This window comes from Pseudomonas sp. UBA4194, from assembly GCF_002379585.1.
In the GTDB taxonomy this organism is placed as follows: domain Bacteria; phylum Pseudomonadota; class Gammaproteobacteria; order Pseudomonadales; family Pseudomonadaceae; genus Aquipseudomonas.
On sequence record NZ_DFUE01000040.1, the window covers coordinates 33714 to 91124 of the forward strand.

General features: G+C 63.2%; 49 protein-coding genes and 1 pseudogene. 21 read left to right on the plus strand and 29 right to left on the minus strand.

All coding sequences use genetic code 11. The features are described 5' to 3' along the window. Window positions 1–63 precede the first annotated feature (63 nt). From B3397_RS10575 to B3397_RS10585, 3 genes are all read right to left on the minus strand, one after another. Entirely contained in the window at window positions 64–297 is a 234-nt protein-coding gene (locus tag B3397_RS10575) for a DUF6555 family protein (RefSeq protein WP_296249790.1), read from the minus strand. Between the two features lie 279 nt (window positions 298–576). Further along, window positions 577–777 carry a hypothetical protein gene (locus tag B3397_RS10580; protein ID WP_296249794.1) on the minus strand — a complete coding sequence of 67 codons (201 nt, stop codon included), beginning with the start codon at window positions 775–777 and terminating at the stop codon, window positions 577–579. 54 nt (window positions 778–831) lie between these two features. Then, the gene (locus B3397_RS10585) at window positions 832–1128 is read right to left on the minus strand and encodes a DUF6388 family protein (protein WP_296249796.1); all 297 of its coding nucleotides are present in this window, start codon (window positions 1126–1128) and stop codon (window positions 832–834) included. 150 nt (window positions 1129–1278) lie between these two features. Between B3397_RS10585 and B3397_RS10590 the strand changes: the two genes are divergently transcribed. Both B3397_RS10590 and B3397_RS10595 read left to right on the plus strand, forming a co-directional pair. Next, on the plus strand, window positions 1279–1851 hold the full coding sequence (locus tag B3397_RS10590) for an SPOR domain-containing protein (protein WP_296249798.1): 573 nt from the start codon (window positions 1279–1281) through the stop codon (window positions 1849–1851). Between the two features lie 168 nt (window positions 1852–2019). Further along, window positions 2020–3117 carry a catalase family protein gene (locus B3397_RS10595; protein ID WP_296249799.1) on the plus strand — a complete coding sequence of 366 codons (1098 nt, stop codon included), beginning with the start codon at window positions 2020–2022 and terminating at the stop codon, window positions 3115–3117. Window positions 3118–3311: 194 nt separating this feature from the next. On the opposite strand, the gene B3397_RS10600 is transcribed toward B3397_RS10595, so the two are convergent. Beyond that, the gene (locus B3397_RS10600; RefSeq protein WP_296249800.1) at window positions 3312–5666 is read right to left on the minus strand and encodes an FdhF/YdeP family oxidoreductase; all 2355 of its coding nucleotides are present in this window, start codon (window positions 5664–5666) and stop codon (window positions 3312–3314) included. A gap of 255 nt (window positions 5667–5921) precedes the next feature. Between B3397_RS10600 and B3397_RS10605 the strand changes: the two genes are divergently transcribed. Further along, window positions 5922–7598 (plus strand): NAD-dependent malic enzyme, encoded by a 1677-nt coding sequence (locus B3397_RS10605; RefSeq protein ID WP_296249802.1) that lies wholly within the window; start codon window positions 5922–5924, stop codon window positions 7596–7598. A gap of 105 nt (window positions 7599–7703) precedes the next feature. On the opposite strand, the gene B3397_RS10610 is transcribed toward B3397_RS10605, so the two are convergent. The 8 genes from B3397_RS10610 to B3397_RS10645 all read right to left on the minus strand — a co-directional run bounded on the left by B3397_RS10610 (window position 7704) and on the right by B3397_RS10645 (window position 18724). Continuing rightward, window positions 7704–9326: a dipeptide ABC transporter ATP-binding protein gene (locus B3397_RS10610; RefSeq protein ID WP_296249803.1), complete on the minus strand. Its 1623-nt coding sequence runs from the start codon at window positions 9324–9326 to the stop codon at window positions 7704–7706. Continuing rightward, a complete protein-coding gene (locus B3397_RS10615) occupies window positions 9323–10240 on the minus strand; it encodes an ABC transporter permease (protein WP_296249804.1) in 918 nt (305 codons plus the stop codon). The genes B3397_RS10610 and B3397_RS10615 overlap by 4 nt, the downstream gene beginning before the upstream one ends. A 3-nt stretch (window positions 10241–10243) precedes the next feature. Beyond that, window positions 10244–11194 carry an ABC transporter permease gene (locus B3397_RS10620; protein WP_296249806.1) on the minus strand — a complete coding sequence of 317 codons (951 nt, stop codon included), beginning with the start codon at window positions 11192–11194 and terminating at the stop codon, window positions 10244–10246. After that, entirely contained in the window at window positions 11191–12819 is a 1629-nt protein-coding gene (locus tag B3397_RS10625) for an ABC transporter substrate-binding protein (protein ID WP_296249807.1), read from the minus strand. The genes B3397_RS10620 and B3397_RS10625 overlap by 4 nt, the downstream gene beginning before the upstream one ends. 45 nt (window positions 12820–12864) lie before the next feature. Further along, on the minus strand, window positions 12865–15297 hold the full coding sequence (locus B3397_RS10630) for a TonB-dependent receptor plug domain-containing protein (protein ID WP_296249809.1): 2433 nt from the start codon (window positions 15295–15297) through the stop codon (window positions 12865–12867). A gap of 306 nt (window positions 15298–15603) precedes the next feature. Continuing rightward, on the minus strand, window positions 15604–16401 hold the full coding sequence (locus B3397_RS10635) for a class II aldolase/adducin family protein (protein WP_296249811.1): 798 nt from the start codon (window positions 16399–16401) through the stop codon (window positions 15604–15606). 50 nt (window positions 16402–16451) lie between these two features. Continuing rightward, entirely contained in the window at window positions 16452–17615 is a 1164-nt protein-coding gene (locus tag B3397_RS10640; protein WP_296249814.1) for an acyl-CoA dehydrogenase family protein, read from the minus strand. After that, window positions 17612–18724 carry an LLM class flavin-dependent oxidoreductase gene (locus tag B3397_RS10645; RefSeq protein ID WP_296249816.1) on the minus strand — a complete coding sequence of 371 codons (1113 nt, stop codon included), beginning with the start codon at window positions 18722–18724 and terminating at the stop codon, window positions 17612–17614. Before B3397_RS10645 ends, B3397_RS10640 begins: the two co-directional genes overlap by 4 nt. 256 nt (window positions 18725–18980) lie before the next feature. On the opposite strand from B3397_RS10645, the gene B3397_RS10650 reads away from it, so the two are divergent. The 3 genes from B3397_RS10650 (at window position 18981) to B3397_RS10660 (ending at window position 22120) form a co-directional block, all read left to right on the plus strand. Continuing rightward, window positions 18981–19562, plus strand: a complete 582-nt coding sequence (locus B3397_RS10650; RefSeq protein WP_296249818.1) for a flavin reductase family protein — start codon at window positions 18981–18983, stop codon at window positions 19560–19562. 267 nt (window positions 19563–19829) lie between these two features. Continuing rightward, a complete protein-coding gene (locus B3397_RS10655) occupies window positions 19830–21431 on the plus strand; it encodes a tetratricopeptide repeat-containing response regulator (protein WP_296249820.1) in 1602 nt (533 codons plus the stop codon). Next, window positions 21428–22120 carry a sensor histidine kinase gene (locus B3397_RS10660; RefSeq protein ID WP_296249822.1) on the plus strand — a complete coding sequence of 231 codons (693 nt, stop codon included), beginning with the start codon at window positions 21428–21430 and terminating at the stop codon, window positions 22118–22120. Before B3397_RS10655 ends, B3397_RS10660 begins: the two co-directional genes overlap by 4 nt. 15 nt (window positions 22121–22135) lie before the next feature. Here B3397_RS10660 and B3397_RS10665 read toward each other — a convergent pair whose 3' ends face one another. Continuing rightward, on the minus strand, window positions 22136–22774 hold the full coding sequence (locus B3397_RS10665) for a TetR family transcriptional regulator (protein ID WP_296249824.1): 639 nt from the start codon (window positions 22772–22774) through the stop codon (window positions 22136–22138). 191 nt (window positions 22775–22965) lie between these two features. Here B3397_RS10665 and B3397_RS10670 point away from each other — a divergent pair, with 191 nt between their 5' ends. Next, a complete protein-coding gene (locus B3397_RS10670; RefSeq protein ID WP_296249826.1) occupies window positions 22966–23835 on the plus strand; it encodes an alpha/beta fold hydrolase in 870 nt (289 codons plus the stop codon). Between the two features lie 32 nt (window positions 23836–23867). On the opposite strand, the gene codA is transcribed toward B3397_RS10670, so the two are convergent. Both codA and xthA read right to left on the minus strand, forming a co-directional pair. Continuing rightward, window positions 23868–25115: a cytosine deaminase gene (gene codA / locus B3397_RS10675; protein WP_296249828.1), complete on the minus strand. Its 1248-nt coding sequence runs from the start codon at window positions 25113–25115 to the stop codon at window positions 23868–23870. A 70-nt stretch (window positions 25116–25185) separates the two neighbouring features. Beyond that, entirely contained in the window at window positions 25186–25998 is an 813-nt protein-coding gene (xthA, locus tag B3397_RS10680) for an exodeoxyribonuclease III (protein WP_296249830.1), read from the minus strand. A 326-nt stretch (window positions 25999–26324) separates the two neighbouring features. Here xthA and B3397_RS10685 point away from each other — a divergent pair, with 326 nt between their 5' ends. The 3 genes from B3397_RS10685 to B3397_RS10695 are packed head-to-tail and all read left to right on the plus strand — an operon-like array spanning window position 26325 to window position 32451. After that, window positions 26325–26990, plus strand: a complete 666-nt coding sequence (locus tag B3397_RS10685) for a GNAT family N-acetyltransferase (RefSeq protein WP_296249832.1) — start codon at window positions 26325–26327, stop codon at window positions 26988–26990. Window positions 26991–27040: 50 nt separating this feature from the next. After that, on the plus strand, window positions 27041–28768 hold the full coding sequence (locus B3397_RS10690) for an autotransporter assembly complex protein TamA (RefSeq protein WP_296249834.1): 1728 nt from the start codon (window positions 27041–27043) through the stop codon (window positions 28766–28768). A gap of 8 nt (window positions 28769–28776) precedes the next feature. Then, window positions 28777–32451: a translocation/assembly module TamB domain-containing protein gene (locus B3397_RS10695; protein ID WP_296249836.1), complete on the plus strand. Its 3675-nt coding sequence runs from the start codon at window positions 28777–28779 to the stop codon at window positions 32449–32451. Window positions 32452–32492: 41 nt separating this feature from the next. Here B3397_RS10695 and B3397_RS10700 read toward each other — a convergent pair whose 3' ends face one another. Beyond that, window positions 32493–32660, minus strand: a complete 168-nt coding sequence (locus tag B3397_RS10700) for a hypothetical protein (RefSeq protein WP_296249837.1) — start codon at window positions 32658–32660, stop codon at window positions 32493–32495. Window positions 32661–32826: 166 nt separating this feature from the next. Here B3397_RS10700 and B3397_RS10705 point away from each other — a divergent pair, with 166 nt between their 5' ends. Next, window positions 32827–33018 carry a hypothetical protein gene (locus B3397_RS10705; RefSeq protein WP_296249841.1) on the plus strand — a complete coding sequence of 64 codons (192 nt, stop codon included), beginning with the start codon at window positions 32827–32829 and terminating at the stop codon, window positions 33016–33018. 19 nt (window positions 33019–33037) lie between these two features. Here B3397_RS10705 and B3397_RS10710 read toward each other — a convergent pair whose 3' ends face one another. After that, the gene (locus B3397_RS10710) at window positions 33038–33394 is read right to left on the minus strand and encodes a fe2+ zn2+ uptake regulation protein (protein WP_296249844.1); all 357 of its coding nucleotides are present in this window, start codon (window positions 33392–33394) and stop codon (window positions 33038–33040) included. Window positions 33395–33636: 242 nt separating this feature from the next. Between B3397_RS10710 and B3397_RS10715 the strand changes: the two genes are divergently transcribed. Together B3397_RS10715 and B3397_RS10720 are read left to right on the plus strand one after the other, a co-directional pair. Then, window positions 33637–33903, plus strand: a complete 267-nt coding sequence (locus tag B3397_RS10715; protein ID WP_296249846.1) for a PepSY domain-containing protein — start codon at window positions 33637–33639, stop codon at window positions 33901–33903. Between the two features lie 125 nt (window positions 33904–34028). Further along, on the plus strand, window positions 34029–35057 hold the full coding sequence (locus tag B3397_RS10720) for an Ldh family oxidoreductase (RefSeq protein ID WP_296249847.1): 1029 nt from the start codon (window positions 34029–34031) through the stop codon (window positions 35055–35057). Between the two features lie 136 nt (window positions 35058–35193). Here the strand turns inward: B3397_RS10720 and B3397_RS10725 are convergent, their stop codons facing one another. Then, entirely contained in the window at window positions 35194–35514 is a 321-nt protein-coding gene (locus B3397_RS10725; protein WP_296249851.1) for a DUF883 family protein, read from the minus strand. A gap of 158 nt (window positions 35515–35672) precedes the next feature. On the opposite strand from B3397_RS10725, the gene B3397_RS10730 reads away from it, so the two are divergent. Next, complete coding sequence (locus tag B3397_RS10730; protein WP_296249853.1) at window positions 35673–35927, plus strand: hypothetical protein; 255 nt, start codon at window positions 35673–35675, stop codon at window positions 35925–35927. A 14-nt stretch (window positions 35928–35941) separates the two neighbouring features. On the opposite strand, the gene B3397_RS10735 is transcribed toward B3397_RS10730, so the two are convergent. Beyond that, window positions 35942–36412: an LEA type 2 family protein gene (locus B3397_RS10735; protein ID WP_296249876.1), complete on the minus strand. Its 471-nt coding sequence runs from the start codon at window positions 36410–36412 to the stop codon at window positions 35942–35944. 122 nt (window positions 36413–36534) lie between these two features. Next, entirely contained in the window at window positions 36535–37581 is a 1047-nt protein-coding gene (qhpR, locus tag B3397_RS10740) for an AraC-like transcriptional regulator QhpR (RefSeq protein WP_296249854.1), read from the minus strand. Between the two features lie 674 nt (window positions 37582–38255). On the opposite strand from qhpR, the gene eat reads away from it, so the two are divergent. From eat to B3397_RS10765, 5 genes are all read left to right on the plus strand, one after another. Then, complete coding sequence (gene eat / locus B3397_RS10745) at window positions 38256–39614, plus strand: ethanolamine permease (RefSeq protein ID WP_296249856.1); 1359 nt, start codon at window positions 38256–38258, stop codon at window positions 39612–39614. A 13-nt stretch (window positions 39615–39627) separates the two neighbouring features. Then, on the plus strand, window positions 39628–41019 hold the full coding sequence (locus tag B3397_RS10750) for an ethanolamine ammonia-lyase subunit EutB (protein ID WP_296249857.1): 1392 nt from the start codon (window positions 39628–39630) through the stop codon (window positions 41017–41019). 33 nt (window positions 41020–41052) lie between these two features. Then, window positions 41053–41859 (plus strand): ethanolamine ammonia-lyase subunit EutC, encoded by an 807-nt coding sequence (eutC, locus tag B3397_RS10755; protein WP_296249859.1) that lies wholly within the window; start codon window positions 41053–41055, stop codon window positions 41857–41859. Between the two features lie 119 nt (window positions 41860–41978). Next, the gene (locus B3397_RS10760) at window positions 41979–43604 is read left to right on the plus strand and encodes a methyl-accepting chemotaxis protein (protein ID WP_296249878.1); all 1626 of its coding nucleotides are present in this window, start codon (window positions 41979–41981) and stop codon (window positions 43602–43604) included. A gap of 189 nt (window positions 43605–43793) precedes the next feature. Then, window positions 43794–45122 (plus strand): putative bifunctional diguanylate cyclase/phosphodiesterase, encoded by a 1329-nt coding sequence (locus tag B3397_RS10765; protein ID WP_296249860.1) that lies wholly within the window; start codon window positions 43794–43796, stop codon window positions 45120–45122. A gap of 99 nt (window positions 45123–45221) precedes the next feature. Here B3397_RS10765 and B3397_RS10770 read toward each other — a convergent pair whose 3' ends face one another. The 6 genes from B3397_RS10770 to B3397_RS10795 all read right to left on the minus strand — a co-directional run bounded on the left by B3397_RS10770 (window position 45222) and on the right by B3397_RS10795 (window position 52532). Next, window positions 45222–46265 (minus strand): hypothetical protein, encoded by a 1044-nt coding sequence (locus B3397_RS10770; protein ID WP_296249861.1) that lies wholly within the window; start codon window positions 46263–46265, stop codon window positions 45222–45224. Beyond that, a complete protein-coding gene (locus B3397_RS10775) occupies window positions 46258–47319 on the minus strand; it encodes a glycosyltransferase family 4 protein (protein WP_296249863.1) in 1062 nt (353 codons plus the stop codon). Before B3397_RS10775 ends, B3397_RS10770 begins: the two co-directional genes overlap by 8 nt. A 399-nt stretch (window positions 47320–47718) precedes the next feature. Next, the gene (gene aldA, locus B3397_RS10780; RefSeq protein ID WP_296249865.1) at window positions 47719–49152 is read right to left on the minus strand and encodes an aldehyde dehydrogenase; all 1434 of its coding nucleotides are present in this window, start codon (window positions 49150–49152) and stop codon (window positions 47719–47721) included. A 37-nt stretch (window positions 49153–49189) separates the two neighbouring features. Further along, window positions 49190–49990 carry an HpcH/HpaI aldolase/citrate lyase family protein gene (locus B3397_RS10785; RefSeq protein ID WP_296249867.1) on the minus strand — a complete coding sequence of 267 codons (801 nt, stop codon included), beginning with the start codon at window positions 49988–49990 and terminating at the stop codon, window positions 49190–49192. A gap of 25 nt (window positions 49991–50015) precedes the next feature. Then, entirely contained in the window at window positions 50016–51200 is a 1185-nt protein-coding gene (rhmD, locus tag B3397_RS10790) for an L-rhamnonate dehydratase (protein WP_296249868.1), read from the minus strand. Between the two features lie 33 nt (window positions 51201–51233). Next, complete coding sequence (locus B3397_RS10795; protein ID WP_296249869.1) at window positions 51234–52532, minus strand: MFS transporter; 1299 nt, start codon at window positions 52530–52532, stop codon at window positions 51234–51236. Between the two features lie 252 nt (window positions 52533–52784). On the opposite strand from B3397_RS10795, the gene B3397_RS10800 reads away from it, so the two are divergent. After that, window positions 52785–53711 carry a LysR family transcriptional regulator gene (locus B3397_RS10800; RefSeq protein ID WP_296249870.1) on the plus strand — a complete coding sequence of 309 codons (927 nt, stop codon included), beginning with the start codon at window positions 52785–52787 and terminating at the stop codon, window positions 53709–53711. A 25-nt stretch (window positions 53712–53736) separates the two neighbouring features. Here the strand turns inward: B3397_RS10800 and B3397_RS10805 are convergent, their stop codons facing one another. The 3 genes from B3397_RS10805 to B3397_RS10815 all read right to left on the minus strand — a co-directional run bounded on the left by B3397_RS10805 (window position 53737) and on the right by B3397_RS10815 (window position 56145). Next, window positions 53737–54015: a DUF1652 domain-containing protein gene (locus B3397_RS10805; protein ID WP_296249871.1), complete on the minus strand. Its 279-nt coding sequence runs from the start codon at window positions 54013–54015 to the stop codon at window positions 53737–53739. Window positions 54016–54450: 435 nt separating this feature from the next. Continuing rightward, window positions 54451–54942, minus strand: a complete 492-nt coding sequence (locus B3397_RS10810) for a GFA family protein (protein WP_296249872.1) — start codon at window positions 54940–54942, stop codon at window positions 54451–54453. A 51-nt stretch (window positions 54943–54993) separates the two neighbouring features. Next, entirely contained in the window at window positions 54994–56145 is a 1152-nt protein-coding gene (locus B3397_RS10815; protein WP_296249874.1) for an MFS transporter, read from the minus strand. Window positions 56146–56318: 173 nt separating this feature from the next. Between B3397_RS10815 and B3397_RS10820 the strand changes: the two are divergent. Next, a pseudogene (locus B3397_RS10820) lies at window positions 56319–57411 on the plus strand (mechanosensitive ion channel protein); the annotation flags it as partial.

Sequence of the window (57411 nt, forward strand, 5' to 3'; positions counted from 1 at the left end):
GTGCAGCCGCGAAGGGGCCCGTACGGCCGCTGAAGAATCAGACCCGGGCGCAGGAAGGGCAGGTCACTCCAGGCCCCGCCATTTGACGTCCGCGAGCCCGCGACGCTGGGCGTGGCGGCGCAGCATGGCGGCCTTGTCTGCGGCATCGCAGCCACCGTAATACAGCCCGACACCGGAATGCAGGGTGGCGTAGTACCAGGCATCTGCATCGTTCATCTGTGTATCGCGTTGAATGAATTGCTTGGCCTCACCATTGAGAACATAACAAATTTCATAGTCCGAAAGCCGGCTGGTCATAGGTTTCTCCCAGTTTCAGGGGAGTCTGACCATGAAGGCGTTTTGCCAGTTCCCTCGGTGATGGCAAAAACCTATCAATCAAGTGTCACAGCGTTTGTTGTATGCTTCGCTGCGCCAACCAGCAGCCCGCGCTGCCATCCCCAAGGAAAGAGGGAAGTCATGAAGAAATGGATTTTTCTTGCCGTACTCGCGGTAATTGCCTGGAAGTTCGCCACCGTTCTCGACCTCGAACGGTTGGTTTACAGCACTCCAGGCACTACCTCAAACGCGAATTGAGCGCTAGCTTGGCTCGTTGGAGCCATCGTCGCCGGCGACATCCGGATCGTCCGGCAGTACTTCTGCTTCATCGGCATCGTTGAGCGGCGATGCATCACCGCCGGTGAATGGCTCGTCTTCGTCAGGCTGGCTGCTGATATGGGGGATGGGATCCAGGTCGATACTTATGGCAAAACCTCCGCAGTGATGGGGGCAATCATGCATTTGGAGGCTGCGCCTGCGTGAGGGGTTCGATCGGTGTACGCGCCATTGATCGCTTCAACGATCGATCGCGTTGAATTCGCAGTAGTCCTCCCAGCTCAGCCCCAAGGCTTCGGCCACTTCCTGATGCACTTCAAGGCGCATCGCCTGGAGCTCCTGCGGGTTTTCGGCGATCAGTTCCAGCGCCAGTTCCCACGGATCGAGCCCTTGAGCCTGGGCCTCGTCTTCGAAGGCCCATTGGATCTGTTGTTGCTGTTCGTGAGCGCTGAGCGCCTTGATCTCTTCTTTCATTTCAGGGCGGGCGTCGATGAATTTCGCCAGGGCGGCTTCGTTACGGTGTTCTTTGGCGATCATGTCGGGGCCTCATTGCCAGGTGACGGTTTCATGGTGGTCATGATGCCATAGCCCCTGTATTTCGCCAGTGCGTCGGGGCCACCGCCGGCATGCCCGCGCGGAGCGGCGGTTAGTGATAAAATCCGCGCCTCGAATTCTGGAGGTAGGCGCGTGCGCAAGTTGACGATGGTGATGGCGGTAATGGTGTTGTCCGGTTGTGGAACCGCCTTCGAGAAGGCCCACGAAGCGGTGGCGCAAAAACTGGAGAACCCCAAGACGGCTCGTTTCACCAACGTGCGCACCACCGACCAAGGCAACTATTGCGGCCAGGTCAAGGGCAAGGACGCTTCCGGCGCCTATGGCCCCTATCAAAGCTACGCGGCCATTCCCCAAGGCAGCGGGTTCGAAGTGGTGATCGACACCGACGGCAACAATGCGAGGGTGCGAGAGGTGTGCGGCAGCGCCGAGGAGCTCACGCCACGGGCAGAGGTGGCCGACGTTGCCGGGCAGCAGTGGGAAGTGCGTATCGTCTCCGGGCGCAACATGGGCTCGGTGACCGACATGGCGGCGCGGCTGGTGGAAAACGGTTTCGTGGCCAGTTTTGTCCAGCGCGACGGCCAGACACTGGTCTACCTGGGGCCGTTCGACAGCAAGGCCCAGGCCGAGAAGGAGCGGGCCCGCTTGATGGGTTCGCGAGGCATTGAATCGGTGGTGATGCCATTCACCGAGGCCGACAAGCCCTGACCCGATCCATGGATAGCCGAGGGCCATCCATCTGTCGCCGGCTTGAGCATCCCAACTGAACGTCTTTGATCTGCCAGCAGTCGATTCTTCAGGTGGCCCTTGCAGAAACACGCCAACGTGTTCGTGGCCCCTGCGGTTTCCCTGACTGGCCTGATCGGAGATGCACCCATGAACGAGTTGTCCGTAAACCCGCTGAGCGTCGAGCCTTTACCTTTCCAAGCGTCTTTCGAACAGATTCCTGATGACGAAGCCGAGACCGCCAAGGAACTGGCCGAGACGCTGCGCGGCATCATGCAGACCACCTTCGAAGACAGCGGTCATGCGGTGCGCAGTGTGCACGCCAAAAGCCATGGCCTGTTGCGCGGGCAGATCACCGTGCTCGATGGCCTGCCGCGTCCTCTGGCCCAAGGCGTATTCGCGCGCCCTGGGACATTGCCCGTGGTGATGCGCTTCTCCACCAACCCTGGCGATGTGCTGGACGACAAGGTCTCCACCCCGCGGGGCCTTGCCTTGAAGATCATCGGTGTGGAAGGCGCGCGCCTGCCGGGCAGCGAGGGCGACCAGACTCAGGATTTCGTCATGCAGAACGCCAAGGCGTTCACCGCGGCCACCCCCAAGGCGTTTCTCAAGACCCTGAAGCTGTTGGCCAAGACCACGGACAAGGGGCCGGGCCTCAAGCGTGCGCTGTCGGCCGTTCTGCGCGGGGTGGAAACCACCATCGAAGCCATGGGCGGGGAGAGCGGTACGCTCAAGAGCCTGGGCGGCCATCCGCTGACCAACCTTTTGGGCGAGAGTTACAACACTGTCGTGCCGCTGCTGTACGGGCCTTACTACGCGAAACTGGCGGTGGTACCCGTCTCGCCCGAGCTGACGGCGCTGACGGACAAGCCCGTCGACCTGGATGACAAGCCCGATGGCCTGCGCGAAGCTGTGGTGGAGCACTTCAGTCATCACGGCGGGGTGTGGGAAGTGCGTATTCAGCTGGCGACCGATATTGAGAAAATGCCCATCGAGGATGCGTCGGTGCAGTGGCCTGAGGATGTGAGCCCCTACGTGACGGTGGCGCGGATCACCCTGGAGCCGCAACCGGCCTGGGACGAAGAGCGCAGACAAGGGATCGATGACGGCATGGCGTTCAGCCCTTGGCATGGTTTGCAGGAGCATCGGCCACTGGGCGGGGTGATGCGTGCGCGCAAGCCTTCCTATGAAATGTCGTCGCAGTTCCGTGCGACTCATAATGGCTGCCCGATGCACGAACCGCGTTGATTCTTGGGTGGGGCTTTTGATCGGTGGTGAATGGTCCCCTCACCCCAGCCCTCTCCCTAGGGGAGAGGGAGCTAAAAGCGGATCGCGGATGTAGGCAACGCCTCCGTACTGCTCCCTCTCCCTCAGGGAGAGGGCTGGGGTGAGGGGACCATTCACCGCCACACTCCCAGCCAAACCCTCAAACCCTCAAACCCTCAAACCACCTGATCTCCCCAAGGCACCGCACGCCCCAGGTCCTCCGCCTTGGGTACCGCCCTATGCAAAGTAACCGGCACAGACTTCGCCGCCGGCACCTTGCTCTTCTTCGCGTAATGCCACAGAGGCACCAACGGGTTGCACTCCGGGTAGTACCCCGCCGCACAATTGATCGGAATGTCATAGGCAATGATCTGCAACGGGCCCACCTCGCGGCGTACGCCGGGTTCTATCGCCGTGCGCACCGATACCCAATCCCCCGGCGCAAAGCCCAGGCGAACGATGTCATTGCGGTTGAGGAAAATCACGCTGCGGGTGCCACTGACGCCACGGAAGCGGTCTTCATAGCCATACACGGTGGTATTGAACTGGTCGTTGCTGCGCAGCGTCATCAGTTGCAGCACATCACGATGACCGGCGTTCTGGGAAATGTCGTCATCCTCATCCAGGGTCGCGGCGGTCACGAACTGTGCCTTGCCCGACGGCGTGGTCCACTTGCGCTCGGCGGCGCCCAGCGGCCGGTGGAAACCGCCGGGTTCCCACATGCGCGTTTCCATGTCGTGGAAAATCTCCGGGTAGGTCAGGGCGATGGCCTCGCGGATCAGCGTGTAGTCGCGGCGCCATTGCGCCCAGGGAATCCGCTCGCCACCGCTCAATGCCTGCTCGGCCAGCCCGGCGATGATCGCCACTTCCGAGCGCAGGTGCTCGCTGGCCGGTGCACTGCGGCCCTGCCAGGCGCGAATGCAACCGGTGCTGTCCTCGGTGCTGTACACCTGATCCACGCCGTCCTGAACGTCCTTTTCGATGCGCCCCAGGCACGGCAGCAGCCAGCCGCTCTGGCCGGGGAACAGATGGGTGCGATTGAGCTTGGTGGCCACCTGCACGTTGAGTTGCAAGCCTGACCAGGCCGGTTCCATGCGATCGGTATCGGGCACCGCGCGCAGGAAGTTGCCGCCCAAGCCAATGAAGGCTTTCACCGAACCCGCAAGAATGCCCTCGCAGGCATCGACCGTGGCCAGCCCTTTGTGCTCGGGAACCTTGATGCCGAACAGCGCTTCGATTTTTTCCACCGGGACTTTCGCAGGGTCTTCGCTGATGCCCACGGTGCGTTGACCCTGCACATTGGAGTGGCCGCGCACTGGACAAATGCCGGCGCCGAGCTTGCCGATGTTGCCACGCAGCAACAGCAGGTTCACCAGCATCTGCACATTCTGCACACCGTGGCGATGCTGGGTCAGGCCCATGCCATAGATGATCATCACTCGCTCGCTGCGCGCGTACACGGTAGCGGCGGCTTCCAATGCACTGCGGCTCAGGCCGCTGCGCGCCTCCAGCGTGGTCCACTCGTGGCTATCCACCTGGGCCAGGAATTCATCCACGCCTTCGGTGTGCTCGGCGATGAAGTCGCGGTCGATGACGCCCGGCTCACCGTTCTCGAGCGCGGCGCGATCCAGAGCCAGTATGGCCTTGGCGATACCCATCACCGCAGCGGTGTCGCCGCCGATGGCGACCTGGTGGTACTGGGTGCTGATGACGGTCGAATCCGGCCCCAGCATCTCTACCGGGGACTGGGGATTAACGAAGCGCTCCAGGCCGCGCTCGCGCAAGGGGTTGAAGGTGATGATCGGCACCTGGCGTTTGCGAGCTTCCTGCAACGGATGAAGCATGCGCGGGCTGTTGCTGCCCACGTTCTGGCCGAAGAAAAAGATGCAGTCGGTGTGCTCGAAATCGGCCAGGGTGACGGTGCCCACTGGCACGCCGATGCTTTCCTGCAGGCCCACCGAGGTGCTTTCGTGGCACATGTTGGAGCTGTCGGGCAGGTTGTTGGTCCCCAGCGCGCGTGCGAACAACTGGTACATGAAAGAGGCTTCCAGCGACGCCCGACCGGAGGCATAGAACACCACCTCATCTGGGGCAAGGCCTCGCAGCTGCGCACCGATTTCCCGATAGGCCTGCTCCCAGGTGGTGGTGCGGTAGCGATCGGTGGCGGCGTCGTAATGCAGTGGCTGGGTCAACCGCCCTTCACGCTCCAGGGCGTAGTCGGTCCAGGTGCGCAGTTCGGTCACGCTGTGGCGGTCGAAGAAATCCGGTCCGGTTCGTAGCGCCGTCAATTCCCACGCGGTGGCCTTGGCGCCGTTCTCGCAGAATTCCAGGGCATGAGGGTTGCCGGGTTTGGCCCAGGCGCAACTGACGCAGGCGAAGCCCTTGGGCTTGTTCTGCTGGATCAGCGCAGCGGGTGCCTTGCCCAGGGCCTGCTGGCGCCAGAGAATGTTCATCACCGAGAACGCCGAGCCCCAGCCGCCCGATGACGATTGGTAGGGCTTGTAGTGAGCGGCAGGGTGAATGATGTTCATGGCTTTCCTCGGTACTTTTTCGGGGGCGTGCAATTACGACGATGCGGCCCTGGCAAAGGTTCGAAGGATCTTGACCGTGCACGCTACTATCGTGTGAAGCCCTCGAATTCATGTCGCACGCCGGTTGCTGCTGTTATGTTGTGGCACAGATTCCACGCACGAATGAGCCCGTCACAACCAGGCAAGACCTTTGGCAGCTTGGGTCATTGGCGTGTATGTTGAATTCCAACTACAAAAAACAAAGGAGAAGGCACCATGAGCACCTCCCAGCAACGCCTCGTAATGATTCCCTTCACCGGCCCGGTCCTGCTGGGCACGCCACTGCTGAACAAAGGCACCGCGTTCACTCAGCAAGAACGCGATGCGCTGCACCTGCAAGGCTTGCTGCCGCAGCAGGTCGAGACCATCGAGCAGCAATGCAGTCGCGCTTATCATCAGTTCCAGGCGTGCGCCACCGATCTGGAGCGGCACGTGCTGCTGCGCTCGATCCAGGATTCCAACGAGACCCTGTTCTATCGTCTGGTCGATGACCACATCGACGAGATGCTGCCGATCATCTACACCCCTACGGTCGGCAAGGCGTGCCAGGAATTTTCGCGCATCTATCGCAGCCACCGCGGCCTGTTCATCAGCATCGAAGACGAAGCGCGGATGGACGAGATCCTCAACAACGTGACCAAGGACAACGTCAAGGTGATCGTGGTCAGCGACTGCGAGCGCATCCTGGGGTTGGGCGATCAGGGCGTGGGTGGCATGGGCATTCCCATCGGCAAGCTGTCGCTGTACACCGCCTGCGGTGGCATCAGCCCGGCCTACACCTTGCCGGTGGTGCTGGACGTGGGCACCAATAACCCAGAACGCCTGGCCGATCCGCTGTACTTCGGCCGACGCGAAGAGCGCGTGCGTGGCGAGCGCTATGACCAGTTCCTGCAGACGTTCGTCGAAGGCGTTCAGCGCCGCTGGCCGGAGGCGATCCTGCAGTTCGAGGATTTCGCCCTGAGCAATGCGATGCCGTTGCTGGAGCGTTTCCGGGATCGGCTGTGCTGCTTCAACGATGACATTCAGGGCACCGCGGCGGTCACCGTCGGAACGTTGTTGGCCGCCTGCAAGGTCAAGGGCCAGCGCCTGTCGGAGCAGACCGTGGCGTTCGTCGGTGCCGGTTCGGCCGGTTGCGGCATTGCCGAGCAGATCATTACCGCTATGCAGCTCGAAGGCCTGACGGATGCACAGGCGCGCAGCCGGGTGTTCCTGCTCAACAGCAAGGGCTTGCTGACCGATCGTCAGCCTGGTCTGTACGACTTCCAGCAGCGCCTGGCCCATGGCAGCGATGCCTTGTCGGCGTGGAGCTTTGCCGGAGACTGGCCGTCGTTGCTGGAAGTGGTGAGCAATGCCAAACCGACGGTACTGATCGGCGTGTCGGGCAAGGCCGGGCTCTTCACTCAGGAGGTGGTGGAAACGCTGTACAGCCAGTGCCGGACACCGATCGTGATGCCGTTGTCCAACCCGACCTCGCAGATCGAGGCCCATCCCAAGGACATTCTGCAGTGGACCGAGGGCAATGCGCTGGTGGCCACGGGCAGTCCGTTCCTGCCCATCGAAGTGCTGGGCAAGACGTTCCCCATTGCGCAGTGCAACAACTCCTATATTTTCCCCGGCGTCGGGCTGGGCGCCATCGCCAGCAAGGCCACGCGCATTACCGACGGCATGCTGATGGCCTCCGCCCAGGCGTTGGCCGACAGCGCGTCGGCGGGGCAGATGTTGCCGCCACTGCGCGACGTGCAGGCGGTGAGCAAGAAAATTGCCCTGGCGGTGGGTCTGGCGGCGCAACGGGATGAGGTCGCCGCGCCGATGCAGGAATCGGCTTTGGCCGAGGCTATCGAGGCTCAGTTCTGGAAGCCGGTCTACAGACTATACGAGCGCCAACCCCAGTAACGTAGCAGCGGCGTGAGCCGCGTCACTGCCCACGCCATTCATACTGTCCAGACAATCCCTGCCCCTGTTTGGTAGTTTGGGGGGCGGGGGAGGGCTTGACGCGGCTTACGCCGCTGCTACGGGTGCTCGTCGGCCTGGGATGGCTTGGAGGAGCTCTTGGGTGTAGCGATCCTGGGGGTGCTCCAGTACCTGGGCCGCTGGGCCTTGTTCCAGCACTTGGCCTTGACGCAACACCACCACCTGATGCGCCAGGCTGGCGACGACCGCCAGGTCGTGGGACACCAGCACATAGGCAATCCCCAACTGCGTCTGCAAGCCGCGCAGCAGGTCCAGGATCTGTGCCTGTACCGACACGTCCAGTGCCGACACTGGTTCATCCAGCAGCAACAGGTCCGGCTTGAGCGCCAGGGCGCGGGCGATTGCGACCCGTTGGCGCTGACCGCCCGACAGCTCTCGGGGCAGGCGGTCGAGAAAGCTGGCGGGCAGTTGCACCTGCTCCATCAACTGGCGTGCCCGTTGCTCCAGCTCCCGGCCTTTGGCCAGGCCGAACGACACCAGAGGCTCGACCACGCTTTGAAAAATGGTAAAGCGCGGGTCCAGCGCCGAGAACGGATTCTGCTGCACCAACTGCATACGCTGGCGCAGCGGCCTGAAATCACCCCAGCTCAAGCCGTTGAGGTCCTGACCGTCGAAGCGCACACGCCCTTCACTGGGCTGCTCCAGGCCCAGAGCGATGCGCAGACTGGTGCTCTTGCCTGAGCCCGATTCGCCGACAATGGCCAGGGTCTGGCCGTGATACACCTGAAAATCCAGCCCCTGCAGTGCCTGGAAACTGCCGGCCTGGCCCTTGTGCCGTGGCAATTGAAAGCGCTTGCCTACCTGCTCGAAGCTCAACAGGGGCGATGCTGCAGTGGCGATGTAGGGTGCCGGTCGCTTACCTGTGGCAAACGCCGGGGCCGCCGCCAGCAAGGCGCGCGTGTAGGGTTGGCTCGGTGCCGACAACACCTGACGCGCCGGGCCCTGTTCCACCCGCTCGCCACCGCGCATCACCAACACCCGGTCGGCCCTGTCGGCGGCAACACCCAGGTCGTGGGTGATGATCAACAGCGAAATGCCGCGGGCTTTGACCAATTGCTCGAGGTGATCGAGGATGCGTTTCTGCACGGTCACATCCAGCGCACTGGTGGGCTCGTCGGCGATGATGACCTGCGGGTTGCCGGCCAGGGCGATGGCAATCAACACCCGCTGGCGCATGCCGCCGGACAGCTCGTGGGGGTACTGGCGGGCGCGCAGTTCGGGGTTGTCCAGCCCCACCTGTTCGAGCAGCTCCAGCACGTCGGCATCCAGTGCGGGATACCGACGGCCATGGGCCTGCACCAGGCTCTCGCCGATCTGCCGGCCCACGCTCAGGGTGGGGTTGAGGCTGACCATCGGGTCCTGGGGTACCAGGCCGATCACCCGGCCGCGCAGTTGGCGCTTGATGCGTTCGCTGGCGTGGCTGATGTCCTGGCCGCCCACGTTCAGGCTGCCACTGTCGATCCGCGCGCTACTGGGCAATAGGCCCAGCAGGGCACTGGCCAGGGTGGTCTTGCCCGAGCCCGATTCGCCGACGATAGCCAGCGTCTCGCCCGCCGCCAGATCGAACGAGAGCCCACGCACCGCCTGGGTGATGCGCTGGCCGCTGTGGTAACTGACGTGGAGGTCGCGGACCTCGATCAAGTGGCTCATCGCTGAATCTCCTCGAAGGTGCGAGCAATGTGGTTGAGGCTGAACACCACCAGCACCAGGAACAAGCCCGGCAACAGCGACACCCAGGGCGCGGTGATAAGGAAATGGCGGCCGTTGGCGATCAGGGTGCCCCACTCGGCGGCCGGTGGCGCTGCACCGAAGCCCAGAAAACTCAAACCTGCGGTGGCCAGGATCGCCGCGCCGAAATCCAGGGTGGCCAGCACCATCACCGGCCCCCAGGCATTGGGCAGCACGTGGCGCAGCAGGGTCCGCGTCCAACTGGCGCCGCCCAGGCGTGCGGCTTCGACGTAGGGCAGGGTCTTGATGCGCAACACTTCGGCGCGGGTGGTGCGGGCAAAGCCGGGAATGATGCCCACCCCGACCGCCACGGCCACGGGCACGGTACCGAAGCCGATGGCGGTGACGATCGCCAGCGCCAGCAGCAGGCCGGGCAGTGCCAGCAGGACATCGATCACCCGCATGATCAGCGCATCGATTCGCCCGCCAATGAAGCCGGCGACGATGCCCAGGCCCAACCCACTGAACAGCGCCAGACCGACCGCCAGCAAGGCTGCCTGCACCGACAGCCGGGCACCGTAAAGCACTCGGGTGTACAGGTCCCGACCCAGCTCATCGGTCCCGAACCAATGGCTGGCGCCCGGCGGCAACAGTTTGGCCGAGGGCAGGGTCGCGTACGGGTCGTAGTGGCTGAACACCCCCGGCAACAGGGCGGCAATCAGCGTCAGCAGCACCATCAGCGTGGCGAGCATGAAGCCCGGCCGGCGCAGCAACGGCGCGGTCTGCTCGACCATACGTTGCCAGCGACTGCGCGGCCGCCATTGGGCTGGGACAGGGGCAGCGGTCGTGCTACTGGTATCGAAAGAGGAGGCAAGGCTGCGGTCGGATGCGCTCATGGTTCAGGCCACCTTTGGTGTATGGGTGATACGCGGGTCGAGGATCGGGTACAGCAGGTCGACCAGCAGATTGATCAGCACGAACGCTGCGGCCGACACGGTGACCACCGCCAGCACCAGCGGGATGTCCTGGCGCAATACAGCTTCCTGCACCAGTCGGCCGACGCCGTTGCGCGAGAAAATGGTTTCCACCAGCACCGCGCCGGAGACCGTGTTGCCCACCTGCAGGCCGATCAAGGTCAGCAACGGCAGCGCCGCGTTACGCAGGCCATGGCGAGCTTGCACCTGGGCGCGGCTCAGGCCCTTGGCGTAGGCGGTGACGATATAGGGCTCGCGCCATACGTCCTGAAAGCCGCGCTGCAGCACCTGGGCGTACACCGCGGCGCTGGGAATGGCCAGGGTGATGGCCGGCAGCACCACACTGGCAACCCCTTGGCTGCCGGTGGCCGGGAACCAGCCCAGGGTGAAGGCGAATACCTGAATCAGCAGCAGGCCCATCCAGAACACCGGGATCGAGAAGCCCAGCGCCGGCAACCGCGCCAGCGCCACCTTGAGCGGCTGCCAGCGCACGTAGGCAGCCAGGTACGCCAGCCCCACGCCACCCAGCAGCGACAACACGATGGCCGAGCCGGCCAGGGCCAGGGTTTGCGGCAGGCGTTCGGCCAGAATGGCGGTGACCGGGCGATTGAGCGTCAACGACTGGCCGAGGTCGCCATGCAGCACGCCCCAGAGCAGTTGGAAGTAGCGCTCGAACAGGCCCTGATCCAGGCCGTAGTAGTGGCGGGCCTTGGCCAGTTGCTCGGCCGACAGCGCGTCAATCTCCATGCCGGAGGCGCTGAGCATGATGCTCAACGGATCACCCGGCAGCAGGTAGAGAATGAAATAGGTAATGCTGTAGGCGCCCCACAGCACCAACAAGGCCTGGGCAATCCGGCCGAGCAGGTAGCGGCTCATGGTTTGACCTCGATATCGTTGAGGAAGGCAAAGCCTTCGGCGCTCCAGCGGAAGTTGTGCACCTTGGCCGAGGTGGCTGCCTGCCAGACTCGCTCATACACCGGGATCGCCGAGGCCCGATCGATCAGCAGATCCTGCAGTTCGCCATAGGCTTGCGCGCGCTGGTCGCTGGCCGTTGCGGTCAGCCCGGTGTCGAAAAGGGTCTGGGCCTTGGCCAGCGTGGCCGGGGTGTAGATATTGGTGGCCAGGGTCGAGCTGTTGGCGCTGCGCGGATCGAGGATGGTCTGCAGAATGATCGGATCGGCGCGGGTCATGTAGTTGTAGGTCAGGTCATAGTTGCCGTTGGCATTGGCGGCCGCCCACTCGGCTTTGGTCTGGACCTTGAGCTGCAGATCGATGCCCACTTTGCGCAGTTGATCCTGGATCAGCACGTCACCGGCGGTTTCTCGCTCGGCGATGTTGTAGGTCAGGCTCAGGCGTTTGCCGTCCTTGTAGCGATAGCCATCGGGGCCTGGCGCCCAGCCGGCCTTGCCCAGAAGCTGTGTGGCCGTTTCGGGGCGGTAGTCGAGCTTGTGACCCTGGCTGCGGAGGTAGGGTGTGGTGATGTCGTACACGCCGTCGACCACCGGGAACGCGGGGTTGTAGACGGTGGCGGCGTAGCTCTTGCGGTCGATGGCCGCCTGGATGGCCTGGCGTACGTCTTCGTCGGCCAGGATGCGGTTGCCGCGGGTGTTGGGGTACAGGTTCCAGGCGGGCCCTGGCAGGGAGCGGCTTTGAATGGTGGCCTGGCGGCTTTGCAGCAGCTGGGTGTCGACTTCGGAGAACGGCGCCCGCGGCCAGAGGATGTCGACCTGACCTTGCAGGAACAGCCCGTTGCGGACGCTTTCCTCCGGTACGTAGCTCACCTCGATGCTGTCCAGGTGCGACTCGCCCTTGTTCTGCACGTTGGCCGAGGCCCACGCGTAGCCGCTGCGTTTGACCAGTTTCAGGCCGGTTTCGGGGGTGTAGTGTTCGAGCACGAATGGACCGCTGCCGATGATCGCCCCCAGCGAGCGTTCCTTGGCACTGTGGCGGTAGCTCTCGGGCGCCAGGATGGCCAGGTTGGTGGTCGAGGTGGCCTGAAGGAAACCGGCATTGGGCCGCGCCAGGACAATCTTGACGGTCTGCGGGTCGATGATTTCGGCGTGGTCGTAACCGGCCAGGTAGGTGGCGCCGAAGGTGGCCGGCAGTTCACTGGCGAAAGCCTTGTTGCTGTCGAAGGCGGTCTTCACGGCCTGGGCATCGAAGGCTTCGCCGTTGCTGAAGGTGACGCCTTTGCGCAGGTGAAAGGTGTACTCACGGGCGTTGTCGCTGATAGTCCAGCTGTCGGCAAGCCAGGGGATGATCTTGCCGGTTTGCGGGTCTTGGTCGGTGAGTGATTCGACGACGTTGCGCAGCACGACGCGGTGTTCGAGCCAGTAGACCTGGAATGGGTCGAGGCTGACCAGTTGCGTGTTGTCGCCGAAGAAAGCGATTTTCAGGGTGCTGGCGGCGTTGGCGTCGGCATCGCTGGGTGAGCAGCCCGGCAAGGTCAGGCCCAGGGCCATCAGGATGGCCGCGCTGGCCAGGGTGCGTTGGAATTTCATGGGTGTTCCCTTAGTTGAAATGTGTGTTGTGTGCAGCGGCCATCCTCAAAAATCGTATGCAATCTTGCTGTACCAATACCCACCCCCGGGGTAGAACGGCGGGTTGCCGTAGGCCGCCAGGCCGAGGTTGCTGTACACCGCGTTCTTGTCCGGACGCTTGTCGAAGATGTTGGTACCGCCCACGCTCACCGTCAGTTGGTCGAAGAAGGTGTAGGCGATGTCCAGATCGGTAATCCACTTGGCGCCGAAGCTGCGATCCCCGCTGGGGTTCACTGCCAGGGTTTTCACCGCGCCATAGCGCGTGGTCTGCAGGTTTACCGCCAGGTCAGCGACTTTCCAGTTGGCACCCAGGATCCACTTGGTTTTCGGGCTGGCCTCGGTCAGGTCGCCTTCGCGATCCCGACCCACCAGGTTGATCCCCGATCCGGCCAGGCTCGCGGGCGTATCGCGCACGCCTTCGACGGTGGTCTTGTTCCAGTTGAAGGCCAGGCTCCAGCGAATGTCGCCGTAGTTGTCGAAGGGCGTGGTGTGGTCGGCGACGATGTCCAGGCCGCGGGTGCGGGTATCGAAGGCGTTGGTGTAGTAGTTGACCCAAGTGCCGCTGGCCACGCCCTGAGATTGCAGGATGTCGGTGATCACCCCGTTGCCACGGTCGTAGATATTGCTGGTCAGGGTGATGCGGTCATCGATGTCGATCAGGTAGGCGTCGGCGGTGATGCTGGTGCGCGGCGCGGGTTGCCAGGTCAGCCCCAGGCCCAGGTTGCGGGATTTCTCGGGCTTGAGGTCGTCGCCACCTAGGGCCTTGGCCAGATCGCTACCCGAAGGCGTCAGCCGGGTCACGGCCGGCACCACGTTGCCGTTGGCGTCGGTGTTGACCCGGTTGTCAGCCACGGTGTAGCCGATCTGGGTCAGTGACGGCGCGCGGAAACCGGTGCCGACCGTGCCGCGTACGGCCACGGTGTCGGTCAGCTCGTAGCGCGAGTTGACCTTGAGGCCGAAGGTATTGCCCGAATCGTCGTCGTAGTGCTCCACGCGCCCGGCCACGTCCAGAAACCAACGGTCGGTGAGGTCGAAGCCCAGGTCCAGGTAGCCGGCGTAGTTGTTGCGGATCAGGCTGACTTCGTCCTCGGGGCGGATGGTCACCGCGGCCTGGGCGCCGGTGGCGGCGGGGTAGGTGCCGGTGATATAGGCCTCAGGGTCGCCGGCGAACGTGCTGAAACGTTCCCAGCGATGCTCCAGGCCCGCCGACACCTGTACCGGTGACGTCAGGTTGAACAAGCTGTCGTAGCGGCGGGTGAGGTCGAAGTTGTTCACCCACTGCTCGAAGCGAAAGGTCGCCAGGTTGTCGAACTTGGTGGGCGAGGCAGTGCCCAGCGAAGGGTTGATGTTGAGGTCGCTGGAATGGTGGACGTTGTTGCGCCCGTAGGTGGTGCTCAGGTCCCAGTTCCACTCGGCCAGCTCGCCCTTGCCGCCAAACAGGAACTGGTAGTCGCGATCCTTGATGTTGTTCAGCGGGTAGTAGCCGTCGGGGAATACTTCGGGAACCGATGCGGTGCCGGTGGGCAGACGAAAATAGTTGGCGGCTTCGGCATCGCGTTCGCCGTAGGTCGAGTAGGAATACAGGGTCAGGTTGTCCAGCGGCAACTGGGCGTTGTAGGCCAGGTTGAATGCCTTGAGGTCGGGATCGCCGTTCTTGATCGCAACGCGGTCCCAGGCGGCTTCCTTGATGGGGTCGCTGAACGCCCGGACGCTGCTGTCGGCCTTGCCGTTCCAGGAGGCATCGCCACGCCGCCGGGCGTCGGCGGCCAGGTGCACGAAACCGCCGTCGCCGAGAGCGAAGCCCTGGTCGCCGGCAAACTTGATGGTTTCCCCTTCGCCGGAATAGAGCTTGCCGTAGCTGCTCTCGACGTGGCCCCCGGAGGCGCCGGTCTTGAGGATGATGTTGATCACGCCGGCGACGGCGTCCGAGCCGTATTGAGCCGCGGCGCTGTCCTTGAGCACTTCGATGTGATCCACGGCGCTGACCGGAATCAGATCGATGTCCACCGCATTGGCGCCACTGTTGTCGACGTTGCCGCGTTGGCCGACGGCGCCATTGTGGCGGCGTTTGCCGTTGACCAGCACCAGCGTGTAGGCCGGGCCCAGGCTTCGGTTGCTCAGGGGTCGGGTGACCGAGTTGTAGCCGGCGATGTTGGTGCCGAAGTTGAACGACGGCAGCAGCTTGGAGATGGCTTCGGAGAGTTCTGCGCGACCGGTCTTGAGTAGCTGATCGCTATTGATCACATCGATGGGCGCGGGGCTGTCGGCAACGGTACGTTGCTGGCCACGCACGCCGGTGGAGATCACAGTGACTGTGCCCAGGGTGGCACCCTCGGTAGCGGCCTGGGCCTTGGGCGTGAACTCGCCCAGCAGCAGCGCGCAACTGATCGCACCGAGCAGGAAGGTCTTGTGGGAACGAGGGTAGAAAGTGTCTGGCATGTTGGGCGTGGTCCGTTAGAACTGGCCCTGGCCCTTGGTGCGGGTGCAGGTGGAAAAAGCCTGGCTGATGGGAGAGGAAGGGGAACGATGTCGTCTGGTTTTGATGGTATTTGTATAAGAAACCAATTGGAAATTCTATTTGGGTATATGAATATTATGTAAATGATGAATATAAAAGTTGGTTTTGATGCGGGTGGAGAATAAAAAGTGGGGGGTGGGTAGGGGTTGGGAGGGATGGGTTTTGGGGGGGGCGCATTCGCGGCTGTACGCCGCTCCTACATAGGGGGCGGCGTATGGGGGAACGGGTTAGTCGCGGTAATCGGTTCCTTCGCGGTCCAGTTGGCGAATCAATGCATCCCAATGCCGTTGGATGCCTGGATTGCTGCCGTCGATGAACGCCGCGGTCTGCTGGCGGACTTTCTCGATGGCCGCCTCCGGGGCATGCAGCAGATCGTCATTGCCGCCTGCCTGCGCAGCGATCTGGATATTGCACGCACGCTCAAGACCATGCAGTTCGCGAAAGGCATGCTCTACGCTGACGCCGCCGGTCAGCAGCCCGTGGTTGCGCAGGATCAGAATGTTGCTCTCACCCAGGTGCTCCACCAGTCGCGCCTGCTCGTCCAGGTCCAGCGCTACCCCTTCGTAACTGTGGTAGGCCACGCGGCTGTAGTACACCAGCGCATGTTGGGACAGCGGTAGCAGCCCGTTCTTCTGCGCCGACACGGCCGCGCCGTCGCGGGTGTGGGTATGCAGCACGGCCTGCAGATCGGGCCGGGCGCGGTGAATGGCGCTGTGGATGACGTAGCCGGCCTGGTTGATGCCCACGCCCAATGGGTCATCGATGATGGTGCCATCCACGTCCACCTTGACCAGGTTGGAGGCGGTGATTTCATCGAACAGCAAACCGAACGAGTTGATCAGGAAGTGCTCTTCCGGCCCCGGTACGCGGGCCGAGAAGTGCGTATAGATATGGTCGGTCCAGCGAAACAGGGCGGCCAGGCGGTAGGCAGCGGCGAGTTTGACACGCACTTCCCATTCAGCGGCACTGACCCGTTCGCGGGTGGTGCTCTGGTGGGCAGTAGACACAGCGGACAAAGCGGACATCGGTTGGCTCCTCGGGCGCGCCAGGGCGCCCTCAAGGTCGAGAATAGGGGTTAGGGGGTCACGCTCAGGGCATTGCGGCCCACGCTGCCGAACACGGCATCGTCTTGCGGGGTATGAATGCGGCTGCAAAGCACGTTGCGGTAATGGCGTTCCAGCGGGTTCTGCCGAGACAGGCCTGGATTGCCGCTGGCTTGAACGGCGAGTTCGACCGCGGCGATGGCGTTCTGGCTGACCAGTTGCTTGAGCTGCACGGCGTGCCTGGCATCGATCCCGCCGTTGACCGCCGAATCCAGCAGCGCGCGGTTGTTGAACAGCAGCGTGTCGATACGACCGACCACGTCTTCAAAGCGCGGCAGGCTGGCCAGCGGTTTGCCCAGGTGGGTCGGTACCCGCTGTTGCAGAAACTGCACCAGCCAGTCCCGTGCGGCGTGGGCGACCGCGTCGTAAAGGGTGGGCAACAGCACCGACATCCACAGCAGCGTCTGGCCGTCGAGTTCGGCCACGGGGGCATCGGCAGGGCTGACCGAGACGGCGTTTTCCAACGGCAACAGAACGTCTTCGAATTCCACTCGATGGCTGCACGTGGCGCGCATGCCCAGATGGTCCCACTCCTCGACGATGCGAATGCCGGGGCTGTCCTTGTGCACCAGGAAACCGCCTACCAACGGCTGCGGATCGTCGCTGCGGGCCCATACCACATACCAGGTCAGGCCGTGGCTGCCGGTCGAGTACAGCTTGCTGCCGGACAGCCGCCAACCTTCAGCGGTGCGCCTGGCCACGGTGGCCGGCAGACCGCCGCGGGCCGGGGTGCCCAGTTCGGGCTCGACGCGAAAGGCATTGATCAGGGCGCCGTGCTCGACAGCCTCGCGTCCCAGTTGCTGGCGCAGGTGCAGCGGCCAACGGCTGTCGTCCTGCAGGCGAAAATGTTGCAGATACTGCATCACCAGAATCAGCGCGGTAGACGGTTCACCCTTGGCCACGGCGGCGATCACCTGGCGCGCCGTCGCCAGGTCCGCGCCGCCGCCGCCCAGCGCGGTGGGCACCACCAAGCCCAGCAGGCCATGGCGTTGCAGCAGAGCAAAGTTGGCCGCTGGAAACGCGCCGCTGCGATCGTACTCGGCGGCACTGCTGGCCAGCTCGGAAGTGACCTCGGCCAGCACGCTGGTCAGGTTGCGTGGGTGCAGCGCGATGGTGTTGTGGGCTGCGGCTGTCATCGGGCGCTCTTTACGGCATACACCGGGCTTTCCAGTTCAGCCACCCGCTGACGAATCCGCGGCAGCAGTTCCTGGCCATATTCCACGGCATCGCGCAGCTGATCGAAACCACGGAACAGGAACGTACTCACGCCGAGCTTGTAGTATTCCAGCGCCGCTTCGGCGACCTGGTCGGCAGTACCCACCAACGATGTGGAGTTGCCGGCCGCGCCGGTGAGTTCGGCGATGCCGGTCCAGAGGCGGGTGTCGTGGACGCTTTTCTGCGCGGCGATATCCACCAGGCGCTGCGATCCGGCGTTGTTCTTGCCCGTGTTCAGCTCGCGGCGCTTGCCTTTGCGTTGGTCGTGGAGCACGCGGGCATCCTGCAGAATCCGTTCGGCACGGGCCCAGGCCTGTTCTTCGGTGGCGCCCAGGATGGGACGCAGGGAGAGGCTGAAGCGGATGTGTTTTTCCCGGCCATAGCGCGCAGCGGCCTTGCGTACCTGAGCGATGCGCTCGTGGATGTTCTCCAGCGGCTCACCCCACATCATGTAGACGTCGGCATGTTTGGCAGCGGCTTCCACGGCGGCATCGGAGGCGCCGGAGAAATAGATCGGCACGTGCGGCTGCTGAACCGGCTTGACCAGGGTCAGGTTGTCTTCGACGCGGTAATGAGTGCCTTGATGGCTGAACGGCTCGTTGGCGGTCCAGACCTGCTTGAACACGTCCAGGTACTCTTCGGTGCGGGCATAGCGCGCATCCTTGTCGAGGAAGTCGCCGTCACGCTGCAGGTCGCCGCTGTCCGCGCCCGTGATGACATTGATCGCTGCACGGCCACGGCTGAGCTGATCGAGGGTGGCGAACTGGCGCGCGGCGAACGTAGGAGCCTGGAAGCCTGGACGGTGCGCCACCAGCAGACCGAGTTTTTCGGTATGAGCGGCCACGTAGCTGGCCAGGATCATGGAGTCGGCAGCGCTGGTATTGACGGCCAGCAGCGCCTGGTCGAAGCCGGCGTATTCCTGAGCCTGGGCAAAGGCCTTGATAAAGGCCAGGTCTACACCTGGGCCACGTGGGGCTTGAGATTCGCTGCTTTCCTGCGGGCCGATCAGGCCGATGAATTCGAGGCTCACTGAGGGGGCACTCCTGGATAGGTATAAGGGGGCCTCCGCCAGGAAAGGGGTCGGTCTGGATAGACCTTATGCCGGCTCAAATCCGCTGTAAAAGCATTTTTGGTTCTATGCTAATTATGCGATTAGAGAATCACGATCTTCATCAATATAAAAATAATCGATTTCAGGCGAGTGCCTTCGTTCTGTTCGTTCATTTGACGCCCGTGGGCGGCTGATGCACCTTGTGGTCATCGATGATTGGACAGTGAGAACACGTGTGAATGAATTCATCGCCCCGGTGGAATTGGCCAAGGCTTACCGGTTGCTCAACCACGGACCCACGGTGCTGGTGTCGGCTCGCTACGGTGACACTCAGGATGTGATGGCCGCTGCCTGGGCGTGTGCCCTGGACTTCGTGCCGGCCAAGCTCACGGTGGTACTGGACAAGGCTACGGTGACCCGTGGGCTGGTCGAGCAGAACGGCCTGTTCGTGATTCAGGTGCCCACCGTGGCGCAACTGCGGCTGACCCACGCGGTGGGCAGTGAAAGCCTGGCCGAACAGCCTGAAAAGCTGGCCCGCGCCGGGGTCGAACTCATCCAACTGGGCGACCAGCCGCTGCCGTTCGTGGCGGGCTGTTCGGCGTGGCTGGCGTGCCGCTTGATCAGCGAACCGCACAATCAGCAGGCGCACGACCTGTTCATTGGTGAAGTGATCGGTGCCTGGGCGGATACGCGGGTGTTCGAAGGCGGGCATTGGAAGTTCGAGCAGGCCGATCCGCAGCTGCGCAGCTTGCATTACGTGGCAGGTGGGCATTTCTACGCGATCGGGGAGGCGATGGATGTGCCTGGGGTGGATTGAGATCGGGGGGGATGGTCCCCTCACCCCGGCCCTCTCCCTGGGGGAGAGGGAGCAAAAAGCGGATCGCGGTGGTGCGACTGACGGTGATCAGCTCCCTCTCCCTCAGGGAGAGGGCTGGGGTGAGGGGACCTGTCACCACAAATCCCCAACCCTGCGTCAACACGCCTCTTAAGGAACACCGCCCCGTGCCGATAACCCCATCAGGTATCTGCCGCTAAGGCAATTTCCGCCCCCTGGATACTTACTCCCCCTGACAGGATTTGCACCTTGGCGTACAACCAGAAAAAATTTCTAATCGTCGACGACTTCTCCGATTTCCGCAGCTCGGTCAGGTCGATGCTGCGCGATCTCGGGGTCAAGGACGTGGACACTGCCGACACCGGCGAACAGGCGCTGAAGATGTGCGCGCACAAGCGTTATGACTTCGTCCTGCACGATTTCAACCTGGGTGACGGCAAGAAGAACGGTCAGCACGTGCTCGAGGACTTGATGACCGACAAGCTGCTCAGTCATGAAAGCGTGTTCATCATGGTGACTGCCGAGAACAGCCAGGCCATGGTGATGAGCGCGCTGGAGTGGGAGCCGGACGCCTACCTGACCAAGCCTTTCAACCGTGCCGGCCTGGCCCAGCGCCTGGAAAAGCTGGTGCAGCGCAAAACCATGCTCAAGCCGATTCTTCAGGCGCTGGACAAAGGTGTACCGAGCCAGGTGCTGGACGCGTGTGCCCAACTGATCGAGCAAGACCCGCGCTATGCGCCACTCTGCCTGCGCTACAAGGCCGACGCGCTGCGTGACCTGAACCAGCACGAGGCCCTTGAGGCGCTGCTCAAGACGGTACTCGCCGACCGGCCGACGCCTTGGGCGTTCCGCGCCCTGGGCAGCCTGTTGTTCAAACGCAAGCGGTTGGCCGAAGCGCAGGGCATCTACGAACAGGCCTTGAAAACCTTTCCCAGTTTCCCGGCGCTGTACGACGGCCTGGCCGATGTGCTGGTGGCCGGCGGCGATGCCAAGCGCGCGCAGCGCGTGCTGGAAGACGCGGTGCGCCTGTCGCCATTGGCGGTGCGCAGGCAAAGCCTGCTGGGGCGCCTGGCCTATGATAACGAAGACTTCGAAAGTGCCTCACGCGCCTACCGGCATGCCGTCAGCCAAGGCCAGCATTCGCGCTTCAAGGACCCGGAAACCAACCTCGGTTTCGCCCAGGCCCTGATGAGCAAGCACGGCGATCAAGGCCTGGATGCGCGCAGCCGCATCGAACTGAACCAGACCCTGGCTGAAGTCGACAAGGACCACGGCCACAACCCTGGCCTGCAAGTGCGCACCCGTCTGATGAAGGCCAGCAGCCTGGCGCAGTCCGATCCCGAGGCGGCGGCGAAGTTGACTCAGGAAGCCGTGGCGAAGCTGCAGGGCCTGGACGAGTTTCTCAGTGCCAATGCCGCGCTGACGGTGGCTGGGCAGTTGCAGAAGCTGGGCCAGGAAAGCGCCGGTGCCGGTGTTCTGCGTACGTGCGCCGAGATCTATGGCGACGACCCGGCGGTGATGCAGAATATCGCCAGCAAGACCAGCGACCCCAGTATTCTGGGTGCTGGCAAGCTGGCCATGGACCTCAACCTGCTGGCCGTGCGCAGTTTCAAGAATGGCGAAGTCGATCAGGCCCTGGCGGCGTTCCGGCGAGCATTGCAGTTGCAGCCCAAGAACATCAGTATTGCCTTGAACCTGGCCCAGGCCTTGCTGGCCGGCAAAGGCGCCTCGGTCGATGCAGCCATGCTGCAGGAAGGGCAAGCCTGCCTGAGCATGATCGGCACGATGCCCGAGACCGATGCTCGCTACGAGCGTTATCAGAAACTGCGGAACAGGGCCTTTGGTGCATGAGCGACGAGCAGGAAGGTCTGAATTTCTCCATGGTCATAGCCTCCACGGTGCATGACATGAAGAACTCGCTGGCCACGGTCATGCAGGCGCACAACGACTGGCTGCAGCGCCTGCCCGAGCCTCTGCGCGAAGGTGCCCAGCGTGGCGTCATCGACTACGAGTTCGCGCGTCTGAACGGCATGATGGTACAGCTGCTGGGTCTGTACAAACTGGGGGTCAACCAGTTGCCGCTGCGGCCGGACTATCACGAGGTGGACGATTTCATCGAATCGCAGTTGGCCTTGCACCATGAGGTGCTGGGCAGCCGTGGCGTGGTGGCCAGCTTCGAGGTGGACGACCTGTGTCCGCTGGGGTTCTTCGACCGCGAGTTGATTGGCTCGTTGGTGGCCAACGTCATCATCAACGCCATCCGCTTTGCGCGCCACGCCATCGAGATCAAGGCGTGGGAGGAGGGGGGGCAGTTGCTGCTGAGCATCAACGACGACGGTCCCGGTTACCGCCCCGAACTGATCGAGCTGCAGTCGGATTTCGAGCAGGGCATCAATACCGTCAGCGGCAGCACCGGGCTGGGGTTGTATTTCGCAGCGCGGATCGCCGAGCGGCACCAGCGCAATGGTGTCAAGGGCACTATCGAACTGGCCAATGGCGGGCGGCTGGGCGGCGGCTTGTTCATCCTGCGTCTGCCGTGACGAGGAATTGCCCGGTTATTTGGCCACGCCGCGCAGCACCTGATCCTGGATGTACAGCAACCAGCGTTCGCGCGCCTGAGGTGCGCTGAGGTCCTGGCCGAGGAATGCGCACAGGGTGTGCAGGTTGGAAAGGTAGAAGTAGCACAGCGAGGAAATCATCAGGTAGGTGTGGGTCAGGTCGATGTCCTCGCGGAACCGGCCCTGGGCCTGGCCTGCACGGATGATCGGGGCCAGGTTGCCCAGTGCCTGACCGGACAGCGCCGACAGGTTCGCGGATTTTCTCGAGTGCCGCGCCTTGTGCAGGTTCTCCGTGTTGAGAATGCTGACGAACTCGGGGTGTTTGAAATAGTAATCCCAGACGAAGGCCACCAGTTGTGTCAGCGCAGTGCTGGCGCAATCGAGTTCGAACCGTTGCTTTGCCTCGGCGAGATTGAACTGCTCGTAGGTGTGTTCCAGCACTTGGATGAACAGCTGCTCCTTGCTTTTGAAGTAGTAGTAGATCATCCGGTCGTTGGACTTGGCCAGGCGCGAGATCTTCTCGATACGCCCGCCCGAGTAGCCGTCCTGGCTGAACACGCGGATCGCCGCTTTGAGAATGCGGGCGCGGGTTTCGTCCGCTTGCTGGGCGCGCACGCCGGTGTTCCTGGTGGCCATGGGTCGGAGCTCCTTGTGATGGGGGGATAATAGCGGGGTTTTGTGGTGAATGGTCCCCTCACCCCAGCCCTCTCCCTGAGGGAGAGGGCTGGGGTGAGGGGACCATTCACCACCGATCCCAACCCTGCCACGTTGACATCATCCACCCTCAACACCACCATACCCCCCACACCCCTACAACCAGATACCCCATGCCTTTAGCCCGCCTGTTCACCCTTTGCTGCTGCCTGCTCATGACCCTGCATACCCAAGCCGCCGAATCGTTCAGCTCCGATCGCCTCACCGTCGAAGTGGTCGGCCAGGGCCCGGACGTCATCCTCATTCCTGGTCTGGCTTCTTCCCGGGAGGTCTGGCGCCCCCTGGCCAAGCGCCTGGCGGCCGACCACCGACTGCACCTGGTGCAACTGTCGGGCTTCGCCGGTCAGCCCTGGCAGCATGGCGACGGTCCACTGCTGGAACCGGCGATGCAGGAGCTGGACCGTTATATCCGTGACTCGCAGCTGCAACAGCCCAAGCTGATCGGTCACTCCCTGGGTGGGTTGATGGCGCTGCGCCTGGCACAGGCCCATCCGGGGGACGTCGGGGCAGTGATGACGGTGGACAGCCTGCCGTTCTACAGCGCGTTGTTTTTCCCCGGTGTCACGGTGGAACAGGCACGCCCGGTGGCCGATCGTGCGGCGGCAGAAATCCTCAGCCTGGAACCGAAGATATTCGCCGAGCGTCAGGCCGCTGTCGCTCAAGCACTGACCCATGACCCCGCCACCCGCCGCGCCATCGTCGACTGGTCGCTGGCCAGTGATCGGCAGGCCATGGCCACGGCGTTGCACGAAGCGATGATCACCGACGCGCGGCAGGGGTTGGCGGCCATGACCACCCCGGTGACGGCGGTCTATGCCGATGCCGGGCGAGAACCGGCGCAGGTGGATGCGCTGTGGGAGCAAGGCTATCGCGACTTGCCCGGGGTCAAGCGGGTGCGCATCGAGCGTAGCCTGCACTTCATCATGAGCGATCAGCCGCAGGCGTTCGATAAGGCCGTTGACGAGTTTTTGCGCCAGCCTTGATGCGCCATTGCGGCTGTACACCGCGACTACGCCTATAGGGGGGGCGCGGCGAATTCGATGCGCTCGGGGATGCGGTTCATCAGAACCTTGCCCGCGCGGATGGACACCCGTGCCTTGGCTTGCTGGCGCACGGCTTCGTAGTCGCTGTCGGCACCCAGAATCACCAGGTTCGCCGGCCGTCCCACGGCGATGCCGTAGCCCTCGCCCAGGTTCAGGGTGCGGGCGCTGTGATCGGTGACCAGGTCCAGACAGCGTTGCAGGTCATCGAAGCCCATCATGTGACAGATATGCAGGCCAGCGTCCAGCACCCGCAGGATGTTGCCGTTCCCCAAGGGATACCAGGGGTCCTTGATCGAATCCTGGCCAAAGCAGACGTTGAGGCCGGCCCGGTCCAGCTCGGCTACGCGGGTGACGCCCCGGCGCTTGGGAAAGGTGTCGAAACGCCCCTGCAGGTGAATGCTTTCGGTAGGGCAGGAGACGAAGTTGATGCCCGACTGCTTGAGCAGGCGAAACAGTTTCGAACAGTAGGCGTTGTCGTAGGAACCCATCGCGGTGGTGTGACTGGCCGTTACCCGGTCGCCCATGCCGCGTACGCGAGCCTGCTCGGCCAGCACTTCGAGAAAGCGCGAGTGAGGGTCGTCGGTTTCGTCGCAATGCACATCCACCAGGCAGCCCGTGCGCTCGGCCAGGTCCATGAGGAACGCGATCGAGCTGACCCCTTGCTCGCGGGTGTTCTCGAAATGCGGAATGCCGCCCACTACATCGGCGCCCATGGCCACGGCGCGCTCCATGAGTTCGCGGCCGCCGTGGTACGACTCGATGCCTTCCTGGGGAAACGCGACGATCTGCAGGTCGATCAGGTGGCGCGCTTCTTCGCGCACTTCCAGCATCGCCTTGAGCGCCCCCAGGGTCGGGTCGGTGACGTCGATGTGGGTGCGCACGTGCTGGATGCCGTGCTCGGCGAGCATACGAATGGTGGTATGGGCGCGCTGCTTGGTATCGTCGTGGGTGATGGTTTCCTTGCGCTGCCCCCAGCGCTCGATGCCCTCGAACAGGGTGCCGCTCATGTTCCACTGCGGGTCGCCTGCGGTCAGCGTCGCGTCCAGGTGGATATGGGGTTCTACCAGCGGTGGAATCAGCAGTTGGCCGCCGGCATCGATATCGCCGTCAGTGGCGGTGACGCGGGCGGCCTGGAGATGGATGGCGGCAATGATCGGACCGTCGCAGACGACGGTGTGCAGCCCGGGGACTTTTCGCAAGGTGGCGTTGATGATGTTCATGCAAGGTCCTGTTCCGAGGTCGGGATGGACCGATCTTGCCATAAACCCGCAACGCGCACATCGCGCACGGTCAGCTCAGTTGCAACCAGATCGGCGCGTGGTCCGAGGGCTTTTCCATGGCGCGCAGGTCGTAATCCACGCCCGCGGCCTGAACCCGCGGCAGCAGGCCGGTGGAGGCCATGATCAGGTCGATGCGCAGGCCGCGCTTGGGTTCGTCTTCGAAACCGCGGCTGCGGTAGTCGAACCAACTGAAGCGGTCGGCCACGTCCGGGTGCAGGTGGCGGAAGCTGTCTACCAGGCCCCACCCCTTCAAACGTTCCATCCACTCGCGTTCCTCGGGCAGGAAGCTGCACTTGCCGGTTTTCAGCCAGCGCTTGGCGTTGTCGGGGCCGATACCGATGTCGCAATCCTGGGGGGAGATGTTCACGTCGCCCATCACCACGAGGGCCTGGTCCTGGCTGAACTGGTTTTCCAGCAGCGCTTGCAGGTCGCTGTAGAAGCGTTGCTTGGCCGGGAACTTGGTGGGGTGGTCACGGCTTTCGCCCTGGGGGAAGTAACCGTTCATGATGGTCACCGGCTGGCCATTGGCATCGGCAAAGGTGCCCCAGATGAAGCGACGCTGGGCGTCTTCTTCGTCGGTGCTGAAGCCTTTGTGAATGCTCAACGGTTTGGCGCGCGACAGCAGCGCCACGCCGTAGTGACCTTTCTGGCCGTGGTAGTGCACTTCATAGCCCAGGGCCTGTACGTCGGCGAGGGGGAACTGGTCGTCCGACACCTTGGTTTCCTGCAGGCCGATCACATCCGGCTGGTGCTTCTCGATCAGCGCCGCCAGTTGATGGGGGCGTGCACGCAAGCCGTTGATGTTGAACGAGACGATTTTCATGGTCGCGGGTCCTGGCAAAAGCGCGATGCTAACGGAGTGGGGGGCCGGGGGCCAGCCTGATGTGGTGTGTCAACGCCGGCCCCTCGCGGGCAGAGCCCGCTCCCACACCAGATCTGCGTGTAACCTGAATATTCCGACTGACACTCCCCCTGTAGGAGCAGGCTCTGCCCACAAAATGGCCAACCCTGACACCCCACACCCCCGGCCCCACCCCCAATCCTGTAGGAGCGGGCTCTGCCCGCGAAGGGCCGGCACTACCAACGGAACCCTCATCGACCGTCACCGTCCATTGTGTACCCTGCATGACTTGCACAAGGATCGCCGCAATGCCTCATACCCAGACCACCGCTGCAGAAGTTCGTCAGCTCGATGGTGGTTACGCCCGCGAGACCCGCGCGCTGCTGTACCAGACCTATATGCTGGACCCCACCTTTGCCTACCTGTTCGAAGCCCAGCGCCCCGGTTTCGAACGGCGCGTACGCTCCACCGTGCGCCAACTGGTCAATCAGCATTTTCTTCAGGACCAACCCGCACTGGGCCTGTTCGTCGATGATCGCCTGGCTGCCGTGGCCCTGATCGCCCCGCCCCAACGCCGCCTCGGCATTACCGAAAGCTGGGCCTGGCAGTGGCGGATGATGTTGGGCACCGGTGTGGATGGCACCCGGCGCTACCTCGACTACCACCACGCCGTGCAAGCCTGCCTGCCGTCCGACGCGGTACACGTACTGCCGTTGATGGGCTTGCATCCAGAGTTCAAGACCCAGGCCATGGCTGAACAGCTGCTCACCGCAGTCCACAACTGGTGTGCCCAGGACCTCAGCTCCGAAGGCGTAGTGCTGGACACCGGCAACCCCGAATACCTGCACTTCTTCCAGCGCCAGGGCTACACCCAGATTGGCGAAGTGCCTCTTGGCCCGGTAATCGAACACGTGTTCTTTCACCCCAATCCTGAAACGCTGGGTTACAGCGCACCGTTGAATTTGAACGGTTAATGTCGCTGGCAAGGTCCAAATCGACACACTCGCCGTGATAGCATCCGCCTATGAAATATTCAGGACGATTGGCCGGCAGCCTGACGCTGCTGGTCGCAAGCATGGCGGCCCAGGCACAGAGTGTGCTCGATGTGCGCGTCACCCCCGCCAATTCCGAGCTCAAGGCAAATGTCGAGGGCTACATAGGCAGCCTTGGCGATCGCAACGAGGAGGCCCTGTTGCGGTTCAGTCGCGGTGCCGAGGAGCAAGCCCAGAAAGCCGCGCAGGCGCTGGGCTACTACCAGGCCAGGATCGACAGTGAGGTACAGCCGGGCGAATCGCCGCGGCTGCTGCTGAAGATCGAACCCGGGGAGCCCATTCACCTGCGCAACGTCACCGTGCGTGTCGAAGGCCCGGCCACCGAGCTCAAGGCTTTCAGGGTGCCCAAGAGCACTGCACTGGCACCCGGCGCGGTGCTCAATCACGGTCATTACGAAGATGCCAAGCGTCTGATCCAGAACCAGGCCTCGCGCTACGGCTTCTTCTCCGGCACCTTCAGCAAACAGCGTCTGGCGATCGATCCGCAGGCCGGCGTGGCCGACATCGAACTGGTCTACAACAGTGGCCCGCGCTACAAGCTGGGCAAGGTCCACTTCGAAGGCGACACCCCGTTCGATGACGAACTGCTGCAGCGCATGGTGCCGTTCAACGAAGACACCCCCTACGATTCGGAACTGGTGGCAGAACTCAACCAGGCCCTGCAATCGAGCGGCTACTTCGAAGGCGTGCGTGTCGACGCGGCGCCCACCGCCGCTGCCCAGCGGGTGATTCCGGTGGAGGTGCAACTGACTACCCGCAAGCCCCGTACCATGGGCCTGGGGCTGGGCTTCTCCACGGACGTCGGCCCGCGCGGCAAAGCCAACTGGACCCGTCACTGGGTCAATCCACAGGGCCACAGCTACGGCGCCGAAATGGAGTTGTCCGCTCCCCGGCAGAACGTCGGGCTGTGGTACGACGTGCCTCTGGATCCTCCGCTGACCGACAAGCTGCGCTGGGCTGGCGGCTATCAGTACGAAGAAATCGCCGATACCGACAGCCTGAGCAAACTGCTTACCTTCGGCCCCGAATGGCACAGCAAGTTGCCCAGCGGTTGGCAACGGGTGATTTCGTTGAAATGGCAGCGGGAAGAGTATCGCCTGGGCGATGACTCCGGGCTCAGTACCCTGTTGATGCCGGGCATCAGCTACAGCTACCTCAAGAGCGACAACAAGGTCGATCCGCACAATGGTTATCGACTGCAGTTCGACGCCCAGGTGGCCAAGGAAGGGTTGTTGTCCGACACCAACCTGTTGCATGGCAACGTATTGCTCAAGGGCTTGACCACCGTGGCGCAGAACCACCGTTTTCTGGGGCGCGTGCAGTTTGGCGGCAGCGCGACCAATGGCTACAAATCGATTCCACCGTCGCTGCGCTTCTTCGCGGGCGGCGATCAGAGCGTACGCGGCTACGACTATCAGACATTGTCCCCGGAAAACGCCGATGGCGATCGGGTAGGCGGCCGTTACATGGTCGCCGGCAGTGTCGAGTACCAATACTCCATCGCCGAGAAATGGCGGGTAGCGACCTTCATCGACAAGGGCAACTCGTTCAACGACCTCAAGCTGCCGAGCCTGAAGACCGGTGTCGGGGTAGGGGTGCGATGGGTCTCGCCGGTGGGGCCGATCCGTCTCGACCTGGCCCACGCAATGGACGATGACGGTGGCGTGCGCCTGCACTTTTCCATGGGGCCGGAACTGTGAAGCCTGGCGTGAAGAAGGGTTTGAAAATCGGTTTGGCAGTGCTGTCGGGCCTGGTCATTCTATTGGTTGCCGGGATCGGTCTGGTGCTGGGTACCGAGTCCGGCAGCCGCTGGGCGCTGGCGCGTGTGCCGGGGCTGAGCGTGGAAAACTTCCACGGCAAGATCGGCGGCCATTGGCGCGCCGACCGCCTGGTTTGGCAGCAGGACGCCACTCGCGTCGAGGTGCTGGCGCCGGAGTTCGACTGGTCGCCAGGCTGCCTGCTGCGCATGACCCTGTGCATCGATACGTTGCACAGTGGTGCCGTGAGCCTTCAATTGCCCGCCGCCGAGGCTGACCAGAGCAGCGGCCCGATCACATTGCCGCAACTGCAGTTGCCTGTGGCCATCGAGCTGGGCGACATCCAGATCGCCAGCGTGCAACTGGATGGCGTCGAACAGCTCAAGGGGCTGCAACTGGCTGCCCACTGGACCGCCGCTGGCCTGAAAATCGACAAGGCCAGTCTGCAGCGCGATGACCTTTCCCTGGAACTTACCGGGACCCTGCGCCCCGACGGCCAGTGGCCAATGGACGTCAGTGCTCACGTGCAACTGCCCGAAGTGGATCAGAAGCCCTGGAGCCTGGACCTGGTCGCCAAAGGTGATCTGTTGGCAACGCTGAACCTGCAAGGCCAAAGCCAGGGCTACCTGGAAGGTCTGGTCAGCGGTGAACTGCAACCGCTGGCCGAGCATTTGCCGGCCCAGCTGCGGATCACCAGTGATGCCTTCAAACCCGGCGCGGATCTGCCTGATACCTTGGCCTTCAATCAACTGGAACTGCTGGCCAAGGGTGATCTGCAGGCTGGCTACGCCATCGACGGCCACGCCAGCCTGCCCGCCGAGCAGGCACCGATGAACCTGCTGCTCAAGGGGCGTGTGGATGCCAAGGGCGCCATCATCGAAACCCTCGATATTGCCGCCAGCGATGCCCAGCATCTGAAGGTGAGCGGCAGCCTGGACTGGCAGACCGGACTAGGGGCCGACGCCAGGCTCGACTGGTTGGACTTTCCCTGGCACCGGCTGTACCCGGTGATCGAGGAACCCCAGGTCAAGGTTCAACGGTTCAAGGCTGAAGTCAGCTATCGCGACGGCAAATATCTGGGCAACTTCAACGGTGCTTTCGATGGCCCGGCTGGAGCCTTCACCTTGCTCAGCCCGTTCAGCGGCGACCTGGGTCAGGTGTTCCTGCCGCAGCTGGAGCTGGTAGCGGGGCAGGGCAAGGCCAGCGGGCATTTGAACCTGCAGTTTGCCGATGGCATTGCCTGGGACACCGCGCTCGACCTCAGCGCCATCGATCCGGCCTACTGGGTTGCGCAGATGCCCGGCAGCCTGGCCGGGCCGTTGCGCAGTAAAGGCAGTTACAAGAATGAACAGTTGAACCTGGACGCCGACCTCGATCTCAAGGGGCGCTTGCGGGGCCAACCTGCGGTGCTCCAGGCCAAGGCCCAGGGTGCCGGGCAGCGCTGGACGCTCGGCAACCTCGACGTACGCCTGGGCGACAACCGCATCAATGGCAGCGGCAGTCTGCAACAACGCCTGGCCGGCGCGCTGGATCTGAACCTGGCGCGCCTGGGTCAGCTGTGGCCAGGGCTGCAAGGGCAAGTCAAGGGCCAGCTGCAACTGGCAGGTACGTTGCAGGCGCCTCAGGGCCAACTGCAGTTGCGCGGACATCAAGTGGCCCTGGACGCCAACCGCATTCAGGGCCTAACCCTGGATGCCGCTGTCGATGCCCAGCAACGCGGCACCCTCGCCCTGAGTGCAAGCGGGATCCGAGCCGGTGAGACCGAACTCGGTACCTTGACCGCCAAGGGGCAGGGCGACGTCAAGCGTCAGCAGCTGCAACTGGGACTCAAGGGCCCGACGGCCAATCTGGCGTTGGGCCTGGACGGCAGCCTGGATCAGGGTAACTGGCGTGGTCGTCTGGCCAGCGGTGATGTCCAGGTCGGTGGCCAGGACTGGCGCCTACAGGGCCCAGCCAGGCTTGAATACCTTGCCAATGGGCAGATCAACTTCGGTGCGCACTGCTGGCGGTCGGGTCAGGCCAGTCTGTGCGGCGAAGACCAGCGGCTGGCGCCCCAGCCGCGCCTGCGCTACCACCTCAAGCAGTTCGAGCTGCAAAGTCTGGCCCAATTCATGCCCAAGGATTTTGCCTGGCAAGGTTTGCTCAACGCCGATGTCTCGGTGGACATCCCGGCCGCAGGGCCCAGTGGTCAGGTGGTCATCGATGCCGGCAATGGCACCCTGCGTGCACGCAGCAACGATCAGTGGGTGGACTTCCCCTACCAGACTCTGCGTCTGACCAGCAAACTGACCCCAAGCCGCATCGACACCGAGCTGGATTTTCGCGGTAACCGCCTGGGTGAGTTGCAGGTGAGCACCCAGATCAATCCGCTGCCGGCCAATAAACCCATCACCGGCAGTTTCCGACTCAACGGCCTGGACCTGTCGGTGGCCAGACCGTTTGCGCCCATGGTCGAAACCCTTGCCGGACGCCTGGATGGCAGCGGCCAGATCAGCGGCGGCCTGCTGGCACCTCAGGTCAATGGCACGGTCAACCTGAGCGGCGGTGAAGTGTCCGGCGCCGAGCTGCCCACCACGCTGGAGGCACTGCAGGTGCAGGCGCAGATCGCCGGTGAAAGCGTGCAGCTGCAGGGCAGCTGGAAGAGCGGCAGCAGCGGCCAGGGTTCGTTGGCGGGCACCATCGGCTGGGCCAATGCGCTGGACGTGGATGTGCAGCTCAAGGGCAGCCGACTGCCGATCAACGTGGAGCCCTATGCCACTCTGGAAGCCGCACCGGATTTGAGCATCAAGATGAATGGCGAGCGGCTGGCGGTGGCTGGGAAGGTGTTCATTCCCAAGGGCGCTATCGTCATTCGTGAGTTGCCGCCGTCTACCGTCAAGCTGTCCGATGACGCGGTGATCGTGGGTAACCAGACCGAAGAAGGCAAGACACCGCTGCCGATGGCCATGGATATCGATGTCGAGGTTGGGCAGGAGAAACTCAGCTTCACTGGCTTTGGTCTGACCGCCAATCTGGCAGGGCATGTGCACATCGGCGACAACATGGATACCCGTGGCGAACTGGCGCTCAAGGACGGCCGCTACGCCGCCTATGGCCAGCGGCTGACCATTCGCCGCGCGCGTCTGCTGTTCGCCGGGCCCATCGACCAGCCTTACCTGGACATCGAGGCGATTCGTACCACCGACGATGTGATCGCTGGTATTCGCTTGACCGGCAACGCCGAGCAACCTACCAGTGAAGTGTTCTCGGAGCCGACCATGAGCCAGGAGCAGGCATTGTCGTACCTGGTGCTCGGACGCCCCTTGGGTAATAACGGTGAGGATAATAACGTGTTGGCGCAAGCGGCCCTGGGGTTGGGGCTCATGGGCAGTTCCGGTGTCACCAGCAAACTGGCGACTGACCTGGGCATCCAGGATTTTCAGCTGGATACCCAGGGCAGTGGCGATGCCACCAGTGTCGTCGCCAGCGGCAACCTGTCGGAGAAACTCAGCCTGCGTTACGGCGTTGGCGTGTTCGAGCCCGCCAACACCATTGCGCTGCGCTATCTGTTGAGCAAGCGGCTGTACCTGGAAGTTGCCAGCGGCGTAGCCAGCTCACTGGACTTGTTCTACAAGCGCGATTTCTGACCGAAGTCAGCCCAGGGTGGGGCGCGGGGATGTGGCGCCGGTCAGCGGCTTTGCCAGCCGGGGCCGGGGCCGCCGTGTTGGCCGCCACCGCCACCGCCACCGTGGCCACCGCCACCACCATGACCGCCTCCGGGCGGCATGAACAACCAGCAGCCACTCAGGCTCAGGGTCAACAGAAGGGGAATCAGCAGGGTGATTCGACGAAGCATTCGCAGGTCCTCATGATAATGAAACGCCAGCCCGTGTCGGGCAAATGCGCTGTAATATGAGACCGCACAATGGTCGAGGCATCCCGGTACATGGGTATGCGCTTGGCATGCACGAAGATACAAACCGGATACAAAGGCCGGTCAACATGAACGTCAGGAACGCAGAATGACCCAAGCACAACGCATCAAATACTCCCTGCTGATTGCCATCGCCGTACTGCTCATCATGCTGGGCCTGTCGTGGCTGCAAACACAGGGCACCATCACCGAAAAAATGTTCCAGTACATCGCCATGGGCGTTGCGGTGTTGGTCGTGGTGATCAACGGTGTGATGCGGCGCAAGGTCAAACGCCCCTGAGCCGCACCCTAGACCCGATTCAGTCCAGCATCTGCCGGGCGGCTGGGTCCAGGCTGTAGGTCTTGTCCGTGTTGAGGGTGATCACGCCTTCAGCGCATAGCCGCTTGAGCACCTCGCGCACGCTGAGGAACGACAGCGGGATGTCCAGTTTCTCCAACTGGCTGTGCACGCCGCGTACACCGATGTTCTGCCCCTCACGCGCGGCGCCATGCAAGGCATCGATGACCTTGAGGCGAATCAGGCTGGTGCGCAGGCCGTAGGTGCGCAGCAGTTCCTTGATCTGCTCGTTGCTGCTGTTGTCGTGCGCCTGCGTCCGGTTTTGCGGCTGTGCAGGCCCAGCTCGGGTGCCCGGGGTGGGGTGTGACGAATTCTGCATGCGAAAACTCCTTTTCAGAAACGGTTCCTGTCGGTGAAAAAGCTGCTCACCTCTATTAAGACGTTTGAGCAGGGTAAATCGTGAAAATTGTTTGTGTAAATTTTGTAAATGGGGTGAGGGGACCATTCACACCCGGTATCAATCCGTGCAGAAAACCCATCCAATCAGCGCTGAACTATCTTTCCCACCTCATGCTCCAAAATGACGCAACGTAAAATCAATAACGTGTGTTGGAGTAATTTATGTTCAAGAAGACATTGGCTGCCGTTGTAGCAACTTCCGCTCTGCTGAGCGCCGGCGTGGCGCTGGCAGACAAGCCAGGTGCCGGCTGGATCACCATTGAAAAAGCCATCGAAACCGCCAAGGCCAAGGGTTACACCGAAGTCTGGAAAATCGAGGCCGACAACGACGGCTACTGGGAAGGCGAAGGCAAGAAGGCTGACGGCGTGACCTACGAGTTCCGTATCGACGGCGCCTCGGGCAATGTCCTGCGTGACCAGAAAGACTGATGCTTGAACCGGCCGGAGCTGCATGCTCCGGCGACCCACCTGCCCAGTCCTGCGGCAGGGCTTGCCGACCGGCATCGGGCTATGGCGTACTGCGGCCTTCGCGATCTTCAATAAGGTAGCCGCCGATGTCCGCGCCACACGCTGTCGAAACCGAATCCATCTCCTTCGTCGACCTTGTGCAGTTGCTGCGCGAGATCTTCCTGCGCCACGGTACCTCGCCAGAGGTCGCCCGCATCCTTGCCGACAATTGCGCTACGGCGCAGCAGGATGGCGCCCATAGCCATGGCACCTTTCGCATACCGGGCTACCTGTCGACGCTGGCCAGTGGCTGGGTGGACGGCAAGGCAGTGCCGGTGGTCGAAGACGTGGCCAGCGGCTATGTCGCCGTCGATGCCGCCGGTGGTTTTGCCCAGCCGGCTCTGGCGGCGGCGCGAGACCTGCTGGTCGGCAAGGCGCGCGACGCGGGTATTGCCGTGCTGGCCATCCGTAATTCCCATCACTTCGCCGCGCTATGGCCCGATGTCGAGCCGTTCGCCAACGAAGGGTTGGTAGCCCTGAGCGTGGTCAACAGCATGACCTGTGTGGTGCCCCATGGGGGCAGCAAGCCGTTGTTCGGCACCAACCCCATCGCCTTCGCGGCGCCGTGTGCCGGTCAACCGGCGCTGGTGTTCGACATGGCCACCAGCGCGCTGGCGCACGGGGATGTGCAGATCGCTGCGCGCACTGGCCAGACCCTGCCGGCGGGTAGCGGTGTGGACCGCCATGGCCAGCCGACCCTCGATCCCAAGGCGGTTCTGGACGGCGGAGCACTGCTGCCGTTCGGCGGGCACAAGGGGTCGGCATTGTCGATGATGGTCGAACTGCTGTCGGCGGCGTTGACAGGCGGTCATTTCTCTTTCGAGTTCGACTGGAAGAAGCATCCGGGGGCACAAACGCCTTGGACCGGGCAACTGATCATCGTCATCGATCCGAGCCAGCGTCAGGGACAGGACTTCGCCAAACGCAGTCGCGAATTGGTGGAGCGCATGTATGAAGCAGGTCAGACGCGGCTGTCGGGCGATCGTCGCTATCGGCAGCGGGCAAAGGCGCAGAGTGAAGGCATCGCTATGCCTGCCGAGGAGCTTGCAAAGCTCAGAGCGTTGGCGGCGGTATAGATGAGATAAGTGTGTTTCAAGGGGGTGAAGCCGTGTGATCAAGGCGGCTCAGGCGTGTCGCTGAATACACCTGAGCCGCACTGGGGGAGGCGGGCCTGCAGAGGCCCGCGTCGTCACCCGATCCAGTATCGCCTGATCAGTTACGGCGACCGATCAGCAGCCCCACCACCAGGCCGAAGCCTGCCGACAGTGCAACGGTCTGCCATGGGTGGCCGCCGATGTACGTCTCAGTGGCATCCACCACAGGCTGCGCACGCTTGCGTACACCACCGACCGAGTCAGCGGCTTGCTTGAGCTTCTGGCTGACCTGCTCGCGCAGGGTGTCGGCTTCCTCACCCACCAGCGACGCGCTGCTCTTGAGCAGCTTTTCCGATTCTTCGATCAGGGCTTGCAGCTCACTGAAGGCCTGGTCCTTGATTTGGTCTTCGGCCGCTTGCGCGGCGGTCTTACGGGCCATTTCACTACTCCTGGTGTGTATTTAAGGCAGTAATCAGTTGAGTCCTGGGCCGTAAGAAAGTTGCAGCCTGCCAGGCTCCGTCGCCCTCGGTCCTACAATGTTTCATGTTGGGCGGTGTAAGATGGCGGCTGTTTTTTCCAGTGACAGGTACCTGTGCAATGAGCTTCAACCTCGCCAACCGCTCCCTCGCCGAACGCGCCATGATCGAGGACGAGAAGGCCCGTCTCTATGAGCTGTGGCAGAGCAATCTGGGCAAGGCCAAGGCCGATGCGGCTCGGCTGATAGGCGAAAAAGCCAAGCGCAAGGGCAAATGGGCAGAATGGGTGCGCACGGAACTGGACGGCATGTCACCGCCCGAATACGCCAACATGGTACGGGCTGAAGTGAACAAGCTGATGGCCGCTGCCCGCTGAAATGGCAGGGCGGTTCAATACCCGGTAGCCGCCGGCAGGCTCAGCTTGCCGGTGTCACTGAAGCGTACGGTGCCCAGCAAACCGCCGGCCAGCTTGCCGCGCAGTTCATAGGGCAAGCCCTCCAGGCTCTGAGTGGCGCTCAGGCCCACTGCCTGACGCAGCGCCGAAAAGGCCGAGACGCTGACCGGTACCACCAGCAGCCCCTCCGAAAACCCCTCGATCCGACCGCCCTGGTTACTCACGCCCGCCGCTAAGGGCTGGCCGTTGACCTCCAGGTTGAGTGCCACGCCGCTGTATTCAATGGCGCTGTCGTTCGGATTCTGCACCCTCAGTTTTACAGCGAAACGAATCTCCAACTCTTGCGCGGGCAAAGGCTCGATGCCCACCAGGTTGATGGTCACCGGATCACGCTGAGGAAACAGCGCACAGGCGCTCAGGCTGATGAACACAAAGGCGGCGATACAGTGGCGCAGGGCACGGGGCATGGTGGCGGCATCTCGCTGGGTCGGGTCGTGTGCATTGCGCTCGGCCATCGGAGCTGAGCGTCGGGGGCATTGTGTGCGACCACGACAGGGACCTGCGGTTTCATTCTCGGGCAGTGCGTGGCTCAGTGATTGGAGGCACTGCGCCATTGACGAGGGCTGACGCCGAACCAGCGGCGAAATGCGCGAGAGAATGCGCTCGTTTCCGAGTAGCCCAGCAGCGGGGCCAGCTCGGACACACTCAAATCCTGCTGGCGCAGGTGTCGCAGCGCCATCTCCTGACGAATCTGGTCGAGCAGTTGGGTGAAGGTCACACCGTGTTCGCGAAGCTTGCGCTGGATCATCCACTGAGGCAGTTGCAAGGTGCGGGCGAGGCGCTCAAGTGACGGCTCGGCCAGGTGCAGGGTGGTGCTGATCGCGTGGCGGGCCTGGGTCAGCAGATCATCGCCGGTACGGCCTTTATCGCCCAATTGGCGGATGGCATCCTTGACCACCATCAACAGCATCGGATCGCTGCCGGGCATGGGTTTGCCGACAATTTCATGCTTGGGGATCAGGATCGAATTGAACGGCTGGGCGAAGCTCACGTCGGCCTGGAAAACGTCGCGATGTTCCTGCCAGTCCTGAGGCCTTGCGTGCTCGAAGGCCACGGCGCGCGGTGCCCAGTGATCACCCAGGACATGACGGACCAGGTTCATCGCCATGCCCATGGTCAGCTCGGCATCCTGGCGGCGCTTGCCGATGGCGCCGTGCTGCACCAGGTAGTCGAAGCTGTAGCACTCGCCTTGATCGACCAGACGGATGAGGGTGCTGTGCTGGTGATAGGGAAAGGCTTGGGCGAAATTGGCCAGGGCTTCTTCCAGTGTGGCCGAGCACAGGCCCACGTAGCCCAGCAACCCGAGGGCCTTGGGTTGAAACTGCTGGCCATAGCGCAACCCGAAGTTGTCACAGCCGGTTTGCCGGGCAGCTTCCTCCAGAACCTGGCAATAGTTGGGCAGGGCCAGGCTCAGGGTAGGGTGCAACAGTTGTTCGGGATCGATGCCGGCATGGCCGAACACCCTGTCCAGATCCCCGCCGTGCCGGGTGATGAAACTGTCCAACCCGCTGGCTGCCGCCGATAACACCCCTTGATGGTTGCTGCGTGTGAAGGGTTGCAAGAGGGCTTGGGACATGAGGGCAGGGCACCGTACAGGGATGTATGAAAATATTTCAAGCAAATAATGTTCCTCCTTCACGTCCCCCGGCGATCCCACCACCCCCATCGCGGGCAGAGCCCGCTCCCACAAGAATGCCGTAAAACCACCACCCCCCCCCTGTGGGAGCGGGTTCTACCCGCGATTGGCCCTACCAGCCACTGCAACCCCCCGATCCACCGGCGATCCCACCACCGCCATCGCGGGCAGAGCCCGCTCCCACAAGTATGCTGCAAAACCACCACCCCCCCCACCCTGTGGGAGCGGGTTCTACCCGCGATTGGCCCTGCCAGCCACTGCAACCCTCGCATCCACCGGTGATCCCACCACCGCCATCACGGGCAGAGCCCGCTCCCACAAGTATGCTGCAAAACCACCACCCCCCCACCCTGTGGGAGCGGGTTCTACCCGCGATTGGCCCTTCCGGCCACCGCAGGCCTTGGATCTACCGGCGACCGCATGGCCACCATCCCGCTTCAACACTGATCCGATCTGGGGCGTTGGTGGGCGGTTTGCCCCGGATTTGCGCACGGGCTTCAAACTTGACCGCAAACGACTATTCTCGTGCGGTGCGGTCAAGTCTTGCCCGGGAAGCTATGGTTATCCTGCCAGCCAGGCACCTTTTCGCCGATCCGTCTTCGAGGGCACACCCCATGACCGTTTCGCAACTCAAACCCACCTTGGGCACCTTGCACCTGTGGGGGATCGCCGTTGGCCTGGTGATTTCCGGTGAATATTTCGGCTGGAGCTACGGCTGGGGCACTGCGGGTACCCTGGGCTTTCTGTGTACCACCCTGATGGTGGCGGTGATGTACACCTGCTTCATTTTCAGCTTCACCGAACTGACCACCGCCATCCCCAACGCCGGCGGCCCATTCGCCTACAGCCTGCGCGCCTTCGGCGCCACGGGCGGGATGATTGCCGGGTTGGCCACGCTGATCGAATTCGTCTTCGCGCCGCCCGCCATCGCCATGGCCATCGGCGCGTACCTCAACGTCCAGTATCCGGGTCTCGACCCGAAATGGGCGGCAGTCGGCGCCTATGCCGTGTTCATGACACTGAACATCGTTGGCGTCAGCATCGCCGCCACCTTCGAACTGGTGGTGACCATCCTTGCCGTACTCGAACTGCTGGTGTTCATGGGCGTGGTCGCGCCGGCCTTCAGTTTCAGCAATTTCGCCCTGGGCGGTTGGTCGGGTGCCGACAATTTCAGCCTGGGCGCCCTGAGCGGCATGTTCGCAGCCATTCCCTTCGCGATCTGGTTCTTCCTTGCCATCGAGGGGGCGGCGATGGCCGCCGAAGAGGCCAAAGACCCCAAGCGCACCATTCCCCGTGCCTATATCGCCGGCATCCTGACGCTGGTCACACTGGCCATCAGCGTGATGATCTTCGCCGGGGGCGTGGGTGACTGGCGGGCCTTGTCCAACATCAACGACCCTCTGCCTCAGGCCATGAAAGGCGTGGTCGGCGAAAACTCCAACTGGATGCACATGCTGGTATGGATCGGCCTGTTCGGCCTGGTCGCCAGCTTCCACGGCATCATCCTCGGTTACTCGCGGCAGTTCTTTGCCCTGGCGCGCGCCGGCTTTCTGCCCAGCAGCCTGGCCAAGCTGTCGCGCTTCCAGACCCCGCACCGCGCGATCCTGGCGGGCGGCGTGGTCGGCATCGCGGCGATCTTCAGCGACGGCCTGGTCAATCTGCAGGGCATGAGCCTCACCGCAGCCATGATCACCATGGCCGTGTTCGGCGCCATCGTCATGTACATCATGAGCATGCTCAGCCTGTTCAAGCTACGCCGCAGCGAGCCTGACCTGGAACGTACCTTCCGTGCTCCCGGGTATCCGCTCGTACCCGCCATTGCCCTGGTGCTGGCGCTGGTCTGCCTGGTGGCCATGGTCTGGTTCAACGCGCTGATCTGCGGCATATTCATCGGCCTGATGGTCATCGGTTCGCTGTTCTGCATGCTGGTGCGCAGTCGTGCTCCGGCGGCCACGGCACTGGTCAACGAATGAAGGAGAACGGCTCATGAGCTTCGTGCACAGCGTCGCCGGGCAAACCTGGCGCTTCGACAGCCTCAAGCAGCTGATGGCCAAGGCCAGTCCGGCGCGTTCCGGCGATTTTCTCGCCCAGATCGCCGCAGACACCGACGCCGAACGCGCCGCGGCGCAAATGGCGCTGGCCGATGTGCCGCTCAAGCGTTTTCTCGACGAAGCCTTGATCCCCTATGAAAGCGATGAAGTGACCCGGTTGATCGTCGACCGCCACGACGCCGCGGCCTTCGCCCCGGTCAGCCACCTGACCGTGGGCGGCTTTCGCGACTGGCTGCTGGGTGATCAGGCGACCGAGGCCAGCCTGCGCGCGCTGGGCCCAGGCGTGACCCCGGAAATGGCGGCGGCGGTCTCCAAGATCATGCGCGTGCAGGACCTGGTCCTGGTCGCCCAGAAGATCCGCGTAGTGACGCGCTTTCGCAACACGGTGGGCTTGCGCGGACGCATGTCCACGCGCCTGCAACCCAATCATCCCACCGACGACCCGGCGGGCATCGCCGCCAGCGTGCTCGACGGTCTGCTGTACGGCAACGGCGATGCCATGATCGGCATCAACCCAGCCTCGGACAGCCTCAGTGCCATCAGCGAGTTGCTGAAGATGCTCGATGGCGTCATCAGTCATTACCAGATACCCACCCAGTCCTGCGTCCTGACCCACGTGACCTCATCGGTGGCGGCGGTAGAGCGCGGCATTCCTCTGGACCTGGTGTTCCAGTCGATCGCCGGCACCGAAGCGGCCAACAGCAGCTTCGGCATCAGCCTGTCGGTGCTTCGCGAAGGTTACGAAGCGGGCTTGAGTCTGAACCGCGGTACCCTGGGCAACAACCTCATGTACTTCGAGACCGGACAAGGCAGTGCGCTGTCCGCCGACGCCCACCACGGCGTTGACCAGCAGACCTGCGAAGCCCGCGCCTACGCAGTGGCGCGCCACTTCGATCCGTTTCTGGTGAACACCGTGGTTGGGTTCATTGGTCCGGAATACCTGTACAACGGCAAGCAGATCATCCGCGCGGGGTTGGAAGACCACTTCTGCGGCAAGCTGATGGGCGTGCCCATGGGCTGCGATATCTGCTACACCAATCACGCCGAAGCCGATCAGGATGACATGGACATGCTGTTGACCCTGCTCGGGGTGGCCGGCATCAATTTCATCATGGGCATCCCCGGCTCCGACGATGTCATGCTCAATTACCAGACCACCTCTTTCCACGATGCCCTGTACGCGCGCAAGACCCTTGGCCTGCGCCCCGCGCCGGAATTCGAAGCGTGGTTGGCGCGCATGGATATTCTGCAGCAGGGTGATGGCCAGCTGCGGCTCGGCAGTGGTGTGCCGCCGCTGTTTCGCAAAGCACTGGCCCAGCTGAAGTAGGCGCCTGGGCGCCGTCGACACCAAAGGACAGCCATGAACGACAACGAACAGCCCCCAAGCACCAGCCAACCCGATCCCTGGCGCCAGCTGCGTGACCTTACCCCAGCCCGCATTGCCCTGGGGCGGGCGGGCACCAGCCTGCCCAGCGCCGCGCAACTGGACTTCCAGTACGCTCATGCCCAGGCCCGCGATGCGGTGCACCTGGCGTTCGACAGCGCCGGCCTGGCCGCGCAGTGTGAGCAGAGTCTGAAGTTGCACAGCGCCGCGGCCGACCGGCACACGTACCTGCAGCGTCCGGATCTGGGGCGCCGGCTGGACGCAGCCTCGGTAGAGCAGCTGCGTGACTATGCCGGCCACCACGCTGCAGGGTTCGATCTTGTGGTCGTGGTCGCCGACGGGCTGTCGGCGCTGGCCGTGCACCGCCACGCGCCGCCGATGCTGCAACGCATCGAAGCGCTTGCCACGGCCGAGGGCTGGAGCCTGGCGCCGGTGTGTCTGGTGGAGCAGGGGCGGGTGGCGGTGGCCGACGAAGTCGCGCAATTGCTGGGTGCACGCATGGCCTTGATGCTCATCGGCGAGCGCCCCGGTCTGAGCTCCCCCGACAGCCTTGGCCTGTATTTCACCTATGCGCCGCGGGTGGGCTTGAACGATGCTGCGCGCAACTGCATTTCCAACGTGCGTCTCGAAGGCCTCAGCTATGCCACTGCCGCACACAAGCTGCTCTACCTGATGCGCGAGGCCTGGCGACGCCAGTTGTCCGGTGTCAGCTTGAAGGATGAAGCGCAGGTGCCGGTGCTGGACGGGGACTCCAGCGTGCGGCCGGGGAATTTCCTGGTGTAGCCAACACTCGCTGCCTGCGGCGCGCAGGCACTCAAGATATCGGAGACTTGGCCGATGCTCTGTTTGAACACCCTGGCCTGCTTCGCGCCTGGCGCGCTTTTTCTGCCGAGTACCCGATGATGTTCCTGAGCAAATCCCTGAAGGCGCAAATGCTCGCCTTGATCGGCGCGAGCTTGCTGGCCATGCTGCTGATCGCCCTGGCCAGCTTTCATTTCCTCTCCAATGGTGTTCAGCAGTACCGTCAACTGGTCCAGGGGCCGCTGCAGACCTCCCAATTGATCGATGAAGCCAACCTGCAATTCAAGATTCAGGTCCAGGAGTGGAAGAACGTGCTGCTGCGCGGTAAGCAGCCAGCTGAGCTGAACAAGTACTGGGGCCAGTTCCAGGATCGCCAGCGTGACGTACAGACGATTCTGGCCAAGCTGATTGCCTTGCCCAGCACTGACGAGACGTTGCGCAGCAGCCTGACGCAACTGGCCAATGATCACCGCGCATTGGGCAGCGCCTACGAGAAAGGCCGCGATGCCTTCGTGGCCGCGGGTGCCGACCCGCTTGCCGGTGACACTTCGGTCAAAGGCGTGGACCGGGCCACAAGCGAGCGCATGAGTGCGCTGGTCACCCAGATCCGCGAGCAAGGCACGGCGCAAGCGACTGCAATCAGTGCGGCCGCCGAGCAGACCGTCTGGATCGGGCTGCTGGTGATGTTGCTGTCGGGCCTGGCGATTGGCGTTGTCAGTGTGTGGCTGGTCAGCCGGTACCTGGTCGCACCGATCAGCCAACTCATCGACTACGTTGCCGATCTCAGCCGTGGCCAGTTGCAGCAGCGTGTGCAAAGTGACCGTCAGGACGAGCTGGGCCGCCTGGCGGTGGCCGCCAACACCTTGCGTGACTTCCTGGCGGAAACGTTCAGCCGCCTCAAACGCAACGCATCGGAGCTGGATGGGGCCAGCAGCGAGTTGCATCAGATAGCCCGGCAAATGTCCCAGGGCACCCAGGATCAGTTCGAGCGTACCGACCAGGTCGCCACGGCGATGAGCGAGATGTCTGCCACGGCCATGGAGGTAGCTCGCCACGCCGGTGAAGCAGCGCGCGCCGCCGATGAGGCAGACGAATCGGCGCATCAGGGCGGTGATGCCATGCGCGCGACCATTGCGACCATTACCGACATGCGTGGCGAAATCAGCACGACCGCCGAGGTTATCCGTCGTCTGGAAACCGACAGCGGGCGCGTGGGTAAGGTGCTCGAGGTGATCCGTGGAATCGCCGAGCAAACCAACCTGCTGGCACTCAACGCGGCCATCGAGGCTGCACGTGCCGGTGAGGCCGGCCGCGGCTTTGCAGTAGTGGCAGACGAGGTGCGCAGCTTGGCCCAGCGCACCGCGTCATCGATCAGTGAAATCAACCAGATCATCGATGCTGTCCAGCTCGGTGCCACCGATGCGGCGCGGGCTATCCACAGCGGTCAGGCACGCAGTGAGGAAAGCGTGCACCAGGTGACCCGCACCGGCGAAGTGCTGCAACGCATCACCGGCGCGGTAGAGGCGATTCGCGACATGAACCGCCAGATCGCCACCGCCGCAGAGGAGCAGACTGCCGTGGCTGAAGACATCGCGCGTAACCTGACCGACATCACCACGATCGCCAGCAACAACCAGGACAACGTCAAGCGCACAGAGGCTGCCAGTACTCGGTTGCACGACCTGTCGGCGCAACTGAACGATGTGACTGACCGCCTGAGCGCGTAGCCGAGTGGCGCACGTTTTCTCGCGAATCCGGCGCCGCCGTGCCACTGCTCGATATTCGTGCCCTTTAGACAGCGCAATGCGGGGGTAGAGGGCTTGGCAGCAGGTGGGCACAATGTTATTTTGCCACCATCGTTGAACGCCCTTGGTCTCTCGCAGGAAGCACGAGCCTGTCATCAGCAGGAATGGTTCATGCCCGATCCCACCTTGTATGCTGCGAGAGCCCCGCTGGCGCCGGTCAATCAGGCCAGTGGAGTGCCTGATCGAGCGCAGTTTCTGGCGGATCTGGACGAGCTGCTGTGGCAATGCCCCGACGAGCGCCGCTACCTGGTGATGATCGATGCGGTGGACACCGCCTGGGCCCACGACATGACCCTGGCCATGGGCCTGAGTCCATTCGAAAGCCTGATGCGCTGCATTGCCGGCCGGCTGGTGCGGTTGCTGGCTGGTCAAGCCATCATCTATCACATTGGCGTGAAGCGTTTTGCCTTCGTGATGGATGGCGATTATCTGGACCTGGACGCTTACCTGGACACCTTGATCCGCGCCTTGCGCTGTCCCAGCGTGATCGAGGGCATACCGGTCAGGCCCACCGTGCGTGCGGGCATCACGCCCTTTCGCACCACCGTGGAAAGCGCGGGCGATGTCCTGCGCCAGGCCATGTATGCCGCAGAGCTGGCCGTACAGGACGGACGCGTCTGGGCCTGGTACGACCCGGTTCGCGACAGCGCCTATCGCCGCGCCTTCAACCTGGCTTCCGACGTCAATATGGCCATGAGCAGTGGCCAGCTACGGCTGGTGTTCCAGCCGCGCTTCGCCTTGCCCGAAGGCGACCAGGTCAGTGCCGAGGCGCTGCTGCGCTGGGACCATCCACGCCTTGGCCCGGTGTCTCCGGACGAGTTCATTCCGGTGCTGGAGAAGAACGGATTGATTCACGGCGTCACTCGGTGGGTCATCGATTCGGCGCTGGCCATGCTGGCCCAGTGGCCGGTGGCGACCTTGACCAAGCTGTCGCTGAACCTGTCGCCACAGGATTTCGACGGCCATGACATCACCGCCGTGATCCATCAGGCCTGCCTGAAGCACCGTATCGACCCAAACCGCCTGGAAGTGGAGATCACCGAAGGCGAATGGCTGCGCTCCAACCCGCGAGTATTGGGGCAGTTGGCGGGCATCCGGCAGTTGGGCGTGGACGTGGCCATCGATGACTTCGGTACCGGCTACAGCAACTTCTCCTACCTGCACGAGATACCGGCCAACGTGGTGAAGCTGGACAAGTCGATGATCACCGACATGGAAAGCAATTCACGCCACCAGACGATTGTGCGTTCGGTGCTGCAGTTGGCGCGCGAGTTGGGTTATCGCACCGTGGCCGAGGGTGTGGAGACGTTCAAGTGCATGCAGTTGATTCGCGCCCTGGGCTGTGACGAAGCTCAAGGCTTCTACTTCGCCCGCCCCATGCAGGAGCAGGAGTTCGTGGGCTGGAGTTGTGCTTCGCGGTTTCCGCTGCGCAAGGTGTGAGCGGGGCTGAAGCCTTCGCGGCTGTACGCCGCTCCTACAGGGATCGCGGTGCCCCTGTAGGAGCGGCGTCCTAGCCGCGAAGACGTCAAACCCGCCGACTCAAAAAGCCCGTCCAAACACCGTCTCGATAGCCCCCGCTGCCGCCATTGCAGCCTCGCCATCCACCAATGCCCGCCATCCATCCTCCCCAGGCAACGCTCGCGCCGCCTGCAACAATTCGGGCCATAGCGCGGCGTCAGGCATGGCCGGCAGGCCAATGGCCACACCCAGCCGAGTCAATTGCTGCGCCTGTATGACCTGCTCATCGAACGGCCGATTTTCGGCGATGGCGATGTATCGCTTGCCCAGGCTGGCCACCTCTGCCAGCACGTTGTCGCCGGCGCTGCCGACCACGATCTCGGCCTCCAGCAGTTGTTCCAGCGGATCAGGCAGCCGGCCCAGCAGTTGCAGGTTGGCGGGCAGCGGCGCCGCAGTTCGAGTGAGTGGGCCGGCTACCCGAAAATCGAATCCGGGGCAGGCCAGGGCGATCTCGGCCAGTGCTACGGTGCTGAAAGCAGTGCCGCCCTGACCGACCAGCACCAGCACGCGGCCCTGCCGTTCGCAGCTGGCGCCGCCGGCGTGTGTGGCGAAACGTGAAATCCAGCCGCTGTGGCAGGTTTTGTCGATCATCCACGCGGGGGTATCGCTGGCTTCCATGGGGGCGGGGTAGGGTGCCAGCAGCATCGACGCCGAGGCATAGGCTTGCAGGTGGGCCGGGTCGCAGCGCAGGCCGTGCTGGCGCATGTACACGCACGGCACGCCGAACAGCCGCGCGAGCATGGCCACCTCCACCGAGACATCGACCACCAGCACACAGGGCCAGGCCTGGCGCATCCAATCCGCCAGCAAGCCCATGCGCTCGCGCAACCCGGCTACCGCCAGCGGCGCGTAGTGCAGGGTGGCAAAGCTCTCCACGTTCATTCCCGGCGCGGTGTCCCCCGGCAACGGCAGCGTGCGCACATTGGCCGGCATCGGCACGTCGGGCAATTGGGAGCCGATCAGGGTCACGTCGCAGTTCAAGTGGCGAGCGATGGCCAGCGCGCGCATGGCATGTCCGGCACCGTGATGATGCACGTAATAGCCCAGTTGCGGTCGTTCAGCCACGGCCCGCCACCCGATGCAACAGCGACTCGTAGCGATCCAGCATGGTCGCCTGGCCCCAGTGGGTTTCGGCGTGCAGGCGACAGGCCAGACGCGACTTGCGCCGTGCCAGGCGGATGGCCTGGGCCAACCCGTCGACGTCGTCCGGGCCCGCCAATGCGCCGGTGGCCTCAGTCAGCAGGTCGGCAATCGCGCCGCGGGCGAATGCTGCCACGGGGGTGCCGCACGCCAGCGCTTCAGCGACCACCAGGCCGAAAGGCTCTTCCCAGCGCGGGGTCACCAACGCCACGCAGGCACTGGCGAGTTCGGTGGCCAGCTCATCCCGTGAGAGATGCCCCAGATAGCGGCATTGGTCGCTCAGACGCGGTTTGATGTGTTCGTTGAAATAGCCCTGATCCACGGCTTGTCCGGCAAGGCGCAAGGGGATGCCCGCCAACTTCGCCGCATCCATGGCCAGGTGCGCGCCCTTGTCGGGCACCAGCCGACCGAACCAGATGGCATGCTCGCCCGGTGCATCGCGTGGCGTCCAGGTCTGCAGGTCGATGCCGTTGGGGATGACCTCGCACTCGGGCAGCAAGGCCTGCCACTGCCTGGCATTGGCTGCAGAGATGGTCGCAAAATGGCCAGCGCGGCGGTCGCCACTGTAGGCATTGATCAATTCGAAAAAGGGCGGGGTGTGCAACACCGTGAGCATGGGGGTGCGGATCATCGAGGCCATGGTAGCGGGCACGTAGTGCAGGCTGTTGTTGAAAATCACATCCAGGCCACGGTCATCGATGCCCTGCATGACCTTCAGGTACGCGTGGTGCTCTTCGATGTACTCGGAACTAAGGCAGGTGCGGCGGCCATCCTTGTAGTTGCTGTCGTCCCACATGGGCACGATGTTCAATGCGGGGTCGCTGCCGGAGCTGGCGAACAGCGTGACGTCGTGCCCGCGGGCTATCAGGCCGGCGGTCACGTCATGGGTAAAGGCTTCGAGGCCGCCGGCAAAAGGCTGGCGAACGGGGTGCTTGATGTGGGTAAGCACACCAATGCGCAACGGGCTGGGGGAGGGCATCGCAGGGGCATTCCTTGGGCAGATGCAGGTTTGAGGCTTGGGGCGGGGAATGGTTGCATAGTTGTTGCGGGGTGTCAGGTGGGAGGGAGCAGGGGGGTGGTATTTGTGGGGAATGGCCCCCTCACCCCAGCCCTCTCCCTGAGGGAGAGGGAGCCGTACGTGGGTGTTGCGGATATACGCGATCCGCTTTTAGCCCCCTCTCCCCTAGGGAGAGGGCTGGGGTGAGGGGACCATCCACAGCCGATTTCCAGCCAACCCCACCCAACCTCCCTAGGGGAGAGGGAGCCGTAGGTGGGTGTTGCGGATATACGCGATCCGCTTTTAGCTCCCTCTCCCTCAGGGAGAGGGCTGGGGTGAGGGGACCATCCACAGCCGATTTCCAGCCAACCCCACCCAACCTCACCCCTGCAAATACACCACATGGCTATGGGTGTACTCATACAACCCATGCTTGCCATCCGCCCCGCCGATCCCGGATTTGCGCACGCCGGCATGAAACCCTTGCATGGCTTCGAAGTTCTCCCGGTTGATGTAGGTCTCGCCAAAGTCAATTTCGCGCATGGCCTGCATCGCCTTGCCCAGGTCCTGGGTATAGATCGACGAGGTCAGCCCGTACTCGCAGTCGTTGGCCAGGGCGATGGCTTCGTCCAGACCGTCGACCACCTGGATCGGCAGGACCGGGCCGAAGATCTCCTTGCGCATGATCTCCATGTCGGCGGTACAGCCGGCCAGTACGGTAGGTTGATAATGAAACCCGCTGGGCCGATCCGCCACCTCGCCTCCGGTCACCAGGCTGGCCCCGGCGCTGACGGCAGTGCGCACCTTGGCCGCGACGCTGTCCAGGCCCTGGCGATTGATCAGCGGGCCCATTTCCACCGAGTTGTCGGCCAGCGGGTCACCGTAGCGGGTGGCGGCCATGGAGGCGGCGATGCGCTCGATGAACTGGTCAGCCACGGACCGCTCCACATACACCCGCTCGGCACAGTTGCAGACCTGTCCGGTGTTGATGATGCGCGAATCACGGATGGCCTTGATCGCCACGTCCAGATTGGCGTCGGCCAACACAATGGCGGGCGCCTTGCCCCCCAGCTCGAGGTTCAGCTTGGTGATATTCGCGGCGGCGGCGGTCATGATCCGCGAGCCGGTTTCCACGCTGCCGGTAAAGCTGATCATGTCCACCTGACGGTGCGCACTCAGAGCCGCGCCGACGCGACCGTCACCGCACACCACGTTGAACACGCCCGGCGGCAAGTCGGTTTCGGCCACCAGACGGGCGAACTCGAAGCAGTTGTTCGGCGTTTCCTCACTGGGCTTGATCACGATGGTGTTGCCGGTGATCAACGCCGGAGCCATCTTGCGGGCGATGAGAAAGAACGGAAAATTCCAGGGCAGGATGCCGGCCACCACGCCCAGCGGCTTGCGAAACAGAAAGATATTCTCGCCCGGACGGTCACTGGTGATGATCTCGCCTTCGATGCGGCGCGCCCATTCGGCCATGTAGTCCAGGTAGTCGGCGGTGAAGTTGACTTCCACCTCGGCCAGGGCGCTGATCTTGCCCTGCTCCAGGGTAATGGTGCGCGCCAGGTGGGCGACGTTCTCACGCAACTTGCTGGCAATGCGTCGCAGATGGCCGGCGCGTTCGATGGCCGGCTTGCGGGCCCAGTCTTTCTGCGCCTGCCGGGCGGCGTGCAGGGCGTCGTCGACGGCGCTGTCATCGGCGGCAGGCACCTTGGACAGCACGGCGCCGGTGGCCGGGTTGAGCACATCGAAATGCTCCCGAGCCTGGGTGAACTGGCCGTTGATGTAGTTCTGGTAAGTGGGTACGGACGGCATGGCGGAGCTCCTGTTGTTCTAGTCGTTGGTGAGCGGCTCAATAGGTTCGCGACGGTGCGGCGACGTTTTCGGGTTCGCGGTAGCGTGCCAGGTTCTGCAAGGCGGCCTGACGCAACAGGCTGATATCGATGCCCACGGCGATGAACTGGCAACCCCATTGCTGGTAGCGCCGGGCGTCCTCTTCCTGGGGGGCGAGAATGCCGCAGATCTTGCCGGCGGCCAGCGTGGCGTCCACCGCGTGGCGGATCTGCTTTTGCACCTCGGGGTGCGAAGGGTTGCCCGCATAGCCCATGCCGGTGGACAGGTCGGCAGGGCCGATGAACACCGCGTCGACACCTTCGACGGCGGCGATGGCCTCGACATTCTCGACGCCGGCGCGGGACTCCACCTGCACGATCAGGCACAGCTGTTCCTGGGCGTGCTGCAGATAGTCAGGCACGCCATCCCAGCGAGTCGCGCGGGTCAGCCCACCGCCTACACCACGCACCCCCTGGGGCGGGTAACGCATTGCCCGCACCAGCTCGCGGGCCTGTTCGGCGGATTCCACCATCGGCACCATCAGCGTCTGCACGCCAACGTCCAGCAGTTGCTTGATCAGCACCGTATCGCCGGTGACAGCCCGTACCACGGGCGCGGTGGCGTAGGGTGCCACAGCCTGCAGCTGGGCCAGAATGCTGGGCACGGTATTGGGCGCATGCTCGCCATCGATCAGCATCCAGTCGTAGCCGAAACCGGCGACGATTTCGGCGGCGTAGCCGGTGGCGAAGCCCGCCCAGATGCCATATTGCGGCTGGCCTTGGCCAAGGGCGGCCTTGAACGGGTTGATGGGCAGTTGCATAGGGAATCCTTTTGGCGGCGATCGATCAGTGGGTATACGGGCGGTGCAGCTGGCACTCGGGGTTCAGGGTGACCCCGAAGCCAGGCTGGTCGAGCCGCGACAGACGCATGCGACCGCGCTCGGGCACTGGCTCGCCCAGCAGTTGCGGGTGGAACATCGGCACCACTTCGTCCGCCTTGGGCGCCATCATCAGAAATTCGGCGAACGGACTGTTGGTGCGCGTCGCGACGAAGTGATAACTGTAGACGGAAGATCCGTGGGGGATGACCAGTGCATTGTGGGCATCGGCCAGGGCGGAGATCTTCAGCAGCTCGGTGAGGCCGCCACACCAGCCGACGTCTGGCTGGATAATGTCGCAGCAACCCATCTCCAGCAGCATGCGAAAGCCCCAGCGCGTGGCCTCGTGCTCGCCGGTGGTCACCAGCATGCCGCTGGGCACAGCCTTGCGCAGGGCGGCGTAGCCCCAGTAGTCATCGGGTGACAGCGCTTCTTCGATCCATTTCAAACCGAACTGCTGTGCGCCGTTGGCCAGGCGGGTCGCATAGTTCAGGTCCAGGCTCATCCAGCAATCGAGCATCAGCCAGAAATCTTCGCCAACCCGTTCACGCATGGTGGCCAGTTCTTCCAGGTTCTTGCGCAAGCCTTCCTCGCCTTCGGCCGGGCCATGGTGCAGGGGCAGCTTGCCACCAATGAAGCCCATTTCCTTGGCCAGGTCCGGTCGGGCACCGGTGGCATAGAATTGCAGCTCGTCGCGTACCGCGCCGCCGAGCAACTGGTGCACCGGCTCCTGACGGACTTTGCCGAGCAGGTCCCACAGCGCCAGGTCGATGCCCGAGAGGGTGTTGATGACCAGGCCCTTGCGTCCGTAGTACTGGGAAGACAGGTACATCTGGTCCCAGATCTTTTCGATGTCAGTCACCCGAGCGCCTTCGACGAAGCGTGCCAGATGCTTCTCGACGATGTAGGCGGCAGGTTCGCCACCGGTGGTCACGGCAAAACCGACATTGCCTTCGCTGTCTTCGATTTCCACCACCAGCGTACCCAGCACATTGATGCCGAAGCTGCGCCGGCTCTGGCGGTATTCCGGGTACTTGCTCATGGGCGTGGCGATGTGATCGTCGATCCAGTGGCCGTCGCCCTGGTCGTGATAGTCGGCGCCGCCGCCCCGCAGGGTGAAGGCGCGCACGTGTTTGATGGTGGGAATACTCATGGGGGTCTCCAGGCAATCAGCGGAAGTTGGCAATCAATGTTGGTAGGTCGCGCGGTTTTGCGGCGCGGCCTGTCTGGGCGCTTGAATCCCCAGCACCAGCGCGGCGGCAATGAACGTGGTGCACGCCAACAGGTAAAGGCCGGCAGCCGGCGAATGGAAGGCGCCTTCGGCCCAGTTCTTCAGGATCGGCGCAATGAAGCCGCCCAGCGCGCCGAACGAATTGATCAGGGCAATGGCGGCAGCGGCGGTGCTGCCCGCCAGAAAACCGGTAGGGAAAGTCCAGAACACCGGCTGCACGGAAATGAAGCCCGAGGCTGCAAAGCACAGTGCGATGATGCCCAGCAGTGGGTTGGCAAACGTCACCGAGGCGGCGATGCCCAGGCCCGACACCACCAGGGTCGCCGCCGCCACGCGGCGTCGTTGCCCAGTACGATCTGCCAGCGCCGGCACTTTCCAGGCGGCGAACAGGGCGCACAGCCAGGGAATGGCGCTGACCACACCGACCAGCAAGCCGACCTTGGTGCCCAACAGTCCGGCAACCTGGCTGGGCAGGTAGAACACCACCCCGTAGACGCTGGCCTGGATCAGCAGGTAAATCAGGCACAGGTACAGCACTGCCGGCTGGCAGAGCACCTTGAGCAGACGCCCATGGGACTGTTTGCCGCTGTCTTCTTCATCCAGCACCTGCTGCAGTTGCTGACGCTCGTCGGCGCTGAGCCACTTGGCATCGGCGGGACGATTGTCCAGGTAGAAGTAGGCCCAGATGCCTACGGCGGTAGCCATCAGGCCCTCCACGGCGAACAGCCATTGCCAGCCATGGGCGCCCAGCAGGCCGTCCATTTCCAGCAGCAGACCGGACAGTGGGCTGCCGAAGATGAAGGCCAGCGGCGCACCGAAGTAAAAGAAACCCATGGCCTTGCCGCGCGAGGCATTGGGAAACCAGTAAGTGAGGTAGAGGATGACGCCAGGGAAGAAACCCGCCTCGGCCACGCCCAGCAGAAAGCGCAGGACATAGAAGGTGGTTTCGTTGTGGGCGAACATCATCGCGGCCGAGACCAGCCCCCAGGTGACCATGATGCGGCACATCCAGAGCTTGGCGCCGACCCGGTGCAGGATGAGGTTGCTGGGTACTTCCAGCAGTGCGTAGCCGGCGAAGAACACCCCGGCGCCGAAGGCGAAGGCGGTGTCACTGATGCCGGTGTCGGCCTGGAAAGCCTGTTTGGCGAAGCCGACGTTGGCGCGGTCGAGGAAGGCCATGATGTACATCAACAGCAGGAAAGGCAGCAGACGCCAGGAAACCTTGGCGAGCAGGGGCGCGGGGAGAGTCTTCACGGCAGTAGTCCTTTTGGATTTATATGCACTGCGTGGATGCCGTCGGAATGCGAAGCCTTCGGCGGTTTTTGTTGTGCAGCGACTGTATGGCCAGGGCGGTATGCGCTACAAATCGAATTTGGCTTAGGAGTGATACCTTGAGGGTATCGATGCGGCGGTGGGGCTTTTCGCGGCTGGACGCCGCTCCTACAGGGGGTTGGTGGTGGCTGCTGCCGACCGGGCGCTGTGACCTGACATATAACTGGACACCCCATGACTACTCCACTGTTCAACCGCCTGCGCTACAAACACCTGCACATGCTGGTCGCCCTGGGCAGCAGCGAGAACCTGCACCGTGCTTCCCAGACCCTCAACATGTCCCAGCCCGCGGCCACGCGCATGCTCCACGAAATCGAGGACATGTTCGGCTGTGAGCTGTTCGAGCGCTTGCCCCGCGGCATGCGGCCCACCGCCCTGGGCCGAGAGCTGGTGCGCTTTGCCGAGAACGCGCTGAGCGGCCTCGACCGCTGCGCCGAGGACCTGGCTGCGCGGCGTCTGGGTGGCTACGGCTATCTGGCAATCGGCACCATCATGGGCGCCGCGCCGGGCCTGGTGATGGACTCCATCGCCGAGATCAAACGGCGACACCCGCAATTGCGTATCCGCATCACCGGGGACACCAGCGACCAGGTGATCCAGCAACTGGAGCAAGGCCGCATCGATCTGGCCATTTGCCGACGCAGCGCCAACACCGACAGCCAGCACTACCAGTTCGAGGAACTGGGCAACGAGCGACTGCTGCTCGTGGTACATCGGGGCCACCCCCTGGCCGATCGCCCGGAGCTGTCCTTGGCCGAGTTGGTGGATGACTGGCCGTGGATCCTCCAGCCTGAAACCAGTCCGGCTCGCATCGCCCTCAATCAGGCATTGGCGCGGCAAGGGCTGTCGGCACCGGCGGATATCATCGAGTGCGGTTCGGTGTATTCGATGCAGCAGCTTATCCAGCTGACCGACGCGATCATGGTGCTGTCGGAAACCGCACTGCGGGACTACCTGAGGATGGGATTGGTGACGGCCTTGCCTGTCGACCTGCAGGAAACCATGGAGCCCTACGGTTTGCTGCAGCGTCGAGGTGAACCGGTCAGTCGTGAACTGGACACGTTCATCGGCATGCTCAAGTCGCGAGCGGCGACTTTATAGCGCTGAATGAAGCAGGCAGGGGGGTTCAGGCTGACGCCTTGAGCGACTGGGGCGGAATGAACGATTCGAGTTCTGCTTCCACAGCTTCGATGATGCGTTCCACATCGGCAGCGTTCATGACCGAAGCGCAGGGCAGGCCGGCGATGGCAATCAGGGTTTCCCCGGAGCTACGATCGAACAGCCGCGCGACCATGCTACTGGGCGCGTCCATGCTGCCTTCGAACCCCATGGGGTGGAAGTGCCAGCGCATGACCTGGCATGCATTGGGGAAAGTCATTTTGTTCATGCCGCCCACCTTTTGCACACTGCAACCGCCGGTAGGGAGGCGCCCGACAGAGCGCCCCAATGAGCTGTAAAAGTAGCACCGGGGTCGTGACATTTGTGCGTTTATTTTATTCTTTATCGAACTTTCATCCAGACTTTTGATGCAAGTCATCGTTACGAGAATAATTTCATAACAAAGCGATTTCTCCACTATTCGCTTTATCGATTCATCCCCTAAAGCCCAGAAACCCGACCCCGCGCACCCCCCCCTCCTGTGGGAGCGGGTTCTACCCGCGATGAGGCCCGCAACGACACCCCACCTCTCCGATCAATCCCCGACACCCGCTTGTGGGAGCGGGTTCTACCCGCGATGACGCCCGCAACACCACCACACCTCTCCGATCACTCCCCGACACCCCCTGTGGGAGCGGGTTCTACCCGCGATGAGGCCCGCAACGACACCCCACCTCTCCGATCAATCCCTGACCAGCCCCAACCGCTCATGCCACTGCGCAATGGACTCCTCGGGATACTGCTGAAACTGCTTATCGCCTTTGGCAACCTGTACCTCCACCCACTCAGCCTTGGAATCGAGCAGCAAGTGAGTGTGTTCCGGCGGGACGGGTAGCGGGGTGTCGATGGCACTGGCGAACGGATGAATCAGCTCCGGCCAAGTCGGGTCGTACAGCCACAGCGCGCTGGCGCACACGTGACAAAAATGCCGCTCTGCGCTGCTGGCGTGGCGGCGGCTGGCGCCTTCGTCCCGCATCATCGCGTGGTAGATGGAGATATTCTTGCGCCCCGTCACTTTCAGGCTTTTGGCATCGCCGCCCAGATTGATCGCATAGCCGCCGCCACCCTGAGTCTTGCGGCAAATCGAGCAGTAGCAGCGTTGATAGGGGTAGGGGTGGGCGCTGTCGAGGCTGAACTTGACCGCGCCGCAATGGCAGGAACCTTCCAGGTGCATGGCTGATCTCCGGTGAGTGGAATGTTCAGCGTAGACCGTAGTGCCTGCCGTTCAGTTTCGAAGAAACCGCCCGCTGGCGGCGACGAACAACAGCAGCACGATCAGTACCGCCAGCGCCACCGACAGCGCACTGGCATGGGCGACGAAACCGATGAACGCCGGCCCCACCAGAATCCCCGCATAACCCAGCGAGGTCATGGCCGGGATTGCCGCGCTCTGGGGCATGGTGGTCTGTCGGCCTACTGCGGTGAACAATACCGGTACGATGTTCGAACATCCGGCGCCCACCAGGGCATAGCCGATCAGCGCTGCGGACCAGTGAGGTACCACCAGGGAAATGGCCAGTCCCACCGCGGCGCACACCCCACCGAGGATGGTCACACGGGCTCCGCCCATGCGCGCCACGATGCGGTCGCCGGTCAAGCGGCCGATGGTCATGGCCGTGGCGAAGGCGGCATAACCCATTCCGGCGTAGGCCGAATCCAGCCCCCGTTCGGACACCAGGAACACGCCGCTCCAATCCAGCATCGCGCCCTCGGTGAGGAACACGATGAAACACAGCACGCCCAGAAACAGCACAACGCCATGAGGGACTGCGAACAGCGGGCCGTCCTTTTCATTGCCATAAGGCAGCAAATGGGGCGCTGCCTTGATGACGGCAGCCAGGGTGATGGCGACCACGCACAGCACCGCCTGCAACGGCGACAGCCCTAGTGCCAGCAACGCCGTCATGCCCGCCGCGCCCAGAATACCGCCGACACTGAACAGGCCGTGGAAGCCGGACATCATCGGTCGCTCGCTGGCCTTTTCCACCAGCACTGCCTGGATGTTCATGGCGCAGTCGATGCCGCCCATGCCGGCGCCGAACAACAGTACGCCAGCGATCAGCCAGGGTAACGTCGCGGCGCTGGCCAACAGGGGCAACACCAGGCAGATCAACAGTCCCGACACGGTGATCACCCGCCGGCAACCGAAGCGTGCGCACAGGTAGCCTGCCAGAGGCATGGCCAGAATCGAGCCCGCGCCCAGGCCCAGCAGCAACAAGCCCAGGGAGCCGTCGCTGAGGTTGGCGCGGGCCTTGGCCAGCGGCACCAGGGGTGCCCAGGCAGACATGGCGAAGCCGGCAATGAAGAAAGCGATACGCGTGGAATATTGCTCGCGTTTACCCGGTAATGAAGTGGCGTAGGTGCTGCTGGAAGACATGGTGCAAAGCCTTGAGGTGGGGGAGCGCGATACCGTGGACACTACGGCGGCGCGGTGACGTCACTGTCAGTGGTACGAAGGTGAAACCTGCCGACCAATCCGTCAAGGAGACGAACTTGCCTGGCAAAAATCGATCAGTCAGAGGTGTACCGACCAATAGAGCGACCCGCATTGTGTTCAGTTCCCCGGCAAAATTCACCCTGTTGTTGCTGTCTCTGCTCCTTAGCCTGAACCTCTACGCCGCCGATCCGCCCGCCACCGATGCTCCGGCCACCGACCCCGAACCGGAGGCATTGGTGCAGGGTGGACTGCTCGGCGCGATCACTTCCGGCATCGATGATGTGCAGGATCAACTCAACCTCGATGACCACATTCTCGACACTTGGCGGCTGCGCACCGATCGCGCCGCCGACGAAGTCGGCCGGCTGATCGACAAGCACTCGCGCTCGGGGCTGAGTCTGGCCGCCGACTTTGCCGTGTTGAGTGCCTGTTGGATGAGTGTGTTCCTGTGCCTGCACTTTCTGGGGCGTTTCATCGTTGGCCGGGCAGGCCAGCGGCGCTTCGTCCGGGAGCGGCCGCGTCTTCACAACTTGCTCGGCTATATGTTGCCCTTTACCGCGCCTGCCTTGATCAGCTTGCCGGTGACGCTGTATGCCAGCCATTTTCTCGACCCGTCCATTGCCCGGGCGTTGGCGCTGTGCCTGGCTTACGCCACCAGCAGCGGGGTGTTTTCGACGTCGGTGATCATGTGCGTGATCACCCTCTTCGACAGCGACCACAAGCGTGCCGCCGTGACGGTGCTGCGTCGCTATGCGCCTCGTCCGTTGTTCATGATCGGTTTCCTCGCGGCCTTGAGCGATGCCTTGACCAGCCCGCAGATTGCGCGCCAGTTCGGCACCAATATCACCGCCAGCCTGGCGGTGGTCGCTGGCCTGCTTGCCACGCTGTCGTTCGCGGTACTGGTGGTGCGCATGCGCCGCCCGGTCGCCCATCTGATTCGCAATCGCTCCCTGCACCAGCGCACACAGCACCGGGCAGTGCAGGAATCGCTGCGGATTTTCTCAGGGGTGTGGTACCTGCCCATTCTGCTGATGATCCTGGTGTCGGCCGTGCATTTGATCGGAGCGGGTGAAGAAAGCCAGAAGGCGTTGCAGAGTGCTTTGCTGACCACCATTCTGCTGATCGGTACGGTGTTTCTCAGTACAGTCATGCAGCATCTGGTCAAACCTGCGCAGGGGGTACCTGCTCCGCAGTTGCGCCCTTATA

What these genes read in the sequence shown, in the direction of transcription:
- B3397_RS10575 (WP_296249790.1), bottom strand. Translation starts at nt 297, where the DNA reads ATGACCAGCCGGCTTTCGGACTATGAAATTTGTTATGTTCTCAATGGT.
- B3397_RS10580 (WP_296249794.1), bottom strand. Translation starts at nt 777, where the DNA reads ATGCATGATTGCCCCCATCACTGCGGAGGTTTTGCCATAAGTATCGAC.
- B3397_RS10585 (WP_296249796.1), bottom strand. Translation starts at nt 1,128, where the DNA reads ATGATCGCCAAAGAACACCGTAACGAAGCCGCCCTGGCGAAATTCATC.
- B3397_RS10595 (WP_296249799.1), top strand. Translation starts at nt 2,020, where the DNA reads ATGAACGAGTTGTCCGTAAACCCGCTGAGCGTCGAGCCTTTACCTTTC.
- B3397_RS10600 (WP_296249800.1), bottom strand. Translation starts at nt 5,666, where the DNA reads ATGAACATCATTCACCCTGCCGCTCACTACAAGCCCTACCAATCGTCA.
- B3397_RS10605 (WP_296249802.1), top strand. Translation starts at nt 5,922, where the DNA reads ATGAGCACCTCCCAGCAACGCCTCGTAATGATTCCCTTCACCGGCCCG.
- B3397_RS10610 (WP_296249803.1), bottom strand. Translation starts at nt 9,326, where the DNA reads ATGAGCCACTTGATCGAGGTCCGCGACCTCCACGTCAGTTACCACAGC.
- B3397_RS10615 (WP_296249804.1), bottom strand. Translation starts at nt 10,240, where the DNA reads ATGAGCGCATCCGACCGCAGCCTTGCCTCCTCTTTCGATACCAGTAGC.
- B3397_RS10620 (WP_296249806.1), bottom strand. Translation starts at nt 11,194, where the DNA reads ATGAGCCGCTACCTGCTCGGCCGGATTGCCCAGGCCTTGTTGGTGCTG.
- B3397_RS10625 (WP_296249807.1), bottom strand. Translation starts at nt 12,819, where the DNA reads ATGAAATTCCAACGCACCCTGGCCAGCGCGGCCATCCTGATGGCCCTG.
- B3397_RS10630 (WP_296249809.1), bottom strand. Translation starts at nt 15,297, where the DNA reads ATGCCAGACACTTTCTACCCTCGTTCCCACAAGACCTTCCTGCTCGGT.
- B3397_RS10635 (WP_296249811.1), bottom strand. Translation starts at nt 16,401, where the DNA reads ATGTCCGCTTTGTCCGCTGTGTCTACTGCCCACCAGAGCACCACCCGC.
- B3397_RS10640 (WP_296249814.1), bottom strand. Translation starts at nt 17,615, where the DNA reads ATGACAGCCGCAGCCCACAACACCATCGCGCTGCACCCACGCAACCTG.
- B3397_RS10660 (WP_296249822.1), top strand. Translation starts at nt 21,428, where the DNA reads ATGAGCGACGAGCAGGAAGGTCTGAATTTCTCCATGGTCATAGCCTCC.
- B3397_RS10665 (WP_296249824.1), bottom strand. Translation starts at nt 22,774, where the DNA reads ATGGCCACCAGGAACACCGGCGTGCGCGCCCAGCAAGCGGACGAAACC.
- B3397_RS10670 (WP_296249826.1), top strand. Translation starts at nt 22,966, where the DNA reads ATGCCTTTAGCCCGCCTGTTCACCCTTTGCTGCTGCCTGCTCATGACC.
- codA (WP_296249828.1), bottom strand. Translation starts at nt 25,115, where the DNA reads ATGAACATCATCAACGCCACCTTGCGAAAAGTCCCCGGGCTGCACACC.
- xthA (WP_296249830.1), bottom strand. Translation starts at nt 25,998, where the DNA reads ATGAAAATCGTCTCGTTCAACATCAACGGCTTGCGTGCACGCCCCCAT.
- B3397_RS10685 (WP_296249832.1), top strand. Translation starts at nt 26,325, where the DNA reads ATGCCTCATACCCAGACCACCGCTGCAGAAGTTCGTCAGCTCGATGGT.
- B3397_RS10690 (WP_296249834.1), top strand. Translation starts at nt 27,041, where the DNA reads ATGAAATATTCAGGACGATTGGCCGGCAGCCTGACGCTGCTGGTCGCA.
- B3397_RS10700 (WP_296249837.1), bottom strand. Translation starts at nt 32,660, where the DNA reads ATGCTTCGTCGAATCACCCTGCTGATTCCCCTTCTGTTGACCCTGAGC.
- B3397_RS10705 (WP_296249841.1), top strand. Translation starts at nt 32,827, where the DNA reads ATGACCCAAGCACAACGCATCAAATACTCCCTGCTGATTGCCATCGCC.
- B3397_RS10710 (WP_296249844.1), bottom strand. Translation starts at nt 33,394, where the DNA reads ATGCAGAATTCGTCACACCCCACCCCGGGCACCCGAGCTGGGCCTGCA.
- B3397_RS10715 (WP_296249846.1), top strand. Translation starts at nt 33,637, where the DNA reads ATGTTCAAGAAGACATTGGCTGCCGTTGTAGCAACTTCCGCTCTGCTG.
- B3397_RS10720 (WP_296249847.1), top strand. Translation starts at nt 34,029, where the DNA reads ATGTCCGCGCCACACGCTGTCGAAACCGAATCCATCTCCTTCGTCGAC.
- B3397_RS10725 (WP_296249851.1), bottom strand. Translation starts at nt 35,514, where the DNA reads ATGGCCCGTAAGACCGCCGCGCAAGCGGCCGAAGACCAAATCAAGGAC.
- B3397_RS10730 (WP_296249853.1), top strand. Translation starts at nt 35,673, where the DNA reads ATGAGCTTCAACCTCGCCAACCGCTCCCTCGCCGAACGCGCCATGATC.
- B3397_RS10735 (WP_296249876.1), bottom strand. Translation starts at nt 36,412, where the DNA reads ATGCCCCGTGCCCTGCGCCACTGTATCGCCGCCTTTGTGTTCATCAGC.
- qhpR (WP_296249854.1), bottom strand. Translation starts at nt 37,581, where the DNA reads ATGTCCCAAGCCCTCTTGCAACCCTTCACACGCAGCAACCATCAAGGG.
- eat (WP_296249856.1), top strand. Translation starts at nt 38,256, where the DNA reads ATGACCGTTTCGCAACTCAAACCCACCTTGGGCACCTTGCACCTGTGG.
- B3397_RS10750 (WP_296249857.1), top strand. Translation starts at nt 39,628, where the DNA reads ATGAGCTTCGTGCACAGCGTCGCCGGGCAAACCTGGCGCTTCGACAGC.
- eutC (WP_296249859.1), top strand. Translation starts at nt 41,053, where the DNA reads ATGAACGACAACGAACAGCCCCCAAGCACCAGCCAACCCGATCCCTGG.
- B3397_RS10760 (WP_296249878.1), top strand. Translation starts at nt 41,979, where the DNA reads ATGTTCCTGAGCAAATCCCTGAAGGCGCAAATGCTCGCCTTGATCGGC.
- B3397_RS10765 (WP_296249860.1), top strand. Translation starts at nt 43,794, where the DNA reads ATGCCCGATCCCACCTTGTATGCTGCGAGAGCCCCGCTGGCGCCGGTC.
- B3397_RS10775 (WP_296249863.1), bottom strand. Translation starts at nt 47,319, where the DNA reads ATGCCCTCCCCCAGCCCGTTGCGCATTGGTGTGCTTACCCACATCAAG.
- aldA (WP_296249865.1), bottom strand. Translation starts at nt 49,152, where the DNA reads ATGCCGTCCGTACCCACTTACCAGAACTACATCAACGGCCAGTTCACC.
- B3397_RS10785 (WP_296249867.1), bottom strand. Translation starts at nt 49,990, where the DNA reads ATGCAACTGCCCATCAACCCGTTCAAGGCCGCCCTTGGCCAAGGCCAG.
- rhmD (WP_296249868.1), bottom strand. Translation starts at nt 51,200, where the DNA reads ATGAGTATTCCCACCATCAAACACGTGCGCGCCTTCACCCTGCGGGGC.
- B3397_RS10800 (WP_296249870.1), top strand. Translation starts at nt 52,785, where the DNA reads ATGACTACTCCACTGTTCAACCGCCTGCGCTACAAACACCTGCACATG.
- B3397_RS10810 (WP_296249872.1), bottom strand. Translation starts at nt 54,942, where the DNA reads ATGCACCTGGAAGGTTCCTGCCATTGCGGCGCGGTCAAGTTCAGCCTC.
- B3397_RS10815 (WP_296249874.1), bottom strand. Translation starts at nt 56,145, where the DNA reads ATGTCTTCCAGCAGCACCTACGCCACTTCATTACCGGGTAAACGCGAG.